General features: G+C 64.7%; 50 protein-coding genes and 1 riboswitch (2 of these 51 running past the window's edge). Of the genes, 17 read left to right on the top strand and 33 right to left on the bottom strand.

Annotation, left to right across the window (positions count from 1 at the left end; genetic code table 11):
- A protein-coding gene (gene thiE / locus SB749_RS00505; protein ID WP_410708494.1) for a thiamine phosphate synthase crosses the window boundary here: on the bottom strand, positions 1-269 show its 5' end (the start). 490 nt of this gene lie to the left of the window's left edge; 269 of the gene's 759 nt are visible here — the first part of the coding sequence; its start codon is at positions 267-269; the stop codon falls past the left edge of the window.
- Complete coding sequence (locus SB749_RS00510; RefSeq protein ID WP_410708495.1) at positions 266-1,195, bottom strand: hydroxyethylthiazole kinase; 930 nt, start codon at positions 1,193-1,195, stop codon at positions 266-268. Before SB749_RS00510 ends, thiE begins: the two co-directional genes overlap by 4 nt.
- Positions 1,183-1,316: riboswitch (TPP riboswitch) on the bottom strand. Its footprint overlaps the gene before it by 13 nt.
- Before the next feature lie 260 nt (positions 1,317-1,576).
- On the opposite strand from SB749_RS00510, the gene SB749_RS00515 reads away from it, so the two are divergent.
- Entirely contained in the window at positions 1,577-2,044 is a 468-nt protein-coding gene (locus SB749_RS00515; RefSeq protein WP_410708496.1) for a DUF3800 domain-containing protein, read from the top strand.
- Positions 2,028-2,459 carry a hypothetical protein gene (locus tag SB749_RS00520; RefSeq protein ID WP_410708497.1) on the top strand — a complete coding sequence of 144 codons (432 nt, stop codon included), beginning with the start codon at positions 2,028-2,030 and terminating at the stop codon, positions 2,457-2,459. Before SB749_RS00515 ends, SB749_RS00520 begins: the two co-directional genes overlap by 17 nt.
- Before the next feature lie 163 nt (positions 2,460-2,622).
- On the opposite strand, the gene SB749_RS00525 is transcribed toward SB749_RS00520, so the two are convergent.
- The 11 genes from SB749_RS00525 to SB749_RS00575 form a co-directional block, all read right to left on the bottom strand.
- Positions 2,623-3,834: a sugar ABC transporter permease gene (locus tag SB749_RS00525; RefSeq protein ID WP_410708498.1), complete on the bottom strand. Its 1,212-nt coding sequence runs from the start codon at positions 3,832-3,834 to the stop codon at positions 2,623-2,625.
- Positions 3,831-4,655: an ATP-binding cassette domain-containing protein gene (locus SB749_RS00530; RefSeq protein WP_410708499.1), complete on the bottom strand. Its 825-nt coding sequence runs from the start codon at positions 4,653-4,655 to the stop codon at positions 3,831-3,833. Before SB749_RS00530 ends, SB749_RS00525 begins: the two co-directional genes overlap by 4 nt.
- A 98-nt stretch (positions 4,656-4,753) precedes the next feature.
- Complete coding sequence (locus tag SB749_RS00535) at positions 4,754-5,848, bottom strand: substrate-binding domain-containing protein (protein ID WP_410708500.1); 1,095 nt, start codon at positions 5,846-5,848, stop codon at positions 4,754-4,756.
- Between the two features lie 92 nt (positions 5,849-5,940).
- A complete protein-coding gene (locus SB749_RS00540) occupies positions 5,941-7,059 on the bottom strand; it encodes a LacI family DNA-binding transcriptional regulator (protein WP_410708501.1) in 1,119 nt (372 codons plus the stop codon).
- A 125-nt stretch (positions 7,060-7,184) separates the two neighbouring features.
- A complete protein-coding gene (locus SB749_RS00545; protein ID WP_410708502.1) occupies positions 7,185-7,523 on the bottom strand; it encodes a TfoX/Sxy family protein in 339 nt (112 codons plus the stop codon).
- Positions 7,524-7,695: 172 nt separating this feature from the next.
- The gene (locus SB749_RS00550) at positions 7,696-10,323 is read right to left on the bottom strand and encodes a GNAT family N-acetyltransferase (protein WP_410708503.1); all 2,628 of its coding nucleotides are present in this window, start codon (positions 10,321-10,323) and stop codon (positions 7,696-7,698) included.
- Positions 10,320-11,717 carry a lysine N(6)-hydroxylase/L-ornithine N(5)-oxygenase family protein gene (locus SB749_RS00555; protein WP_410708504.1) on the bottom strand — a complete coding sequence of 466 codons (1,398 nt, stop codon included), beginning with the start codon at positions 11,715-11,717 and terminating at the stop codon, positions 10,320-10,322. The genes SB749_RS00550 and SB749_RS00555 overlap by 4 nt, the downstream gene beginning before the upstream one ends.
- Complete coding sequence (locus tag SB749_RS00560) at positions 11,714-13,204, bottom strand: pyridoxal phosphate-dependent decarboxylase family protein (protein WP_410709910.1); 1,491 nt, start codon at positions 13,202-13,204, stop codon at positions 11,714-11,716. The genes SB749_RS00555 and SB749_RS00560 overlap by 4 nt, the downstream gene beginning before the upstream one ends.
- Before the next feature lie 706 nt (positions 13,205-13,910).
- Positions 13,911-15,437, bottom strand: coding sequence for an IMP dehydrogenase (gene guaB / locus SB749_RS00565; RefSeq protein ID WP_410708506.1), 1,527 nt, complete (start codon positions 15,435-15,437; stop codon positions 13,911-13,913).
- 134 nt (positions 15,438-15,571) lie between these two features.
- Entirely contained in the window at positions 15,572-16,234 is a 663-nt protein-coding gene (locus tag SB749_RS00570; RefSeq protein ID WP_025776861.1) for a GntR family transcriptional regulator, read from the bottom strand.
- A 9-nt stretch (positions 16,235-16,243) separates the two neighbouring features.
- Positions 16,244-17,371: a pseudouridine synthase gene (locus SB749_RS00575; protein ID WP_410708507.1), complete on the bottom strand. Its 1,128-nt coding sequence runs from the start codon at positions 17,369-17,371 to the stop codon at positions 16,244-16,246.
- 205 nt (positions 17,372-17,576) lie between these two features.
- On the opposite strand from SB749_RS00575, the gene SB749_RS00580 reads away from it, so the two are divergent.
- Positions 17,577-18,029, top strand: coding sequence for a hypothetical protein (locus tag SB749_RS00580; protein ID WP_410708508.1), 453 nt, complete (start codon positions 17,577-17,579; stop codon positions 18,027-18,029).
- A 346-nt stretch (positions 18,030-18,375) separates the two neighbouring features.
- Here the strand turns inward: SB749_RS00580 and SB749_RS00585 are convergent, their stop codons facing one another.
- Positions 18,376-19,797: an FtsX-like permease family protein gene (locus SB749_RS00585; RefSeq protein WP_410708509.1), complete on the bottom strand. Its 1,422-nt coding sequence runs from the start codon at positions 19,795-19,797 to the stop codon at positions 18,376-18,378.
- Complete coding sequence (locus SB749_RS00590; RefSeq protein WP_410708510.1) at positions 19,794-20,570, bottom strand: ABC transporter ATP-binding protein; 777 nt, start codon at positions 20,568-20,570, stop codon at positions 19,794-19,796. Before SB749_RS00590 ends, SB749_RS00585 begins: the two co-directional genes overlap by 4 nt.
- 150 nt (positions 20,571-20,720) lie before the next feature.
- Here SB749_RS00590 and SB749_RS00595 point away from each other — a divergent pair, with 150 nt between their 5' ends.
- Complete coding sequence (locus SB749_RS00595) at positions 20,721-21,125, top strand: SRPBCC family protein (RefSeq protein WP_410708511.1); 405 nt, start codon at positions 20,721-20,723, stop codon at positions 21,123-21,125.
- Between the two features lie 378 nt (positions 21,126-21,503).
- Here the strand turns inward: SB749_RS00595 and groL are convergent, their stop codons facing one another.
- From groL to SB749_RS00645, 10 genes are all read right to left on the bottom strand, one after another.
- Positions 21,504-23,096, bottom strand: a complete 1,593-nt coding sequence (gene groL, locus SB749_RS00600) for a chaperonin GroEL (protein WP_410708512.1) — start codon at positions 23,094-23,096, stop codon at positions 21,504-21,506.
- Between the two features lie 36 nt (positions 23,097-23,132).
- Positions 23,133-23,426: a co-chaperone GroES gene (gene groES, locus SB749_RS00605; RefSeq protein WP_039209993.1), complete on the bottom strand. Its 294-nt coding sequence runs from the start codon at positions 23,424-23,426 to the stop codon at positions 23,133-23,135.
- 389 nt (positions 23,427-23,815) lie between these two features.
- Positions 23,816-25,045 carry a ubiquitin-like domain-containing protein gene (locus SB749_RS00610; protein ID WP_410708513.1) on the bottom strand — a complete coding sequence of 410 codons (1,230 nt, stop codon included), beginning with the start codon at positions 25,043-25,045 and terminating at the stop codon, positions 23,816-23,818.
- Positions 25,046-25,345: 300 nt separating this feature from the next.
- Complete coding sequence (locus SB749_RS00615; protein WP_410708514.1) at positions 25,346-26,317, bottom strand: TatD family hydrolase; 972 nt, start codon at positions 26,315-26,317, stop codon at positions 25,346-25,348.
- Complete coding sequence (gene metG / locus SB749_RS00620) at positions 26,317-28,032, bottom strand: methionine--tRNA ligase (protein ID WP_410708515.1); 1,716 nt, start codon at positions 28,030-28,032, stop codon at positions 26,317-26,319. Before metG ends, SB749_RS00615 begins: the two co-directional genes overlap by 1 nt.
- 483 nt (positions 28,033-28,515) lie before the next feature.
- Positions 28,516-29,598 (bottom strand): hypothetical protein, encoded by a 1,083-nt coding sequence (locus SB749_RS00625; protein ID WP_410708516.1) that lies wholly within the window; start codon positions 29,596-29,598, stop codon positions 28,516-28,518.
- A gap of 300 nt (positions 29,599-29,898) precedes the next feature.
- Positions 29,899-30,771, bottom strand: a complete 873-nt coding sequence (rsmI, locus tag SB749_RS00630; RefSeq protein ID WP_410709911.1) for a 16S rRNA (cytidine(1402)-2'-O)-methyltransferase — start codon at positions 30,769-30,771, stop codon at positions 29,899-29,901.
- 128 nt (positions 30,772-30,899) lie between these two features.
- Positions 30,900-31,331, bottom strand: coding sequence for a DUF4190 domain-containing protein (locus tag SB749_RS00635; protein ID WP_410708517.1), 432 nt, complete (start codon positions 31,329-31,331; stop codon positions 30,900-30,902).
- 142 nt (positions 31,332-31,473) lie between these two features.
- Entirely contained in the window at positions 31,474-31,929 is a 456-nt protein-coding gene (locus SB749_RS00640; protein ID WP_410708518.1) for a DUF4190 domain-containing protein, read from the bottom strand.
- A 322-nt stretch (positions 31,930-32,251) separates the two neighbouring features.
- A complete protein-coding gene (locus SB749_RS00645) occupies positions 32,252-32,971 on the bottom strand; it encodes a DUF4190 domain-containing protein (protein ID WP_410708519.1) in 720 nt (239 codons plus the stop codon).
- A 201-nt stretch (positions 32,972-33,172) separates the two neighbouring features.
- Between SB749_RS00645 and SB749_RS00650 the strand changes: the two genes are divergently transcribed.
- The 3 genes from SB749_RS00650 (at position 33,173) to SB749_RS00660 (ending at position 37,838) form a co-directional block, all read left to right on the top strand.
- Complete coding sequence (locus SB749_RS00650) at positions 33,173-35,092, top strand: dolichyl-phosphate-mannose--protein mannosyltransferase (protein WP_410708520.1); 1,920 nt, start codon at positions 33,173-33,175, stop codon at positions 35,090-35,092.
- A gap of 431 nt (positions 35,093-35,523) precedes the next feature.
- On the top strand, positions 35,524-36,954 hold the full coding sequence (locus SB749_RS00655) for a cytidylyltransferase domain-containing protein (RefSeq protein WP_410708521.1): 1,431 nt from the start codon (positions 35,524-35,526) through the stop codon (positions 36,952-36,954).
- Positions 36,951-37,838: an N-acetylneuraminate synthase family protein gene (locus SB749_RS00660; RefSeq protein WP_167198448.1), complete on the top strand. Its 888-nt coding sequence runs from the start codon at positions 36,951-36,953 to the stop codon at positions 37,836-37,838. Before SB749_RS00655 ends, SB749_RS00660 begins: the two co-directional genes overlap by 4 nt.
- A 151-nt stretch (positions 37,839-37,989) precedes the next feature.
- On the opposite strand, the gene SB749_RS00665 is transcribed toward SB749_RS00660, so the two are convergent.
- Positions 37,990-39,693, bottom strand: coding sequence for a polysaccharide pyruvyl transferase family protein (locus SB749_RS00665; protein WP_410708522.1), 1,704 nt, complete (start codon positions 39,691-39,693; stop codon positions 37,990-37,992).
- A 142-nt stretch (positions 39,694-39,835) separates the two neighbouring features.
- On the opposite strand from SB749_RS00665, the gene SB749_RS00670 reads away from it, so the two are divergent.
- From SB749_RS00670 to SB749_RS00685, 4 genes are read left to right on the top strand one after another with little or no spacing between them, the layout of a single operon-like run.
- A complete protein-coding gene (locus SB749_RS00670; protein ID WP_410708523.1) occupies positions 39,836-40,807 on the top strand; it encodes a glycosyltransferase family 2 protein in 972 nt (323 codons plus the stop codon).
- Positions 40,807-42,231, top strand: coding sequence for a polysialyltransferase family glycosyltransferase (locus SB749_RS00675; protein ID WP_410708524.1), 1,425 nt, complete (start codon positions 40,807-40,809; stop codon positions 42,229-42,231). The genes SB749_RS00670 and SB749_RS00675 overlap by 1 nt, the downstream gene beginning before the upstream one ends.
- Positions 42,224-43,339 (top strand): hypothetical protein, encoded by a 1,116-nt coding sequence (locus SB749_RS00680; RefSeq protein ID WP_410708525.1) that lies wholly within the window; start codon positions 42,224-42,226, stop codon positions 43,337-43,339. Before SB749_RS00675 ends, SB749_RS00680 begins: the two co-directional genes overlap by 8 nt.
- Positions 43,326-44,645: a DUF6716 putative glycosyltransferase gene (locus SB749_RS00685; RefSeq protein WP_410708526.1), complete on the top strand. Its 1,320-nt coding sequence runs from the start codon at positions 43,326-43,328 to the stop codon at positions 44,643-44,645. The genes SB749_RS00680 and SB749_RS00685 overlap by 14 nt, the downstream gene beginning before the upstream one ends.
- A 15-nt stretch (positions 44,646-44,660) precedes the next feature.
- On the opposite strand, the gene SB749_RS00690 is transcribed toward SB749_RS00685, so the two are convergent.
- Genes SB749_RS00690 through SB749_RS00700 form a run of 3 tightly spaced genes read right to left on the bottom strand, consistent with a single transcriptional unit; the run spans position 44,661 to position 47,779 of the window.
- On the bottom strand, positions 44,661-45,173 hold the full coding sequence (locus tag SB749_RS00690; RefSeq protein WP_410708527.1) for a GtrA family protein: 513 nt from the start codon (positions 45,171-45,173) through the stop codon (positions 44,661-44,663).
- Between the two features lie 21 nt (positions 45,174-45,194).
- Positions 45,195-46,712: a hypothetical protein gene (locus tag SB749_RS00695; RefSeq protein WP_410708528.1), complete on the bottom strand. Its 1,518-nt coding sequence runs from the start codon at positions 46,710-46,712 to the stop codon at positions 45,195-45,197.
- Complete coding sequence (locus tag SB749_RS00700) at positions 46,709-47,779, bottom strand: glycosyltransferase (RefSeq protein WP_410708529.1); 1,071 nt, start codon at positions 47,777-47,779, stop codon at positions 46,709-46,711. Before SB749_RS00700 ends, SB749_RS00695 begins: the two co-directional genes overlap by 4 nt.
- A 407-nt stretch (positions 47,780-48,186) precedes the next feature.
- Between SB749_RS00700 and SB749_RS00705 the strand changes: the two genes are divergently transcribed.
- From SB749_RS00705 to SB749_RS00715, 3 genes are all read left to right on the top strand, one after another.
- Complete coding sequence (locus SB749_RS00705) at positions 48,187-49,155, top strand: methionine ABC transporter ATP-binding protein (protein WP_410708530.1); 969 nt, start codon at positions 48,187-48,189, stop codon at positions 49,153-49,155.
- Positions 49,155-49,829, top strand: coding sequence for a methionine ABC transporter permease (locus tag SB749_RS00710; RefSeq protein WP_262778481.1), 675 nt, complete (start codon positions 49,155-49,157; stop codon positions 49,827-49,829). The genes SB749_RS00705 and SB749_RS00710 overlap by 1 nt, the downstream gene beginning before the upstream one ends.
- A 65-nt stretch (positions 49,830-49,894) precedes the next feature.
- Entirely contained in the window at positions 49,895-50,731 is an 837-nt protein-coding gene (locus SB749_RS00715; protein WP_410708531.1) for a MetQ/NlpA family ABC transporter substrate-binding protein, read from the top strand.
- Between the two features lie 104 nt (positions 50,732-50,835).
- Here the strand turns inward: SB749_RS00715 and SB749_RS00720 are convergent, their stop codons facing one another.
- A complete protein-coding gene (locus SB749_RS00720; RefSeq protein ID WP_370036514.1) occupies positions 50,836-51,735 on the bottom strand; it encodes a serine hydrolase in 900 nt (299 codons plus the stop codon).
- Positions 51,736-51,743: 8 nt separating this feature from the next.
- A complete protein-coding gene (locus SB749_RS00725) occupies positions 51,744-52,727 on the bottom strand; it encodes a LysR family transcriptional regulator (protein WP_410708533.1) in 984 nt (327 codons plus the stop codon).
- A gap of 175 nt (positions 52,728-52,902) precedes the next feature.
- Here SB749_RS00725 and bla point away from each other — a divergent pair, with 175 nt between their 5' ends.
- From bla to SB749_RS00740, 3 genes are all read left to right on the top strand, one after another.
- Entirely contained in the window at positions 52,903-53,835 is a 933-nt protein-coding gene (bla, locus tag SB749_RS00730; RefSeq protein WP_410708534.1) for a class A beta-lactamase, read from the top strand.
- 177 nt (positions 53,836-54,012) lie between these two features.
- On the top strand, positions 54,013-54,795 hold the full coding sequence (locus tag SB749_RS00735; protein WP_410708535.1) for an NAD(P)-binding domain-containing protein: 783 nt from the start codon (positions 54,013-54,015) through the stop codon (positions 54,793-54,795).
- 81 nt (positions 54,796-54,876) lie between these two features.
- Positions 54,877-55,344, top strand: a complete 468-nt coding sequence (locus SB749_RS00740) for an SRPBCC family protein (protein WP_410708536.1) — start codon at positions 54,877-54,879, stop codon at positions 55,342-55,344.
- A 124-nt stretch (positions 55,345-55,468) separates the two neighbouring features.
- Here the strand turns inward: SB749_RS00740 and SB749_RS00745 are convergent, their stop codons facing one another.
- On the bottom strand, positions 55,469-57,175 hold the full coding sequence (locus SB749_RS00745) for a formate--tetrahydrofolate ligase (protein WP_410708537.1): 1,707 nt from the start codon (positions 57,173-57,175) through the stop codon (positions 55,469-55,471).
- Positions 57,176-57,321: 146 nt separating this feature from the next.
- On the bottom strand, positions 57,322-57,478 hold the end of the coding sequence (locus SB749_RS00750) for a MerR family transcriptional regulator (RefSeq protein ID WP_410708538.1). It continues 206 nt past the right edge of the window; the window shows 157 of its 363 coding nt (coding positions 207-363); its start codon lies beyond the right edge, outside the window; it ends in the stop codon at positions 57,322-57,324.

The raw sequence follows: 57,478 nt of genomic DNA on the forward strand, positions 1-57,478 counted from the left end.
ACGGCGGAGATGACCTGGCGGGTGAGCGAGTAGAAGCCTGCATCGTCGATGTCCTTGTCGCGGACCTGGACGATGCCCACTCCCCCGGCGACGGCGGCCTGCACGGTCTCGGCGACGCTGCGGCCGGCGGCCTCGCATTGCGCGGAGTCGGTGACGAGGTAGAGGCGCGTGTCGATTCCGGCGAAGCGGTCGGTCGCGTCTGCTCGGTCGTTCACGGTCGCGCTGTCGTCGGCCGGGTTGTCAGCGATATGGGCGGAACCGGCGGTCATGCCTGGACGCCTTTGCTGGCGGTTTCATTCGCAGAAGTGAGCGTGTCGAGACTGATTCTCGCCTGTGCGAGTCGACTGCCGTCGACGGTGTGGAGCGCATCGAGGAAGTTCACCGAGTAGCTGCCCGGCCCCTTCGCACCGTCGGCGGCGAGTTCCCCGGCGACCGCGAAGTGGGCGTGGGCGGCGACGACAGCTTCGAATCTCGCCGAGGCGGCCCCACCGAGCGCGGACTGCTCAGCGGCGTTGACCGCTGAGACGTCGGCGTCGGGGTCGGCCAGTCCGGCGCGGGCGGCGGCCAAGTAGCCGACGGTGACGGCGCCGAGTGAGCAGCCGGTGCCGATGACCAGCGGCATGAACTCATGTCCGCCGGAGATGCGGGCGACGTGGTCGGTGCCGTCGATGTGGGCGACGACGGCATCGGTGGGTCCGGAGACGGCGACGATGGCACCGGTTTCCCGGGCCAGTTTCGCGGCGGCGGGAAGGACGGCGTCGACTTCGTCGGTGGAGTCGACTCCGCGTCCACCGAGTCCGACTGCGGCGAGTGCGGCGATCTCGGAGGCGTTGCCGCGGATGGCGGTCGGGTGATCGGCGGCGGCGCGGCGGATGCGGGAGGTGCGGAAGTCGACGGCACCGACGCTCACGGGGTCGAGGACCCAGGGTTTTCCGGCGGCGTTGGCGACGTCGATGGCGGCATCGGCGGCGAGCAGCTGGTGGTTCGAGGCGGTTCCGAAGTTGACGAGAATTCCGCTGGCGATTCCGGCGAACTGTCCGGCATCGGCCTCGTGGTCGAGCATTGCCGGGGAGGCGCCGATGGCCAGGAGCACGTTGGCGCTGAACTGCTGCACGACGGTGTTCGTGATGCACTGGATGAGTGGGTTGCTTGCGCGCAGTCGCGCATTCGCAGAACGCAGGTCGAAGTCAACCATGACGATCCCTTCGCTAGTATGGCCCAGATCAGGTTCGATGGGTGTTCTCTCAGCCTCGTTGTCCTCCGTGCGCAGCGTCTTGGTGCGAACGGATCCTCATGAGGCACCCCATGTCATTGGCTCCGACTGTATCAGCCCGCCCGGACACGGGCGACTTCCACAGTCACAAGGTCAAGTCGGGGAATGAGCGCCGCTCCCCGTTGTGCGCCATGCTGGCCGATAGGTCCCCGTACAAGACTGATTGCACGGACCTCCGTGCTGTGAGATTATCGAAGTGGTAGCAAGGAGTTCACCTCCTAGAGCGCCAAGTCGCAAGCCCACGTCTCAGACGTGGGTTTTTGCGTTGGGCCTCGTGTCAGAGCCGCTGGGTAGAGTTTGCCCATGCTGCTCGCCTATATCGATGAGATCGGTGAACCCGGCCCGTACGTCGCCAAAGACCACCCGAGATTTAACACCAATCCCGTCTTCGGCTATGCAGGCTTCGTCATTCCCGAAAGCTCGGCTCGGAGATTCGGTCAGATCTTTACAGCAGAGAAGCGACGTGTCTTTGCCAGCGAGCTTCGGGGCGTAGAGAACCCGGGCCGCTGGGAGCGAAAGGGCTCAGATATCTTCACCCCAGACGCTTGGCGAAGATACGGTGAGCAGATCCGTGTCTTTCGCGGACTGATCAACAGGCTCGCAGAACTGAGCGGACACGTCTTCTTCGATGCCGAACAGAAGGAGGTCGGCACCAGGAAGCAAGTGCGGCTCTCCGATGAGCAGCGCTATGCGAGAGTCGGTCAATCGTCTCTGTCGTCACGCGGACAATTGCGGCGAGAATCTACTGATGCTAATGGACCAGATCAATGAGAAGCAACGGGCTGCAAGAGTAGCGTCGATATACGCACACATATTCTCGCGTGCCCAAGAATTCAGGGAAATGAATGCTGCCATTGAGCCGCCCATGCACATCGACAGTGCTCTCAGCTCCAATATTCAGTTTGCCGATTGGATAGCAGCATCTGTCAGCCGAGCCATCGACTACCAACTCGAACGCGGATCAAGGTACGACTGGGTACCTCAGGCCCTCGGCAGCCACATGCACCATCGCATCACACACGAATCCAAGCTTCGTCTCTGGCAGAGTTCGCTGGGCGATCTGAACAACTTCGACGTATTCAAAGCCGAGAGGCCTTACCTGGACCGACTTCAAAATGGATCCATGAGCCCCGAAGATCTCGCAAAACTTGAGAGGATCAAGCACGCATCCATGAAGCGTCGCTGACGCTCCGCAGAACGAGCTACTGGAACCGCGACGTGTTCAAGTGCTCCACGTAAGCACTCGAGAAGCTCGCGAGCGGGCTGCTCAAATCCGAGATGGCCATCTGTACGGAGCCATTTCGGAGCTGAGCGACCCGCTCGGCGGAATTCCGAGGGCGGGCTTCCCGCTACCCGCGCCCGACGTACCTCTGACCGCGGCGGCTGAGCGCATCGACGACGACTGCGGTGAGCAGCACGAGTGCCGTGATGATCTGCTGTGCATCGGAGTTGAAGCCGATGAGGTAGAGACCGTTGTTGATCGCACCGACGACCAGAGCACCGAGCACGGCTGCCCAAGCAGTTCCGCGACCGCCGAACAGCGAGGTACCGCCGATGACGGCTGCAGCGATCGCATTGAGCAGGTCCTGCGTGCTCACCAGCGTCGATCCCGCATTCGTCGTCACACCGGTCTTGATGAAACCGAACAGTGCGGCCAGCACTCCGGCGGCCATGAACACGCTGATGCGCACCCAGGTCACGCGGATGCCAGCGCGCCGGGCGGCTTCGACCTTGCCGCCGACGGCGTAGATCGACCGGCCATAGCGGGTCTTGCGCAGCACGAGATCGATGATGATCGCGATGACGATCATGAGGAAGAACGGCATCGCCAGACCGAAGTCCTGATTGACGAGGATGAGGAACCCGAACACGATCGCGGCCAGCAGCACGATCCGCACGATCACAGAGGTCCAGCTCGGAGCGCTGAGACCCTCCCGGTGGCGGCGCAGCTTCGAATAGATGATGCCGCCGCCGAAGCCGATGATCGCGACGGCGCCGAAGATATAGGCCCAGATCGCCGGGAAGTAGAAGCTCGCGAAGTCGAAGGCGAAGGTGTCCGACATCGACAGGTTCTTCTGCGTGCCGAGAGTCGTGAGGGTCAGACCGGTGAACGCGAGCAGACCGGCCAAGGTGACGACGAACGCCGGGATGCCGACGACGGCGAAGAACCAACCTTGAATCGCGCCGACGACCAGGCCGAGCAGCAGCATGATGATCAGTGCCAGGGCCGGCGGCACACCTTGTCTCACCACCAGAACTCCGAGCAGCGAGGCGGCCAGACCTCCCAACTGCGCCAGAGACAGATCGATCTCGCCGAGGAGCAGGATGAGGTTGATGCCGAGAGCCAGGATCGCGAGGAACGCGACCTGAGTGGAGAGGTTGACGAGGTTGGCCGGAGAGATGAAGTTCGAGTCGGCCGACTGGAACACGATGACGATGACGATGAGAGCGAGGATGACCGGGAACGACCCCAGCTGCCCCTCTTTGACCCGGCGGACGAAGGTGCCGACCACACCTTCGGACGAGATCCGCTCATCGGTGATGAAGGAATTGCGGGTCATCGGCGCTCACCCCTCCGTGCGGCGCGTTTGGTCACGACGTTGTCGCTGGCTCCGGTGATCGCGGCGACCAGCACGTCGGTGCGCTCGTCACCAGGGAAGTCACCGGCATCCTTGCCCAGTCGCAGCACGTGCACTCGGTCGCACACCGCCTGCACATCGGCCATATTGTGGCTGACGAGCAGCACCCCGAGGTCGCGTTCCTTGAGCCGTTCGATGAGGTTGAGCACCTCGGCCGTCTGGGCGACGCCGAGCGCCGCCGTCGGTTCGTCGAGCATGACCAGGGATGGTTCGCCGAGGAGGGACCGGGCGATGGCGACCGTCTGACGTTGACCGCCGGACAGGGCTGCGATCGGTACGCGCACGCTCGGGATCTTTGCCGAGAGGCTGCGCAGCAGCTCCCAGGATTTGGCTTCCATCGTCACTTCGTCGAGGACGCCGCCGCGGGTCTTCTCATGTCCGAGGAAGAGGTTGGCCACCACGTCGAGGTTCTCGCACAGGGACAGATCCTGGAACACTGTGGCCACTCCGGCTTTCTGTGCATCCTTCGGCGAGGAGAATCTCTGCGCCGTCCCGTTCATGATGAGCTCGCCGTCATCGGCGGCGTGGACTCCGGCGATGACCTTGATCAGGGTCGACTTGCCGGCGCCGTTGTCGCCGACGAGGCCGACGACTTCGCCGCGGCCGACGCTGAGATGGATGTCGGTCAGGGCTTGGACTGCACCGAACCGTTTGTTGATTCCGCGCAGTTCGAGCACCGGCTCGCTGTCGCTGCCCGGCGTCCGCGTCGCTGCGGATGCCGGGTCGGGTGTCTCTGGTGTCATCTGTTCCTACTTGTCGCAGTCGTTGACCCCGGCAGCCGGCGACCGGTGGCGGTCGCCGGCTCGGGGTCGGTCACGTCAGATTGTGAACGCGCACGCGCTCACTTCACACCGGCATCGGCACAGAGCTTCTCCACCTTGCCGGTGCAGATGTCCTCGGCCTTGATCTGGTCACCGACGATGTCTTTGATGGTGTCGGTGGTGACGACCTTGGCTTCGACGAAGTCCGTGGGGGTGTCTTTGTAGGTCGTGCCCGCGTCGACGTCCTCGCCTGCGGCCAGGGCCACGGCGGCCTTGGCGGCGAATTCGGCCTGCGGCGGGATCGACTTGTAGATCGTGGCGTACTGGTCACCCTTGAGGATGTTCTGCAGCCCGTCGACCTCGGCGTCCTGACCGGTGACGACGGGTTCGACCTTGGCCTTCTTCGTCGCAGCGATGACACCGCCAGCGGTGCCGTCGTTGGCAGAGTAGATCGCGATCGGCTTCTCGCCCTTGCCCTGCAGCTGACCTTCGACCCACTGGCGGGCGTCGTCGGGATTCCAATCGAGGGTGTCATGGCCGGCGGCGATGTCGACGCCCGCGCCCTTGAGGGTCTCTTCGGCACCGGCCTTGAAGTCCGCGGCGTTCGGGTCCTTCGGGTCGCCGTTGACCATCCAGACCGGTCCGGACTTCGGGTCGACTCCGGCGTCCTTGAGTCCGTCGAGGACGGCCTGGCCCTGCAGGTTGCCGATCTTCTTGTTGTCGAACGAGGTGTAGTAGTCCGCACCTTCGAAGAAGCGGTCGTAGGCGATGACCGGGATCTTCTTCGCTTCGGCCTTCGACAGCGCGGAGGAGACCGCGGAAGCGTCGACGGGGTCGAGGACGATGGCGTCGACGCCCTCGGTCACGGCTGCCTCGACCTGTTGCTGCTGCTGAGTCGCGTCCTGATTGGCGTTGCGGTATTCGACCTTCGCGTCAGGGTTGGCTTCCTTGAGGTATTTCTCGAAGTTCGGCTTATCGAGCGACTCGTACCGGGTGGTCTTCGACTCGGGTAGCAGCAGCGCAATGGTGACGTCCCCGTCACTGCCGGATCCGCTGTCGGCCTCGTCGTTTCCCTGGCCCTTCTGATTACCGCAGCCACTGAGCGCAAGAGCACCGATAGCGACGGAGGCACCGAGCAGCGCCAGCTTCTTGTGGGACTTAAGGTTGTGCCTCATTGTGAACCTTTCAATCTTTCTGACAACGTTGTCAGGCTGTTGAATATGATTCGCTGAACGCCGCCTGCTGTCAACTGTTTCGGCAAAAGTTTTCAGCGGGTGTCGGGAGGCTCTTCGCCGCTGCCACGAGCGATGACGCACACTGCATTGTCGAAATCCGGCCCCTTGCCACCGTTATTGCTGTCCCTTGCAGTCACGTTCTCTCCAGGATGTGTCCCCTCGCCGAGGCGGCCCCCACCGTCCCCGGAAATGCTGGGTCGGTCCCCGGAGACGCTGGAATCCGCGCTGGCACGGAGTCGTCGGACCGCCTCGGCGGCGAGGGATTCGACGTTGCGATCGACGACGGTGACATCGAGGAGTTCAGCCGTGGGGAAATCGTCGATGCCGACCAGGGCCGGCCATTCGCCGAGGCGGCGGCAGGCGTCGATGGCACCTTGGGTCACTGTGGCCGACAGGGCGATGAGGGCTCCGGGCGCGCTGCGGGATCCGAGCCAGGCGGCGACGACGTTCTTCGCGCTGGCTTCGTCGTGAGCGTCTTCGCGCATATAGGCGCGCCAGCCGACGCCGCGGCGGCCGGCGATGGCGTCCTGGATTCCCTGCAGTCGGCGGGTGGTGATGAGGCTGGACGAATGATCGCCGATGACGCCGAGTGCCATGTGCCCGTGAGCGAGCAGCTGTTCGGCGGCGAGGCGTCCCGCCTCACGATCGTCACCTGCGACGATGCTGATTCCAGGGCCCTCGACAGCCGGGTCGAGGGAGACGATTCGGGTGCCCGGCGCCGAGGCGGCTCGCGCGTAGGTCTCGGCCGCCTCGGGGTGAGCGCGGATGACGATGATCCCGGTCAGGTCGTTGGCGAGGCATTCGTCGAGGAAGGCTTCCTCCCGGTCCGGGTCGTCTCCGACCACGGTCACCACTGGGCGCAGGTCGAGGGCGGCGAGCTCGGCTTCCACTGCGGCGAAAGCGCGGGCTTGGAAGGCATCCCCTGCGTCGGAGAGGACGACGCCGATGTAGGGTGAGCGGCCTCCGGCGCGCAAGCGTCGGGCCGTGGTGTTGAGGCGGAATCCGAGTTCTTCGGCGGCAGCTTCGACCTTCTCCGCCGTCGAGGCGGCAACGTGCTTTTCGCCGTTGAGGACGCGGGAGGCGGTTTTGATGCTCACGCCGGCACGCGCAGCGACCGTGGCCAGGGTCGGCCGATCGTTCTGCTTCGCCATGCGCACACCTTTGAGTCTGAGAACCGGTTCGTGACTCTGCGCATCGACGCGCGGTCAACCGTTGGAATGATACTAACCGCTCGCGCGGCGGACTCAGTCGCGCCTGTCTGTGTTCCGCAGTTGTATCAGCCTGTGATCGTGCGATTGAAGTCCAACGCAGTCTCAACCCAGAATGCCAACTGCTCGTCGTCACGGACGGCATCTGCGCTCACGTTGATCCACCCCGGTCCCATGTCTCGACCGGTTCCCATTTCGGCTTGGGCAGCTTCGGGTCGTTTGAGGAGCTCATCGTGACGGTCAGCGTCGACGTGCGCGAGCAGATCACCAGTCTTACCTGCGCTGACGATCATCTTCTCGTTGACCATGACCGCGCGGCCCCCGAACATCGAGACCTCTCGGACAGCGGTCTCTTCGGCAATGAGTGCACGGATTCGTTCGATGAGTGAAGTCTGCTCGGGAGTCATATCAGTGGTCTCCGGTCAGCTCTGCAGCAAAGGTCGGTTTCACTGTGAATGGTACTCGCCGAGGCGGGACCCCATTCCGGAGCCCCCCCCCCTCGGCGAGTGGCGCGGGCTGCTGCGTCGATTCACCGACAGCGCAGCGCAGTGGCGAGCGGTCGGCAGCCCGCCCTCTGGCTCAGCGAGCCACGGGATTGGGCATGGTGCCCGCGTAGAGCAGTGATTCGGCTTGGTTGCCGATGTCGACCATCTGCTTCGTGTTCTTCAGCTGCAGCCGGTTGAGGCACGAATGGGCGAAGTGTTCGGCACGCAGGTCCACGTCGCCGCTGACACCGTGCGCCGCATCCGGGTGTTCTGCTTCGTAGTCGTCGAGGGTCTCGGCGACGATCGCCCAGAACCTCTCGGCCGGCAGCAGTCCGTCGCCGTCGAGGATGCCGGACAGGTGCCGCAGGACCCCATCGAACATATCGGTGAACACCGACAGCGCCTTCTCCTCCCCCGGCACTACGGCGCGGATGCGTTCGACGTCGGCAGGCAGTTCGCGATGGCCGAGGACGGCGACCTCCTCACCGATGTCCTTCATGAATGCCCCTGTCACCACATGCTCGTCGAGGACGAGGATGAGGTTCTCCCCGTGCGGCATGAACACGAGATCGTGGGCGAGCAGCGCATGCACGAGTGGTTTCAGGTAGGCCCGCAGGTAGCTGCGCACCCATGCCCCGACGCTCAGCCCGGAAGCGCGAATCAGCTCGGCAGCCAAGGACACACCCTGGTGATCTCGATGCAGCAGCGCGGCCATCGTGATGAGCTTCTGACCTGGTTCGATCTGCTCGACAGGGTTCTCCCGCCACAGGGCGGCCAGCATCTTCCGGTGCGGGTTCGTCTCCTTCGTCCGATGGTAGACATCACCGGTGTATCCGAGCGCCGCGCGCTCCCGCAGAACGCGGAATCCGGCCGCAGCGAAGGTGTCATCGGAGGCGATGAGATTCGCAACCCAGTCATTGATGGCCGGAGTGTCACGCATGTACTTCGGCGATAGGCCGCGCAGGAATCCCATGTTCTGCACGGCGAGCGCGACCTTCACATACGGAGCTCCGGCCCGCGAATGATTGAAGAACGTGCGCAGGGACTGCTGCGCCTGGTGCTTATCGAGCCCAACACCTAACGGCAGAAGATCACCTCGGGCGATGTCCGCGGCGAAGGTGATCGCCAGACGGTGGTCGGCCTGCCAGGGATGAATCGGCATGAGGTGGAAGTGCGCAGGATCCTGTCCCGCCGCCCGGATCCGGGACCCGAAGAGATCCCGTTCGGCTTCGCTGAGAGCATCACCGAGGTGGTCCTCCTCATCGAGTCCGACTCCCAAGGACAGATGGCTGAGTTCGCGCCTCACTGCCACCCATTCGATGCGGTTCCGCTCACCGTTCTCCGGTGCCCACTTGCGGAAGTCGCTGAGGCCGAAGCCGATGCGACCGTTGTTCGCAAGGAATCCTGGGTGGCCCTCGGTCATGGCCGCCTCGGTGGTCTGGAAATCCGCATCGACGAGTGCACGTGCATTGGGTCTGCGCCCGGCCCGAGCGTCCTCGAGTTTGAACGCGGCCCCGGCCAGGGTCGAGGCGAGCTCCTCGAGGTAGGTGGAGATGAGGTCCTCGGGGATGAAGAGTTCGTCGTGGAGTTCGACGACGAGTTCCTGCGCGTCGAGCGGAACCTCGGTACCGTCGCGCCACCGGGTGATGCTCGCTTCGTCGATCACCCAGTGTTCGAGCGGCAGCACACGCGCGGTGAATGTGTACCGACTGGCGCCGGAGATGCTCACTTCCCAGGTCTGACCTTCGCCATTCGCCGAGGCGGCTCCCCCATTCACATCGGCACTGCCGTTCGCGGCGGCTCGCTCGCCTTCGCCCACGTTCACCGGTGCGATGAGTCGTTCGTGGGCGAATTCGGACAGGGCTTTGGCGACGAGGTGGCGCTGCACGACGGCGAAAGCATCCCCGTTGAGGTGGGCGTACGGTGCCGGTGGGGTTGCGGCCTTCCGCCCTGTATGCGATTCAGTGGACCGCTGGGCGCCGACCGGTTCCCCGCTCTCGCCGACGTGCGACGTCCGTGCAGCGGTGACGAACGGAGCCAGCGCGCTGGCCTCGAAATCCGCGCGGGCGCACACACTGACGAGCGCCAGTTTCTCGATCTCGCCCATCATGATGGTCGCCTCGGTGATGGGGGTGAAACCGGCCGCTCGGTTCTTCTCGATGATCGCGTCGTTCCTGGCATCGGGTTCGACGACGACGCGTTCAGCTCCGCGTCCTCCCTGGCCAACCGGCCTGAGGCAGAAGTCGATGACCTCCGCCATGATGCGGTCGGTGAGGCCGTGCACGGCCGGTCCTGCCGGCGGTGCGACGAGCAGATGCATCCCGATGTCCGCGGGCCCGGTCGCCACGACGTTCTGCGGGATGAGGCTGTCCGGAGTGTAGGTCTCGACGTAGAAGCAGTCGATGCCGTCGACGGAGCCGACCCAACCGGCGTCATCCGCTGAGTCGCGAATGCCATCCAAGTAGGTCCTGGCCTCGTTCTCGTCGAGGTCGGTCATCATCCAGTAGTGAGCGCGCGGGTGGGTCAGCCACTCGTGGATCCGGGCGGTGTCCCGGTCGACGTCGAGCGGACGGATGGTCACTGTCGCCGAGGCGGCCGTGAGCTTCACGTCCGAACTGCGGTCCGTGCGCGTACAGGTGGCGTTCGCATCAACCGCAGAATCGGTCGGGTCGGTTTCGTCAGCCTCGGTGGTGGTGAGGCTGGTGATGAGTTCGGTGGTCATGCGTGTGACATCTCCTTGGAGTCGTCGAGTGCGAAGGCGGCATCGGGAACGGCATCGGATTCGTCGGCCGGCACCCCGAAGGTCTGGAAGGCGATGGTCCGTTCGATCGGATAGGGTTCCCGGCCGGTCACTGCGGCCAGCACCACCGAGGCCCGCCACGGGCCGAAGCCGAGGTCAGGTGCGGTCACGCCGTGGGTGTGCTCTTCGCCGCCTACGACGTGGATGGTTCCTTCGTCGTTGATCGTGTAGTGGCGGCTGACGTCGAGGCGGCCCCGGGAGTCCAGTCGGATGTCGTCGCCGAGGGGGCTGAGGAAGTCGGGGACCTGCGATTTGTATCCGGTGGCGGCGACCACGGATCCCGACCGTCGGGTGAACGTCTTGTCCAGTGCCGTGTTGCGGAAGCCGAGCAGGTATTCGCCGCTGATCGGATCGATCTCGGCGGTTTCGAGTTCGGCTTCGGAGACGAGGTTCGTCAGCAGCTGCCGCCCGCCGCGGCTGAGTCGGTAGAGAGTGTCGTGGATGTCGTCGACGAGGTCGGCGGAGATGCCCTTGTACAGCGTGCGCTGTTCCCGGCCGACGCGTTCGCGCAGCTCATCGGGCAGAGCCCGGAAGTGGTCGGTGTACTCCGGGGAGGTCATCTCCAGGGTGAGCTTTGTGTATTCCATCGGGAAGAACCGCGGCGACCGGGTCACCCAGTCCAGGCGCACTCCGCGGTCTTCTGCGTCGTCGATGAGGTCACGGTAGATCTCGGCGGCGGACTGGCCGCTGCCGATGATCGTGATCGCTCCGGAGTCGAGCAGCGCTTCCCGGTTCTCGAGATAGTCGGCGGTGTGGATGAGCGGGCCGGCTGCTTCAGTACCGTCGCCTCCCCCGAGTCCCTGCAGCGCAGGTGGCAGCACCGGCTGCGTTCCCACCCCGAGGATGAGATGCCGAGCGCGGTAGGTCTCGGTCGTCAGGATCGAGCCGGAGTCATCGACCACCTCGGCGAGGGCGGTGTACACACCGTCGTCCCTGGTCACGGACACGACGCGACGGTTCCAACGCAGCGTATCCAGCTGGGCAGCGACCCACCGGCAGTACTCGTCGAACTCAGCACGCAGGGGGTAGAACGATTCGCGGATGTAGAACGGGTAGAGCCGCTTGCGCTCCTTGAGGAAGTTGAGGAATGAGTACGGCGAGGTGGGGTCGGCCATGGTGACGAGGTCGGCCAGGAACGGCACCTGGATGGTCGAGCCTTCGATCATCATGCCCGGGTGCCAGCGGAATTCGGGGCGCTGGTCGAGGAAGATAGCGTCGACGTCGTCGAGCGGTTCCGACAGTGCGGCCAGTCCGAGTCCGAAGGGTCCGATGCCGACGCCGAGGATGTCGTGAATGGGCGTGGAATCTGCGCTCATGCTGCGCCTCCTTCTGTCGCTGCGTCCTCGAGATCCCGGCCGGCGAGGATGCCGTGCCCGGTGGCACGGACGAGGTCGAGCACGGCGGTGACGTCGTCGATGCGGGTGTCGGGATTGAGCAGGGTGAGTTTGAGCCACGGCGTGCCGTCGATGACGGTGCGGGCGATGGCTGCGCGGCCGGAGCGGAAGAGGACTCGACGGATGAGCGGGACGAGTTCGTCGCAGGTGACCTGGTCCGCGGTCGCCGGGGTGAATCGGAAGAGCACCGTGGACAGGTCCGAGGCGCCGAGCACTTCGAAGTCCGCCTGGTCCTCGAGCAGCGCCCGGACGTCGGTCGCGAGGTCGCAGACGGCGTCGAGCATCGATCCGATCTCCCCTGCTCCGCGGGCGCGCAGCGTCGTCCAGAGCTTGAGCGCGTCGAAGCGGCGGGTGGTCTGCAGGGACTTGTCGACCTGGTTCGGTTCGGCGTCGGCTTCTTGCGCTTCGGCTTCGGGATTGAGGTAGTCGTGGTGGTGGATCGTCGGCGCGAACAGACTCGCGTCCCTGATGAGCAGGGCCGATGAGGACACGGGCTGGAAGAACGTCTTATGGAAGTCGATGGTCACCGAGGTGGCCCGGCAGATCCCGTCGAGCAGGTGAGCTCGTTGTGGGGCCCAGAGCAGTCCGCCGCCGTATGCGGCGTCGACGTGCAGCCACACGTTCGCTGATTCGCAGACCTCGGCGATGGTCTCGAGCGGGTCGATGACACCGAGGTCGGTGGTTCCGGCGGTGGCGACGACGGCCATGGGGATCTGGTCGTTCGCCTCGATCGCGAGCAGGTTGGCGTTGAGCGCTTCGGCATCCATGCGGCCGGACCGGTCGGTCGGGACGGTCACGACCGCCTCGGCGTCGAGACCGAGGAGGAACGCAGCGCGGGACACGGAGAAGTGGGCCTGGTCGGTGGCAAGGATCCGCAGCTGGGACAGCAGGTCGCGGCGCTTGGGCGCGCCCAGGTCAGGGCCGCCTCGGCGGGATTCGGCGTCATCGGCCTCACCATGTCCCGCAGCCTCGGCGAGGACGTTTTCGCGGGCGAGGAACAGCGCCTGGAGATTCGATTGGGTGCCTCCGGAGGTGAAGATTCCGTCGCCGCCGGCGAAGCCGAGGTGACCGCAGGTCCAGTCGATGAGGCGGCGTTCCATGAGGGTGGCGACCTCGGATTGGTCATAGGTGTCGACCGAAGTGTTGATGGCGGCGAGCATCGCCTCGGCGGCGACGGCGGGCACGGCGACCGGGCAGTTGAGGTGGGCGACGTAGCTGGGGTGGTGGAACCACACGGCATTGTCGGCGTAGAGAGCGTCGACCTCGCGCAGGGCTTCGGCGTTGCCGACGCCTGCGGTGTCGAGATCCACGGCGTCGACGGCGGCCTGGAGCCCGGAGCGTTCCTTCGCCGAGGCGGCGCGCTCAGTTGTGCGGAACCGAATGCCGAGGATGTCGACGACGTCGTGCATGAGCGATGTGTACTCGTCTGCGCTGTGGGCGCCGAGGAGGGCATCGGTGCGGGTCGGGTTCTGGACGTCGGCGAGGGTGGGGTTCGCGACTTCCGGCGCCGCGGTCGGTGCGTTGAGGTCGGAGTTCGTGTGGGGAATTTCGGGAGTCTGAAGGGGTGCTGAAGTGGGTGTCGCTTCGGTGTCATAGAGCAGAGAAGTCGTCACTGTGAGGTTTCCTCCTTCGATGATGCGCACCGCAAAGCGCGGCTCGCATTAGGGAAACCTACCCTAAGTTAATGCGTTTCCGAAGAGCCTCTGGCCGGATTCGATGACTACGGAAGTAGACCCCTCACCGGGGCCGATGCCGCCGCTTCCCAGCGCTCACAAGGCAAGGCGACCGTTCGCACTACGGGTGCATCGGCCGGAAAATGAGCGCGTGGCATTCGTCACATCGGGGTGTGTCATCCAGCATCGTGAGACATTCGGGGCGCCCGGGTGACCGCGGATTGTTGGGTCGATCCACGGTGGTTTCAGACCGCAGAACACCGTGGATCGAACCAACAATCAGCTCAGGCGCTGCAGAGCCACAGCTTCCCGTTGAACAGCCAGGAATTCTCCCCACGCCCTCAGCCGACCCCGCACTCAGAAAAGCCGCAGCTTCCGCGCAAATGCGGAAACTGCGGCTTCTCACTGACCAGAGGCACACCGTCAGAGGTGCCCGCCTACGTCACTTCACGACGTAGTTCGGGGCCTCGACGGTCATCTGGATGTCGTGCGGGTGGCTTTCCTTCAGCCCTGCCGTGGTCAGGCGGACGAACTTGCCCTTGGCCTTGAGCTCGCCGACAGTGCGTGCGCCGACGTAGAACATCGTCTGGCGCAGGCCTCCGGTGAGCTGGTGGGCGACCTGCTTGAGGTGACCGCGGTAGGCGACTCGGCCTTCGATGCCCTCGGGGATGAGGTCGGTGTCGGTGGCGATATCGGCTTGGAAGTAGCGGTCCTTCGAATACGACTTGCCCTTGCGGGGAGCCATCGCGCCCAGCGAACCCATGCCGCGGTAGGCCTTGTACTGCTTGCCGTTGACGAAGATGAGTTCGCCTGGCGACTCGTTGCATCCGGCCAGCAGGGAGCCGAGCATGACGGTGTCGGCACCGGCGACCAGAGCCTTGCCGATGTCACCGGAGTACTGGAGACCGCCATCGGCGATGACAGGAACTCCGGCAGCCTGAGCGGCCTGTGCAGCAAGGTGGACGGCGGTAACCTGCGGGACGCCGACACCGGCAACGACGCGGGTGGTGCAGATCGATCCGGGTCCCACGCCGACTTTGACGGCGTCGACTCCGGCCTCGACGAGCGCCTGCGCGCCTTCCTTCGTAGCGACGTTTCCGCCGATGATCTGCACGGCGGAGAACGCCGGGTCGGACTTGATCTTCTTGATCATGTCGGTGACTCCGCGAGCGTGGCCGTTCGCGGTGTCCACGACGAGGACGTCGGCGCCCGCCTCGGCGAGCATTCCGGCACGCTCGTAGGCGTCGCCGTAGAACCCGACGGCGGCACCGACGCGCAGGCGACCTTCGTCGTCCTTGGTGGCCAGCGGGTATTCCTCGGTCTTGACGAAGTCCTTGACGGTGATGAGGCCTTGGATGACGTTGTTGTCATCGACGAGAGGCAGCTTCTCGACCTTGTGCTCGGCGAGCAGCTCGAAGGCCTTCTCGGCGGCCACGCCGACGGGCGCGGTGACCAGCGGCATCTTCGTCATCGTCTCGGCGACGGTGCGTGTGGGGAATTCGCTGCGGGTGACGAAGCGCAGGTCGCGGTTGGTCACGATGCCGACGAGCACATTGTTCTCATCGACGACGGGCAGTCCGGAGATGCGGTACTTGCCGCAGATCTCGTCGAGCTCTTCCAGCGTCTTGTCCGGGGTGATCGTCAGCGGATCATTGATCATGCCCGATTCGGAGCGCTTGACGTAGTCGACCTGGTTCGCCTGATCCTCGGCGGAGAGGTTGCGGTGGATGATGCCCAGACCGCCGATGCGGGCCATGGCGATCGCCATCCGAGATTCGGTCACGGTGTCCATCGCCGCGGAGACGAGCGGGATGTTGAGCTCGATCTCCTTGGTCAGCCGGGAGGCGGTGGAGGCTTCGGAAGGGATGACATCGGTGTCGCCTGGCAGGAGGAGGACATCGTCATACGTGAGTCCCGTCAGCGAGAACGGATCGTTTGCGGCCTGTGATTCCTGCTCAGGGTTTCCCATGAAAACAGCCTTTCGACGCGAAGATACGGTGGCTCAATGCTATCGGAGCGAGAGAGTCGACCGCTATGGGTTCAAGCACCGGGCACTGTGAGACTGGCTACACAGGAAAAGCTGTCGGATTCGTGCGGGAAACCCTACCGCCCCTCCCCCACTGACCGTGCGAGGTCGAGGGTCGAGGCTTCGGAGTCGTCGAGGTGGATGCGCAGCAGTCCTTCGGCCCCCTGCCGATCCCCGGATTTCATCTTCTCGAGGATGTCCCGATGCGGATTCGCCCAGTGCGAGTGGTATTTACCGGGTTCGGGCGAGCGCGAGAACGTCGTCGACAGCCTGGCCATGAGGTTGAGGTAGAACTCGTCGAGCAGCGGTGAGCCCAGCAGCCCGACGATCGCACGGTGGAACGATGCCGAGTGCTCCTGAGCATCGGCCCAGGTTTCGTTCTTCGGCGCGGTTTCGGCCCGGACCACGGAAGCTTCGACGGCGGCCATCGCCTCGTCGGTGGCGTCCTGAGATTCCTGGACGGCGCGGATCTCGAAGACTCGGCGGGCGCGGTAGAGGTCCTTGAGTTCGTCGATGCCGAAGGTGGAGACGAAGAAGCCCCGGTTGGGCTCCTGAGTGAGCAGCCCGGCGTGGCGCAGCAGGCTCAGCGATTCGCGGGCGGTGTTGCGCGAAACGTTGAATTCCTTGGCCAAGGCACCATCGCGGACCGGGCTTCCTGCCGGGTATTCACCGTCGGTGATGCGGGTGCGGACAAGGGCGACGATGGCCTCTGATGTGCATCCGGGGGCGTGTGGACTCATAACACCAGGCTACCGGGTTTCGACTGGATCGGAGCTGACTGCGGCGGGATCGAGTTCGAGTGCGCTTTCGAATCGTCGGCTCAGCCCCGTCAGCGGGTCATCGAATTCGATCTTCGCGGCCAACAGCTGCAGCGGTGATGAGAAGTCGTAGGGGTCCGGGGCGAGGTCGACCGGATAGACCGGATCACCGAGGATGGGCAGCCCGAGCGCGTTCATGTGCACCCGCAGCTGGTGCGTCTTGCCCGTGACCGGGCTCAGCTCGTACTCGGCAACCCCTCGCCGAGGCGGCGCTTCGTCCTCGCACCTTGTTCGATCACGAGGATCGACGTCGGCATCCTCTCGCCGAGGCGGCGCTCCTCTCTCGCCTTCCCACCTGTCTCGCTGTTCGTGGTCGGATCCCTCACGCTGAGGCGGCCACGCGGCACCCGAGACACTGGTCCTGGTGGTGATGGTTCGAAGCAGTCGGATCCGACTGACCGCGTTCGGCTCCCCTGCGACTTCGTGCACCTGGCGTCCGCCGACGGGTTTGACCAGGCGCGATTCGCGGACGAGTGGGAATTCGAGCTCCGGCGGCGGGGCCGGCGCCAGGGCGCGGTAGGTTTTGCTGACTCGTCGGTCTTGGAACAGGCGCTGGTAACGGCCGCGTGTCTCGGGCCGTTTCGACAGGACCAGCAGTCCGGCGGTGATCCGGTCGAGGCGGTGGATGGCGACGAGGTCGGGCTGGCCGAGGTCGACGCGCAGACGCGTGACGACGCATTCGCGGACGAACCGTCCGTTCGGGGTGCTGGCGAGGAAATGAGGTTTGTCGACGACGAGGAGGTCATCGTCCTCGAAGACGATCCCGACCTCGAACGGGATTCGCTCTTCCGGCGGGACCGGTCGGTGGAAGAAGTAGAACCCACCGGGAATGACCGGGTCGTCCCAGGCCACCGGGAGCCCAGCCTCGTCGCGCATGTCCCCGTCTGTCATCAGCGCGCGTCGGGAGTCGGGGGACGCCTCGGGGAATTCGGATTCGAGCCAGGCCCCGATCGAGTCGGGAACGGGCAGGTGATTCTTCGCATGGGTGGCCTTGCCGCCGGGGGCGCGCAGCGCGGTCGCCGAGATTCCTTCTCGGGGCGGGAGCGGACTGCGGGGCATGGGGCCAAGTCTATGCGGCAGGCTCCCGCAGCCGTGCAGCCGATCCCGCAATTCCGGAGGCAGGATCCGGAATCGTCATCGCGGTCGCGAATGCAGTGGCACGGAACCGCACGAAGTCTGCCGCATACCGCAGATCGGCCGCGGTTTCCGCAAAACTCCGAGACACCTTCGAGCTCCCGACGACTGAGCACATATGGTGGGACACATGGACCGCATCGAACTCACGCAGGATGTCCTCTGCGAGAAGGTCGTCACTCCGATCGTTCTCGCGATGTTCGCCGATCACGAGTGGGACAGCATCGCGATGCTCCGCGATACCGAAGACGAGCGTCGGCTCTTCGCGCGGATCGTCGTCGCCGGGGAGGCCATTGAAGTCCTCCTCGACTACCCCGGCAACGATGAGAGCCTCTACGACATGCAGGAGCGCCTGGTCGCAGAGTTCCGGTCGTTCATCGAAACTTCTGAGTTCGGTGCGCGACGCGCCCCGGAATGGGAGACCGATCCATTCGCCCTCGAGCACAAACCTGCTGTCGTCTCTCGCACTCCGCGACCGGATTTCGACGGACCGCCGGACTGCGTTCAGCGTCGCCTGCGCAACCGCGGCCGGGTCATGCGCGTCGACCGCCGCCGGTGCGTCTCCGCTCACCGCCGCGGCTGAGTTCCGGTGCGTCCTCGCGTACCGGCGAGGCTTCCTGCGCCTCCGCGTACGCGCGGCTGAGGACACAGGTCTTCCGAGCCCTGCCGCACTCCCCCACATGCCCTAGCCAGACACATGCTGGCGTCCAAATTCGACGCACCCTGCGACCACCCCACTCAGCTGCACGCCAGAGGACGATCAGGTCACTGTTATCTCTGAAATGCTCACTTACTTCGCTGTGCATTCCAGAGAAACCTGTACCTAAAGTTGGAACGGACTCGCTGCGGCCCAGTTGGAGTCGAATAGCCCAGTTTCTAACGTGGGCTTCTCAACTCAAACTGGGCCGTCAGCATCACCGGCCCGCACTTCACACGGCTTCGAGCGCCTCGACGGGACTGATCGAGGTGGCCGCGCGGGCGGGTTCGCGGCTGGCGACGAACACGGCGATGAGGGTGCCGGCCACGACTGCGATGACGACCACCCAGGGCACACTCGGCGCGAAGAGGCCGAGCAGGGGCGAGAGCAGGGTCAGCGCGCCGACCCAGCCGAAGCCGATGCCCAGCGGAACAGCGACCGCGCAGGCGGTCAGGCTCAGCTGCAGGCCCTCGGCCGTGATCATCCGACGCACGCGCTTCGGGGTCTGGCCGAGCGCCATGAGCAGCCCGATCTCCTGAGTGCGCTGGCGCACGGAGAGCATGAGGGTGTTCGCGACGCCGATGACGGCAATGATCACGGAGAAGAGGATGAGGGCCAGCGCGAACAGCATCGACTTGTCGATGACGGTGGCCAGCGCGTCCTCGAGACCGCCCCACCCCTCTTCACCGAGGGAGCGCGCATACCGCAGCAGCTGATCGCGGAAGGTCGTCATGGCGGTGGCGAACATGACGATGAGCGTGATGCCGATGACGAGGCCGATGACCGTGCGCGCGTTCCGGGTGGGATGGCGGGCGATCGTCGAGGCGGCCAACCGGGACACAGCAGTGCGTCCGCACAGCCAGCCGATCGCCGCCTGCAGGGGCGGCAGGATCCACGGATGGCCGATGATGACGCCGAGGAAGGTCAGACTCGAGCCAAACGCAGTGAGCACCACGCTCATCAGGCTGATTCGATGGTCGGCGGCTCCGATCACGGAATTGACGAGGAACGTCAGGCCCATGGACAGCAGAATCAGCGAGGCCGTGAGTCCCCCGAGTGAGGCACGGACATCCTCGGGGCGGCTTTCGACCGCCTGCGAGGTCGCCTCGATCGGAGAGATCCCCGTGATGCGGCGCGCGCCCAAGTACGCCGACAGCCAGGTCACGATGATCGTGGCGAGCGCGGGAACGGCCATGGTCGGGGTGACGAGAGCGACCTCCTCGGTGATGGCGTTGCCGAGGAAATTCTGAGCCGCTCGCGCCAGCCCGGTCGACGCGGCGAAGGCGAGCACCGCGGCGGGGACGGAGATGATCAGGCCTTCCAACGAGGCGGCCCTGCGCAGCCGTTTCGACGACGCCCCGATGAGGCGCAGCAGAGCCAGCTGGCGGCTGCGACCGGCGATGATGATCGAGAACGTGTTCGCGATGACGATCGCGGAGACGAAGAGAGCGATGAGGAAGAAGGTGACACCGATCATCGACAGGAAGTTCTGCGCGGTCTCGGACTCGGCGATGATCTTCTCAGACGACAGCCACGCGGTCAGTATCGCGATGCCCTGCATGATCGCGGTGCCGAAGAGGGCGGCGATGAAGACGACGAGGACGCTGGGGAAGAACTGCCGCGGGTTGGTTCGGATTTCGCGCAGCGGGTTCATCGGCTCACTGCGGATTCGGCGCGTTCGTCGATGTCGAGCATGGTCGAGGCGATCGCTTCGGCGGTGATGGTGTCGTTCAGTTCCGTCACCGGGGTGCCGTCGGCGATGAAGATGACACGGTCGGCGTGGGCGGCGACGATCGGGTCGTGGGTGACGAGCACGATCGATTGGCCGAACTCACGGACGGCCTCGACCATGATCGCCATGACTTCCCGGCCGGACTTCGCGTCGAGGTTGCCGGTCGGCTCGTCGGCGAAGAGGATGTCGGGGCGTGTTGCGAGTGCCCGGGCGATGGCGGTGCGCTGCTGTTGACCGCCGGAGAGCTCGTTGGGTCGGTGTTTGAGGCGGTCTTCCAGTCCCAGGCGGTGGACGACCGTGGTGATCCAGGCGCGTTCGTCGGCATTGGGCCGGCGATCGTCGAGTTCGAAGGGCAGCCGGATGTTCTCCTTGACGTTAAGCGTGGGCACGAGATTGAACGCTTGGAAGACGAATCCGATCCGGCGGCGGCGCAGGGCGGTGAGGTCGTCGTCGCGCAGCTTCGTGATCTCCTGATCGCCGAGGTGGACCGTGCCCGAGGTGGGACGGTCGAGTCCGGCGAGGACGTGCATGAGTGTTGACTTTCCCGAGCCCGAGGGCCCCATCACCGCGGTCAGCTTGGCCGGTGCGATGTCGAGGCTGACCTCGCTGAGAGCCGTGACCGCGGCCCCTTTCGGATCGAAGACCTTCGAAACGTCGCGAAGTCGGGCGATGGGCATCGTTGGGCCGGTGGTCATAGATTCCTCATGCGTCGGTGCAAGCTGTCATTTCCAGACTAACGAGGATCGGCGCTCAGAAACATGAAAAGCGACTGGCCAGTAGGTGTGAGCCAGCTGTGTACGGCAGGTTTCCTGGCCGCTTGTGCCCTGCTGTGGTCCACTGGAGAGATGACGAATCCAGCGCTTCACCTCTCGACACCTATCAACTCCTCCCCCACCGAGGTGGCCGCCTTCGCTGGGGATCCCGCGAACCTTCCGGCCTGGGCAGCGGGACTGAGCAATGGTATCCGCGAGGAGGGCGGCCGCTGGATCACGGATTCCCCGATGGGTGAGGTCGAGGTCCGCTTCGGCCCGCACACGCAGCTGGGCATCCTCGATCACGACGTGATCTTCCCCGACGGAACGGTCGTTCACAATCCCCTGCGGGTGCTCGCCAACGGCACCGGCGCCAAGGTGGTCTTCACTCTGTCCGGTCTGCCGGATGTCGTTGACGCCGAGTTCGACCGCGACGCCGACATGGTCCGCGCGGACCTCGCCCGCCTGCGAGCGCACGTCGAAGCGAAGCGCGACTAAGCAGGCCCGAGCACACCGACGATTGAGTGCCCTACGTCCGGACGCGCTACGGCCGGGCGCTCCGCGCGGGCTCAAAGCCGGCAACTATGACACGGTCGCAGCCGAAGCAGATTCTTTGGGACACCCTGCTCCGAAATGCCTACGTTCTTCGGTGTGCATTCCAGAGAAGGGTGAGCCGAATGGAGCCTCGCCAGCAGCGACGACACGCCGGCGCGACGCTCTACCGCCCCGTCGCGACGCTGTGCCGCCTCGGCGCGACGCTGTGCCGCCCCGTCGCGACGCTGTGCCGCCTCGGTGACGGTGAATGCGACAGTGGCCCGGAACGTGATGTTCCGGGCCACTGTCGTGGTCAGAGGTGACTCAGTCCGAGCGGATGGCTCAGTCTTCGTCCTCCTCGTCCTTCTTCTCGACGACCAGGGTCTCAGTGGTGAGAACCAGGGCGGCGATCGAAGCGGCGTTGCGCAGCGCCGAACGGGTGACCTTGACGGGGTCGATGATTCCGGCACCGATGAGGTCGCCGTATTCGTCGATGGCGGCGTTGTAGCCCTGGCCGGACTCGAGGTCCTCGACCTTGGCGACGACGACGTAGCCGTCCTGGCCCGCGTTGGCGGCGATCCAGCGCAGCGGCTGGACGACTCCGCGCTTGACAATCTCGGCACCGGTGAGTGCGTCACCGGACAGTCCGAGGTCGTTGCCGTCGAGGACCTTCGCAGCGTGGATCAGAGCCGATCCACCGCCGGCGACGACACCCTCTTCGATGGCGGCTCGAGTAGCGGACACGGCGTCTTCGACGCGGTGCTTGCGCTCCTTGAGCTCCACCTCGGTGGCGGCGCCGACCTTGATGACGGCGACTCCGCCGGAGAGCTTGGCCAAGCGCTCCTGCAGCTTCTCGCGGTCCCAGTCGGAATCGGTGTTCTCGACCTCGGCGCGGATCTGAGCGACACGACCGGCAACAGCATCGTCGGCACCGGCACCATCGATGATGGTGGTGTTGTCCTTGGTGACGGTGATGGTGCGGGCGTTGCCGAGCTCTTCAAGGGTGACCTGGTCGAGCTTCATGCCCATGTCCGGGGTGACGACCTGGCCACCGGTGAGGACGGCGAGGTCCTCGAGGATGGCCTTGCGACGGTCACCGAAGCCGGGAGCCTTGACGGCGGCGACGTTGATGATTCCGCGCAGCTTATTGACGACCAGGGTCGACAGAGCTTCACCCTCGATGTCCTCGGCGATGATGAACAGCGGCTTGCCGGCCTGCTGCACCTTCTCGAGGACGGGCAGGAGCTCCTGGATGTTGGAGATCTTGCCCTGGTTGATGAGGATGAGAGCGTCGGAGAGCACAGCCTCCTGGCGATCCGCGTCGGTCACGAAGTGCGGCGACAGGAAGCCCTTGTCGAACTGCATTCCTTCGGTGATCTCGAGTTCGACGGACGCAGCCTGCGACTCGTCGATCGTGATGACGCCGTCCTTGCCGACCTTGTCGAAGGCATCGGCGATGAGCTTGCCGATCTCGGGCGACTGAGCCGACAGACCGGCGACGTGTGCGATCTCCGAGGAGTCGGCGACGTCGCGGGCGATCGTGCCCAGCTGCTGCGAGACGGCCTCGACGGCGGTCTCGATGCCGCGCTTGAGCTGTCCGGGTGCGGCACCTGCGGCAACGTTGCGCAGTCCTTCGTTGACGAAGGCCTGAGCGAGCACGGTCGCGGTGGTGGTTCCGTCACCGGCGATGTCGTTGGTCTTGGTGGCGACTTCCTTGGCCAGCTGTGCGCCGAGGTTCTCGTAAGGATCGTCGACCTCGACCTCACGGGCGATGGTCACACCATCGTTCGTGATTGTGGGAGCGCCCCACTTCTTGTCGAGCACGACGTTGCGGCCCTTGGGCCCCAGCGTCACCTTGACGGTGTCGGCCAGGGTGTTGACACCCTTTTCGAGTGCACGACGGGCTTCGTCGTTGAATTCCAATGATTTAGGCATTCGTCCTCCTGTCAGTGAAGTAGTTGTTCAGGGGATTCAGCCGATGACGGCGAGCACGTCGCGAGCCGAGAGCACGAGGAACTCTTCGCCTGCGTACTTGACTTCGGTGCCTCCGTACTTGGAGTAGATGACCTTGTCGCCGACGGCGACGTCGACCGGCACGCGGTTTCCGTTGTCAGCAACGCGGCCCGGGCCCACTGCGACAACTTCGCCTTCCTGAGGCTTTTCCTTGGCGGTTTCGGGAATGACCAGACCACTGGCGGTAGTCTGTTCTGCTTCGACCTGACGGATGACAATCCGATCTTCGAGTGGCTTGATGGAGACCGACATATCGGGCCCTCTCCCTTCGCTGGGTTCTATTTCATCGAGTCAGACGGCGGCTGCTGCCATGAACCTCTCGTCGTCGCGGGTGCCGAGCGATTCGACCGTCTCATGAAACTGGCACTCAATGAGTGCTAGTGCTAATTCGACTCTAGAACGCTCTTAGCACTCGGTCAACTTGAGTGCCAACAATTCGTCATGCTCTGGGCGAAAGTTCAGATTGGGCCTGGAAGTCGGAGCGGCGAGACACCAAAAAGCGTAGGCCCCGAGGATCTCTCCTCGGGGCCCACGCTCCTTGCTGACCGCCTCAGCTCAGTTGTCGATATCTGTTGTCAATGGCGGCCAGAGTTCATAGCCTTTGCAAGTGCCCAGTCGGCAGCTGCACACCTGATCTCAGATCAGGCGCAGGCCCACTGTCCCCAGCCGGCTGCAGCCTGGAGCTTCTTGGCCCGCTCGAACTGCTCACGCGGGCTGGCGTCGACCGGGTTGCCGCTGCCGCCCATCGACTGCCAGGTCTGGAGCTTGAACTGGAACAGGCCGAAGTGTGCGTTGTTCGACTTGTTCACCGCACGGGGGTTGAAGTTCGATTCGCACTTGGCGACCTGGTACCACTTGGATCCGGGTCCGCCGAGCATGGCCTTGATCTCCGCGGTGCTCATGTCGCCACCACCGGAGCCGGAGCCGCCGCCGGTGCTCGAATCTCCGCCAGAGTCGCCGGAGTCGCCCGAACCGGAATCGCCGGAGTCACCCGAGTCGGAACCGCCGGTGTCAGCCGGCTTTTCCTTCTTCTTGGTGCCCTGGATGACGACCTTGGTCTTGGGTTCGGAGAGGACCTTCTCGTCCTTCTTCTCCTTCTTGACCTCTTCGCCGTTGATCGTCTTGACCTTGTAGGTGACCTGCTTCTCGCCGTCCTTGCCTTCGGTCTCGACCTTGGTCTCACCCTCGTAGAGGGAATCGGACTTCTTGGTCTCGACCTTGGCCTTGATGGCCTGCTTGTCCTTGACGGTGTCGTTCTTCACGCGGTTGACGGTCAGCACCTGGCCGTCGGAGACCTCGGCGGACATCGGCACGGACAGGAAGTCGTCCTTGTCGAGCTTGACGCCCGTGTCCTTGAGGGCTTCCTTGGCGGTGCCCACAGCGGCCGAGACCTTGTGGTCCTTGCCGTCGGCGACGACGGTGAGGTCCTTCGACGTGGTCACCTCAATGTCATTGCCTTCGTCCTTCAGACGCTGGCTGGCCTTCGCGTTGAGATCGGCGCCCTTCGCGTCGACGCCGAGGTCGGCCAGAGCCTGACCCACGGTGTTCGCGTTGGTCCATTCGTTCGTTTCCTTGCCATCAACGGACAGCGCAACCTTCTTGGCCGTGTTGACGGTGATCGTCATGTCACGGTCGACCTTGGTGCCCACACCGGGCTTGACCTGGTCGCGCTTATCGACATCGATTTCGTGGCTGTCGAGGATGTCCCCGACCGTTCCACCGAAGGTTCGGATCTCTTCGGCCTGTCCGTTGACCTCCAAGGTCACGGGCTTGTTCATGGTCACAACTGCGCCCGTGCCACCGACGAGTCCAGTGATCACGACCGCCTGTGCAGCGATCTGAACCTTGCGGTTCTTCAGAAAATCAATCACAAAAATATCCCTGAGCAGAGTTTATCGACCTGTTCACTGTAACCGATTCGTTACACGGTTCGCAAAATATCACGGAAATGTAACGGTGTGAGTTTCCTGAGGGCGCGTCTGACCTGGAGTTCCCCGTGTTTCCGGGGCATTCCCGATCGTGATACGTCCCCGCCGAGGCGGCGCTGCGTCCCGTTACCTCGCTCACAGATCGTTGGGTTCAGTCGGCCCAGCGGACGCTGTGCGACAGCACCCGGCGACCGGCCGCCTCGTCGGGTGAAAGGGATCCTCAGCCCAGTTCCCCCGAGGTTGTCAGTCCCAGCTGCCGAGGGCTCGCTCCGCGTTGTTCCATACGGCCGCGCACAGATCCTCTTCGCTCATCCCACGCACCTCGGCGAGTTTCCGCGCAGTGATCGCCGTGAGGTAGGGACCTCCCGGCTTCCCGCGATGCGGGTGCGGGGTGAGGAAGGGTGCGTCGGTCTCCGTCAGCAGCAGCTCCAACGGAGCGGCCGCCGCTGCCCGCCGCAGCTCGTCGGCGTTCTTGAACGTGAGGTTGCCGGCGAAAGACATGTAGTAACCCTCGGCAGCACATTCACGGGCCATCGCCTCGTCGCCGGAGTAGCAGTGGAAGATCGTGACATCGGGGGCGCCTTCCTCCTTGAGAATGCGCAGCACATCGGCATGTGCCTCCCGATCGTGGATCTGCAGAGCGCGTCCGGTGCGCTTGGCGATCTCGATATGGGCACGGAAAGAACGCTGCTGTTCGGCGACTCCCTCTTCTGCCGTGCGGAAGTAATCGAGGCCGGTCTCCCCCACCACACGCATACGATCATGCGAGCTCACGAGCGATTCGATCTCGGTGAGAGCGTCGTCGAGCAGGCCGCGCTCGGCCAGCCGCGGGGCTTCGTTCGGGTGGAGGGCGGCTCCGCCGATCATCCACGTCCGACCCTCGGCAGGAGGAGCGGGCACGGTGCGGGGGTCGGCCGCCTCGGCGGGGGTGCCGGAATATTGGGAAGCCACGAGCGCGGTCGTCCACCGGGCTGCCGGAAGGTCGCAGCCGATCTGGACGATGCGACGAACTCCCGCCTCGGCGGCGGTGTCATGGAAGAAATCCAGCGACGGGAACTCTTCGTCCGCGTCCGGGGTCACCTCGGGTTCGGGTTCACCGGCACCCAGCGGCAGCCGCACACCTGTGCAGATGTCGAGGTGGGTGTGGGTGTCGACGATGGGGTGAGCGAGCGGTTCGGGCACCGGTGGATAGGTTCCGGCGGCGCGCGAGGCCATTATTCGGTCTCCTCCACGAACTTCGGGAACACGGGTTCGGGCTTCGGCAGGGGCGTGCCCGGCTCGAGCGGGAACCCGACGGCTGCGAACGACCGGGGATCCGCCTCAGCGGCGGCGATGCCATCGGCAGCGGCCTCGGCGACATTCGGCGCCAGGGCGGCCGACGCGTAGGCGGCTCCGGCGGCAACACCGATGGCCGCACTCGCCGATACGGCCCCCATCGCCTCGGCGCCGGACCCGGATTCGACGGCGGTCGGCAGGACCTTCGCGCCGGCCTCACCGACTCCGGCGGGCACACCGAGGAGGTCGAGGATCTTGCCCGCGGAATCGGGCATGACCGGCTGGATGAGGATGGAGATGATGCGCACGGCCTCGATCGTCACCCACAGCACGGTGGCCATGCGATCGGGATCGGTCTTCTTCAGCTTCCACGGCTCCTGCGCGGAGAAGTAGCGGTTGGCCTCGGACAGCACCTTCCAGCAGGCCTCGACATAGAGGTGGAGGGCCTGGGTGTCGACGTGGCGTCGGGCGGTGTCGGGCACGGCGCGGGCGAGCGCGAGGAGCTTCTCGTCCGCCTCGGTGAGTTCGCCTGGTTGCGGCACCTGGGCGTCGCAGTTCTTCTGGATCATCGACAGCGAGCGCTGGGCGAGGTTGCCGTACTCGTTGGCGAGGTCGGAGTTCTTCCGGGTGATGATCGAGTCCTTCGTGTACGAGCCGTCGTGGCCGTAGGAGAACTCGCGGAAGAGGAAGAAGCGCAGGGTGTCCAAGCCGAAGGCGTCGACGAGGTCGAGGGGATCGACGACATTGCCGACGGACTTCGACATCTTCTCACCGGAGTTGAAGAGGAAGCCGTGGGCGTGGACGCGCCCCGGCAGCTCGATGCCGGCGCTCATGAGGAACGCGGGCCAGTAGACCGAGTGGAAGCGGATGATGTCCTTGCCGATGATGTGGACGTCGGCGGGCCACCACTTGCTGAGGCGCTCCTGGTCATCGGGGTAGCCGGCGGCGGTGAGGTAGTTCGTCAGTGCGTCGATCCACACGTACATCACGTGCTTGTCGTTGCCCGGCACCGGCACACCCCAGTCGAAGGTGGTGCGGGAGATGGAGAGGTCCTTGAGCCCGGATGCGACGAACGAGGCGATCTCGTTGCGGCGGGAGTCGGGACCGATGAACTCGGGGTGGTTCTTGTACAGCTCGAGCAGCTTGTCCTGGTACTTCGAGAGGCGGAAGAAGTAGCTCTCCTCTTCCGTCCAGGTCACCTCAGTGCGGGTCTCCTTGGACAGGCGCACGCCGTCGACGACCTCGGTCTCGTCGTCGGTGTAGAACGCCTCGTCGCGCACGGAGTACCAGCCGGAGTAGGTGTCGAGGTAGATGTCGCCGGCCTCTTCGAGCTTGCGCCAGATGGCTTGCGAGGCGGCGTAGTGGTCTTCGTCGGTGGTGCGGATGAACCGGTCGAAGGTCGAGCCGAGAGCGAGCTGGGTGTCGCGGAAGTTCTTCGCGTTGTCGTCAGCGAGTTCTTTGGGGGTGATGCCGAGCTTGTTCGCCGCCTGCAGCATCTTCAGTCCGTGCTCGTCCGTGCCGGTGCAGAAGAAGACATCGTGATTGTCCAGTCGCTTGAACCGGGCGATCGTGTCGGCCGCAATGTACTCATAGGCATGCCCGATGTGAATGGCCCCGTTGGGGTAGGCAATCGCTGTCGTCAAGTAGTAACCCATAGGGAACTCAGTCTAAGGGACGCGGTGCGGCGGGCGCGCATGGGTCCGCTGGCGGTGAGCTGGTGGGCGTGGGTGGGCGCGGGCGGATGTCCGCGTGACGGTGTGGGGCGTGGGTGGGCGTGGGTGTGGGTGCGGGGACACAGCGCAGGCGGGTGACAGGTGCGTGGGGCGCAGTGTGTGGTGTGCTGGTCGGGTTGTGGTGTGTCGAGGGTACGGAGTGGATGCGCCATAGGGCGCGTGCGGGTTTTCCAGGCACAACCCGTATCCCGGACGGGCCTCCAGCAGCGGCCCTCCCCGTACCGGATTCGGCTCCGAAATGGCGACAGTGCCCCTCCGACCTCAGTTTCGGCATAGGTTTCTTCCAACGGCTCACTGAACAAACTGTGCATTAGAGAGACAGGCGAGCCATCCGCGGCTTGAGTCCGCCACGTTGGCCGGGCTGCGTCCGTTCCGATCACAGAACTCCGCGTCACATTCTCTGCACTACTTCAGCGTCGGTTTGCCCCGGTAGTCCAGGAGCTGCGGGGCCTGGGCGAACAGCTTCATCTCGAACCGCTTCAAGTTCATGACGTCGTTGATTTCCAGATGCACGATTCTGAAGCCCATGTTCAACAGCTCGTTCTGCAGGCGGCCTTCATGCTTGAGCCGCTCGCCACCGAAGTTGGCGTATTTCTGACCTCCGTCGAATGCGAGAACAGTGTTGGTGGGCCGGTGCAGGAAGTCGAGCCTGGTGAGAAGATCGCCGTCGCGTCCGACATTCCACTGTTGGGTGAAATCGTGGAGTCCCATCTGGTGGAGAGCGAACGATGTCCGGCTCTCTGCGTAGTTCTCCGACAGCGGACTGATGATCGCCAGGATTCGCAGAGCCCGCTCGCGTCCCTGACGTAGCCTCATCGCCGCGGGGACGAAGTCACGAGCCACGATCTCTCGGCCGATCGTGTGCATGCGCTGTGGATTGCGCATGCCGATCTGTGAATCGCCGGATTCCCGCTCCACCTGCGTGCGCAATCCGCCTTCCAACGCAGCCATGCCGCCTGCCGGTCCGCTCTCAGCTATCAGATCCAGCCCAGTCCGGACAGGCGTGAAGGATCTGACTCCGTGGACCCTGCACACGTCCTCCGGGCTGAAATGTCGTCTCCACCTGATGATCTCGGGACTGCGCGAAGCGGCGGACGGATGCGACACAACGATCCGCTCCAGCTCAGCTTTGTACAACGGCAGCTCGTGAAGAATCGCGGCCGACACTCCGCTGACGGCATCTGCTGCCCGGAAGTGGCGATAGTGCACGATCTTGAGACGTGCCACGTGTTCATCGAAACGATGGTCCGCTGCGCGACTGAACGGTGTCGTCGTGCGAAAGAAGTCGACCCAGTCGTCATCGCTGAGCAATTTCGTCACCGGCCGGTGCTTGTGCTCAGTGCAGGCACGAATGATCGAATAGGTTCCCCTTGACAGCTTCAGCAGACAGCAGTCCACAGCGCTGGAGATGGCTGCATGGCTCATCCCGACTGCACGGAGAGTTCTGTAATCGACGACGTTGTACTTATCCAGAAATGCAAGTGTCATCTGCCGATCGTGCAGCTGCACCGCGGTAGTGGCACAGGGTGAGATAGCTGCCTGTGGATTGATTCGCACCGTCCACAGGAAATAGCGTCGAAGTCATCGGCCCCACAATCCCGATACAGGCGAATACTTGCCCGCAATTGGTGATGACTACAGCGTCGAGCCGCACAGTATTTGCGCGGCTCGACGCTGTTTTCGGCACAGGGACTTCTGATTTGCGCAGGTTCCTCCAAGTGCAATTCAAAGCAGGGTGTACCGAACTGCTCAACAGGGTGGGGCGTGCGAGTGCATCCGCCCCGCACCTCAGTCGCGGTGGAGCCAGGCCTCGTAGACGTCGCGCTTGGACAAGCCGAACTTCTTCGCCACCTGTCCGGCCGCATCCTTGGCACGCACACCGGAGTCGACCAGTCCGCTGACCTCGCCGAGGTGGTCCTCAGGAGCCGTTTCGACTTCGGTGGCGCCGGCGAGCACAAGGGTCAGCTCCCCGCGCAGTCCTTCGGCGGCCTGACCGCGCAGTGAACCGACGGTTCCGCGCAGAGTCTCCTCGTAGGTCTTCGTCAGCTCACGGCTGATGGCCATGGGCCGGTCGACGCCGATGATCTCGGCGAAGTCGTCCATCGCATCGGCGATGCGGTGCGGACTTTCGAAGAAGACCATCGTCCGCTTCTCGGCCTTGAGGTCGGTCAGCAGAGTCTTGCGCTGCCCGGACTTGCGCGGCAGGAACCCTTCGAAGCTGAACCGGTCGCTCGGCAGTCCCGAGACCGCGAGAGCCATGAGCACCGCGGACGGCCCCGGCGTCGACGTGATCGGAAGTCCCGCCTCGGCGCAGGCCTTGACCACGCGGTAGCCGGGATCGGAGACGGCGGGCATTCCCGCGTCAGAGAGCAGGACAACGGTCTCACCGGCGGCGATGATGTCGACGAGCTCGGGAGCGCGGTGTCCCTCGTTGTGATCGAAGACGCTGATGACCCGTTTCGTATGCGTGAGGTCGAGCCGCTGCGCCAGTGATAGGAACCGACGCGTGTCCTCGGCGGCGATGACATCGGCCGTTTCGATGGCCTCCCGCATCCGCGGGCTCGCATCGCCGAGGTTGCCGATCGGAGTCCCGACCAGGATCAGTCGACCGCCGGTGAGGTCCGGACCGGAACTCAGCCCCGCGTCATCAGTCTGGTCGATGTCGTCAGACGGCGCCGCCTCGGTGGGGTTGTCGTCGGCTCGGTCATTGGCCGGCTCGGTGTGGCCCTCGTCTGAGGCTGGATCCTCGTCCGAGGTGAACTCAGAGTTCGGATTCGAGGAATCCTCGATCACGAAGCGCCTTCAGCCGCGAAGAGCACGGCGAACATCCCGACGTAGAGCAGGATCATGAAGACCCAGAAGAGAATCCAGAGGATGGTGCCGATGTAGCCGACCCAGAGGGCCGCGATCGCCATGCCGTCGCCGCGCTCTCCGCGTTCGCGGATCTGCTTGCGGGCGATGTGGCCCATGATGATGCCGGCGATGCCGCCGATGAAGACGGACGAGATGACGCCGAAGATCGAGGCGCACATACCGACGATGGCCAGCACGTTGGTCGGCGGAAGCTGCTGGTACACGTATCCGGGTCCGCCCGCGTACTGCGCATTGGCCGCGTAGGCGCTGTTCTGACTGTACGACTGGGCACCGTACGAGCCGCCCGCGTTCGACTGGGGCTGCTGGTAGTACATGTCCGGGTTGTTCCAGTTGTTCTGGCTGCTCATAGCGAAGTCTCCTTGTGGTTGCCTTCAACGGTACAGAGTCGTCAGTGGCGGCAAAAGGTGGGGCGGTTACAGGTCAATCACAGTTGAAGATGCGGGACCGTGGGGTGGGATGCCGGGTCTGCCTAGCTGCGGTGATGCGGCATCAGCTGACGGTGCCTCCTCCGGCGGTGATCGCCGCGCCGATCATGAGGGCGATGACGCCGAAGTAGATCAGCCAGAACGCGACCCAGAAGAGCACGCTCAGATAGCTCAACCACAGCCCGGCCACGGCCATTCCGTTGCCGCGCTCTCCGCGGGCCTTGATCTGCGAACGGGCGATGTGGCCGAAGATGATGCCGACGAAGCCGAGGAAGAAGAACGAGGAGATGAACGAAATGAGGCCGAGCACCAGCGCGACGATCGACGAGGAGTTCGTCGGCGCCACCTGCTGGTAGACGACGACCGGTGCCCGGTTCCCGTACGTCACGGGAGCCTGGACCAGCGCCGGAGAGTGGGCCGGGGTGTGAACCGGTGCGGGCGTGTGGACCGCGACGGGGGCGTGGACCGAAACGTTCGATCCGGTGTAGGTGTTCCCGAGGGGCAGTACGCGAGTGTTCATGTCCGTTCCGTTCCGCTGGCTGTCGTTGATCGTCAGGGCTGTTCCGGGCCGTCCTCGACGGTCGTCCCGATGTCTGAGATCAACGCTACCCACCTGCGGCGAGCGCGGCGGCCGAATCGTGTTACAGTCCTGCACCACGGGTTGCAGAATCCCCTCGCCGAGGCGGCCCGACCGTCCCGAATCCGCGTGACCTCAGAGTGCACGCAGCGCCACGGGCAGGCGAGTCCTGGGTAGTGCCGAGCGGCCCGGCCGCCCCGTTCCCGCGTGACCTCGGTCGTCCGCCGAGGTCACACGGGACGGCGCCGAGTTCACCAGGGGCAACTCAGTAGCTGCTCATCATGCCCAAGAAGCCGATGCCGAGGATGCCGATCATGACGATCGCCATGATGAGTCCCAGGGCGATGGTCACGTAGCCGATGATCAGACCGGCGATCGCCTGTCCGCGGCCTTCCTCGCCGGTGCGCTTGATCTGGCCGAGGCCGATGTGGCCGAAGATGACGGCGAGCACCGGTGCGATCCACAGGAACATCGCGATGATGCTGAAGATGATGCCGATGACCGGAATCATCGAGAGCAGACCGCAGACGAACCCGCCGCCGATTCCGGCGATGCCCATCCACATCGACCATACGGCCATCTTGTTGGGTGCGGGCCGGACGAAGACCGGCTGCGCGCCATAGGTCATCGGCTGGCTGTACGCGCCTGGCTGGCCGTAGGCATCGTAGGCGTTCGGCTGGCTGTACGCGCCGGGCTGGCTGTCGGCATCTGACTGTCCGTACCCGTTGTGCTGGCCGTACCCGTTCTGCTGTCCGTAGGGGCCGGACTGTCCATAGGAGTTCTGCTGCCCATACGGCTGTCCCTGCGCGTACTGTCCTGCACCGGATCCGTACTGACCTGCGCCCGAACCATACTGGCCAGCACCCGATCCGTACTGACCGGACTGTCCCTGACCGGACTGCGGCTGGGATCCGTAGTTGTTGTTGAACTGCTGCGAGCCGACCTGGGGAGGATCGCTCGGGCGGTAGTTGGGGTTGTTCGACACGTTGTGCACCATTCGCTCTGACTCCGGCTGTCTCCCACTACTCTAGTGATGCGCGGTGGCGAATGCCCAAGAATCTCGCCCAAGGTGCCGAACCTCATGCCGCAGCGCCCCTCCCGACCTACGCCTTATCCTTCCACGCCTTGCCCTTCCCTGCGGGTCGCATGAGAGCCCCGCCCGCCGAGATCTCTAAACTGGACTCCGATGACACACACCGCAGACTCCCCGGCCCCCACCAGGCGCATCGCCCGCGAGCGCCTGGCGAGGAAACGCGAAAAGGTGCGTGCCGGCGCCGCTGCGATGCGCCGCGAAACCTTCCACGCCGGCATGTGGGCCACCCGCGCACCGCTGTGGATGTGGCCGGCCCTGCTCGTCATCACCGGAATCGGTGCGGCCCTGCGACTCTTCCGCCTCGACTTCCCGCACCGCCTGATCTTCGACGAGACCTACTACGTCAAGGACGGCTACTCGGTCTTCAACTTCGGCTATGAACGCTCCTGGCCCGAGAACGCCGACGACTCCTTCAACGCCGGTGACCCCAGCGTCATCGAACCCACCCCCGAATACGTCGTCCACCCGCCCCTGGGCAAATGGCTCATCGGGTGGGGCATCGACCTCTTCGGCGCCGACGATTCGTTCGGCTGGCGCTTCACCGTGGCGATCATCGGCACGCTGACGATCTTCCTCCTCGGCGTCATCGCCTGGAAGCTCTTCCGTTCGGCGTTCTTCGCCTGCGTCGCCGCCGGCCTCCTCGCCATCGACGGCGAGCACTTCGTCCACTCCCGCACGAGCCTGCTCGACATCGTGCTCATGGCCTTCGTCCTCCTCGCCTTCTTCTTCATCCTCCTCGACCGCGAGCAGTTGACGAAGCGCCTGGCCGCCTGGACCCAGCGCACCGCGGAGATCGACAGCTTCGCACCGTCCCACACCCAGAAGAATCCAGATCCCCTCGCCGAGGCGGCCACCACGTCCACGGATTCCACCGGGTCCGCGGCTGCCGCACCTGTGCCCATCCTCACCGACAAGGAGCGACGGCAGCGACGGAAACGGCGGGATGCTCTCAACTTCGGGCCCCGCCTCGGCGCGCGTCCCTGGATCTTCGCTGCGGGGATCAGCCTCGGCCTGGCTACGGGAGTGAAGTGGTCGGGTCTGTATGCGCTGGCGGCGTTCGGGATTCTACTCGTTCTGTGGGATGTGCATTCGCGGTATCGGGCCGGGGTCGTGCATCCGTGGCTGGGCATGCTCATCCGCGACAGCATTCCCTCGTTCTTCAAGCTCGTGCCGATCGCGCTCGTGACCTATGTGGCGTGTTGGACCGGGTGGATCCGGTCGGATGATGCGTGGGACCGGCAGTGGGCTGCGGAGAATTTCGGCTGGTGGCGTGCGCTGCCGGAGTGGTTGGACTGGCTGCCGTCGCTGGCGCACTATCACTACACGGCGTACTCGTTCCATGTCGGGCTGGACTCGGAGCATCCGTACATGTCGAACCCGTGGGGTTGGATCGTGCAGTGGCGGCCGACGTCGTTCTACTACGAGTCCTATGACCGGGGCGATATGGGGTGCACGGTCGCGAAGTGCTCCTCGGCGATCACCTCGGTGGGCAACCCTGTGATCTGGGGCTTGGCCGCCTTGGCAGTGCTCGTCTGCCTCATCGTGTGGATCATCCGCCGGGACGTCCGCCCCGCCGTCATCCTCGCCGGCCTGGCGGCGACCTGGCTGCCGTGGTTCGCCTACCAGGAGCGAACGATCTTCACCTTCTACACCATCGTCATGGTGCCCTTCGTCGTGCTGGCCGTGACGTATTGCCTGACCCTCGTCTGGGGTCGGGTGCCTGTTGGTGGGCGGTCCGTCGTAGGCCGCACAGGTGCGGCCAAGCATCGGGTCGATCAGCCGGCGTACGATTGCGCGACGTCCGCACCGGCGGCCGACCGCGCGTCGCCAGGGCCCACGACGAAGCAGCGATTCGCTCGGATCTCGGCGGCACTGTTCGCCAGGCGGCTGAGCGTCGGCCTCATCCTCGTCGCAGCGATTCTCGCCTTCGCCTATTTCTGGCCGGTCTACACCGGCGAGGTCATCCCGTTCTCGGCCTGGAACAACCGCATGTGGAACATCACCTGGCGCTGAGTCGCTGGCGTCGGCGCGCACCTGCGCCCCGCACGGGCACAGCCACACCACGCCGCTGACAGCTGCGCGCCGAGCGTCAGCGGCTTTTGTCCCGAGCGTCAGCGGCTTTTGTCCCGAGCGTCATCGACTTTTGTTCCACTCGTCATCGCATTCTGATCAGATACTCGTGTTCGAACCGGATTATCTGTCCAAAAGTCGGTGAGACGTTTTCGCGCACCTGCACAGAAGTCGATGAGGCTCCCACCGGTTCTGCCCGCTCAGCACCCACTGCCCGAGGCCCACCTGCGCATCGGTCACGGGTTCGCCATCGAAGGGTCGCCTCGGCGACATGGCGTGTTCACCTTGAGGTAACACCCCGTCGTTAGCGTCGAATCATTGTGAATGACCAGTCGACGACCTACGAGCCCGACGCAACCGAGTTTCAGTCAGAAATGAAGCCGGATGCGCGCACCACCGTGGCCGCAAATCAGGCGGCAGAAAGCACCACCGCACCAACCAGCACCACCTCCCCCACTCCTCACCGCACCGTCGCGATCATCCCCGCGCGCGGAGGGTCCAAGGGCATCCCGCTGAAGAACCTGCAGAAGGTTGCGGGAATCTCGCTGCTGGCCCGCGCCATCAACGCCGCCCAGGCCAGCCCCAGCATCGACCGTGTCATCGTCTCGACCGACCACGACGGAATCGCAGCCGAAGCCCTGCGCGCCGGCGCCGAGGTGGCCCACCGACCCGCCGAGATCGCCGGCGACACCGCCACCAGCGAATCCGCGCTCATCCACACGCTGTCGACCCTCGACGAGGACTTCGACATCACCGTGTTCATGCAGTGCACCTCCCCCTTCATCGACTCCGCCTCGATCGAGAACGCGGTGCGCACGGTCCGTGACGACGACGCCGATGTCGTCTTCTCCGCCGTCGAAGACCATTCCTTCCTGTGGCGCCTCGATGACGACACCCAGGCCGTGGCCGTCGGGCACGAAGCCAGCTTCCGGCCGCGCCGCCAGGACCGCGCCAAGCACTTCAATGAAACCGGCGCGTTCTACGTCATGCGCACCTCCGGTCTCATCGAGCACGAGCACCGCTTCTTCGGCCGTATCGGCATCGAGGAGGTCCCGCCCGAGCACGCCCGCGAGATCGACGACATGTCTGACCTCACCCTCGTCCGCGCCATCGCCTCGACGCAGGAGACCGCGCAGGTCATCGACGTCGACGCCCTCGTCACCGATTTCGACGGCGTCCACACCGACGACGGCGCCTACGTCGACGAGGACGGAAACGAACAGGTGCGCGTCCACCGCGGCGACGGCATGGGCATCTCCCGACTCGTGAAGTCCGGAGTGCCCGTGATGATCCTGTCGAAGGAACGCAACCCCGTCGTCACCCGCCGCGCGGAGAAGCTGCGCGTCGACGTCGCCCAGGGCATCGACAACAAGGCCTGCATCCTCGACGCGTGGATCACCGCCAACGACCTCGACCCGGCCCGAGTCGCCTACGTCGGCAATGACATCAACGATCTCGAGGCCTTCGACGTCGTCGGCTGGCCCATCGCCGTCGCCGACGCCCACCCGCGCGTCCTCGCCGCCGCCCGCGTCATCCTCGACCGGCCCGGCGGACGGGGTGCGGTGCGTGAGGTCTGCGACCTCATTCCCATCCCCGCCGAGGCGGCCGAACCCGTTCCGAATCCGACCCTGACCTCACTGCGGTCGCCCACCGGACACCCATCGACCTTGGCCGGCCACCAGTCGGCGGCCATGTCCGGCCACGCGTCCGCCTTCCCCGACCAGCAACCGTCCGTCCCGCGGCACCAGCCGCAGTTCACCAACCGCGCGGAGATTTCGCGTGCCAACCGAAAGCAGGTTTCATGACTGATCAACTCGCCCCCGTGGCCATCGGAGAGCACCTCGTCGGCCCGAACCAGCCCGTGTACATGATCGGTGAGATCGGCATCAACCACAACGGCGACGTCGACATCGCCAAGCAGCTCATGGATGTCGCCGTCACCGCCGGTGCGCAGGCAGTGAAGTTCCAGAAGCGCAACCCCGAGGTGGCCGTCCCCGAACACCAGAAGTCGAAGATGCGCTCGACCCCGTGGGGCGAGATGACCTACATCGACTACAAGCACCGCGTCGAGTTCGGCATCGACGAATACACTGAGATCGACCGCTACGCCAAGGAAGTCGGACTCCAGTGGTTCGCGTCCCCATGGGACACCGACTCCGTCGACTTCCTCGAGAACGAATTCGATGCACTGACCTACAAGGTGGCCTCGGCCTCGCTGACGGACTTCGAACTGCTGCGCGCGATCGCCGCCACCGGCAAGCCGGTTCTGTGCTCCTCGGGCATGTCCGATTGGGAGACCCTGGATCGTGCCGTCGAGGTCTTCGACCGCGACAAGCTCGTGCTCATGCACGCCACCTCGACCTACCCGCTTCCGCCCGAAGAGGTCAACCTCAAGGCCATCCCGGCCATGCGCGAACGCTACGGAGTTCCCGTCGGATACTCCGGCCACGAACTCGGCCTCGAGATCTCGTTCGCTGCAGCCGCACTGGGTGCTGTGACCATCGAACGCCACATCACCCTCGATTCCTCCATGTGGGGATCCGACCAGTCAGCCTCGATGGAACCGCGCGAATTCGCCTCCCTCGTCAAGGGCGTCCGCGTCCTTGAAACCGCTTTCGGCGACGGCCAGAAGCGCGTCATGCCGGGCGAGGAATCGAAGATCGACTCCCTGCGCAAGGTCACTGCCTGAACCGCAGCCGACACCCGGTCCGGACCCGGACCTGAGCGTTGATTCGGCGCCATCACCTCACCGAGGTGGTGGCGCCGTTTCGCTGTTCCCACACCGAGGCGGCACCACCGACGCCCGCCCCTCGCTGAGGCGGTCGGACCGACCGTACCCGTCAGTCGCGACGTTTGAGCCGGCGGATCCTCCACCAGATTCCGTGCCGAACCTTGTCGGCGAGCACGCGTGCTTCTTCACCCGCAGTGCGGTTGTCCACGGCTTCGAGCGCTAGAGCGTTTCGTGCCGCTTCATCGGACAGTTGGGCAATCCGTCTGTCCTGCTCTGTTGTTTCGCCGCGCAGCCGGTCGGCCTCGGCCAGTGCGTCATCACGTTCGGTTTCGAGGGCATGCTGCTTCGCCTCCGCTCGTACCTCGGCCTCGCTCATCGCTTGTGTGTGGTCGCGGCGGACCTGGGCAAGGTCCCGACCGGACCGAACCAGCGCGCGGGTCTGCTGGGCCGCGACCTCGTCGGATTCGGCGATGGCCGCGATATGGAATTCTTCGGCACGGATGTCCTCTGCAGTGCGCAGGCGCGAAGCCGAAATGACGTCCACAGAACTGGCCGCCGCCGAACTGACCGGTACCGACTCGACAGACCCCGCCCCAGCACGCGGCCGCGCCGAATCGCTGATACCCGTCCGAGTGCGCGACCGCGCTGAGTCTCTGATGCCGGCGAGGTTCTCCGCAGTGATGTCGGCGAATCGTGCACGGGTCTCGGCCAGGTCGACCTGCAGGTCAGCACCGCGCGAATACGCATCTTCGAGTGCCGCGACCATCCTGTCCGCCAGGGCGTCGGCCGCTTGGCTGCGGTCCCCGTCGGACTCCACAACGTCGGCGTCCACACTCATGCCTTCCGCACCGACGGGGACCACGAACTCCGGATGCCCGATGTCGGCGGCGAAATAGCCGAGCTTCGCATGCAGATCCACGGAGATCGGAATCGACCCGACCCCGAACGGAATCATCTGCGCATGCCCGCGCCCGCCGAGCACATACGGCACGGACGAGAAGAACTCGACACCGGAGAAGAACCCGACGTCATGACCGTACAGTCGCACCTCTTCGACTCCGGCCACCTCGGCGACAAGGCGAAGGGAGACCTCCGCATCGTCCGGGTGGAACGGAGTGCTCAGCACCCTCCACCCCTTGCCCACGAGGGTCCGAGCGACACGCACGGTCGCCTCGTGGATGGTGTCGGCATCGAATCCCGCGGCGATCTGCCGGGGGTGGACGAGCATTTGGATGGCCACGGTCTTCTGCTTCGGGTCCGGTTTCCGGTCGGCCAGCGGTTCGTACAGGTGATCGAGGATCGTCGTCGGGCAAGGCTGGTAGGCGATGCGATCCGGTTGGCCCAGAAGCGCGCCGATCGTCGTCATGCTCCCGGTGTTTCGCAGCCCGAAGAACGCCGACTGATCGAGCACCTGCCCCACATGGGAGCGCATGAGGTCATCGAACTCGGGTTGTCCGGGGAACCTGTTGTCCCCGAGCGCGTAGACGATGAGGGGAACCTCGAGGGCGGCGAGCGCCTCGGGCGAAATCTTCCACTGCCACCCGGACAGGCGGTTCGGGTTCGTGTCCTGGAGGAACAGCCCTCCCCCGCCGATCACGACGGCATCGGCGGTGGCGTTGATCCGGGCCACAGCCGCCTCGTCGACCTCACGCCGCAGCGCCGCCGCCGAGGTGAACGTGAAGTTCGGCTCCCCACTGACCGTGTCCGTACCGCCCAGGACCCGGAAGGCGTCCCTGACGACCGGGAACAGTGCCTTGTCGCCGAAGTTGCCCCAGGTCGGGATGTCGAAATGGAAGAGTCGCAGGCTTCTCATCGGCCAAGACTAGAGGCGTCGGACGAACCCCAGATGAACGTCAGCGAACATTTCCGGACACCTGCGCGCAACTTTCTGTTCTCCTCTCACCCCTACGATCGATCGGACGCGCACAGCAACCGAGAAACCGCGGAAGGACCACATGCCCCAACCAATCGTCAGCGTCGTCATCGCGGCGAAGAACGCCGAGGAGACGATCGGCGGAAGCCTCAAGGGTCTGGTCAACCAGAACTTCGCCGCCAACGAACTCGAGGTCATCGTCGTCAACGACGGTTCGACCGATGACACGGCCGGGGTGATCGCCGACTATTCCGATCGGCTCAATCTCATCGAGATCCACAACGCCGAATCACGTGGGGTCTCCACCGCCCGCAATGCAGCCCTCGAGGCCTCGACCGGTGCGAACATCACCTACCTCGATGCCGACGACTGGTACGCCCCGGGCCACCTGCGCTCACTCACCGACGCCATCACCGGACTCGGCGTCGACTTCGTGAAGACGAACTATCTCATCGTCAACGGCTTCAATCGGAAGCTGCGCCGCGCACCATGCGCGAAACACAACACGGCGCTCAACCCACGGGACCAAATCCTGCCCCACGACGCCTCGACGATGGTCGACTTCCCGGAATGCTGGACGGGCATCTACTCCCGGTCCATGGCCGATCGCGGACTGCTCGAATTCAACCCTCTGCTGCGCACCTGCGAGGACCGCCCCTGGACGTGGCGCCACCATCTCGAGGCCGATTCCTTCGCCGTGGTCGACACGGCGGGTCTGTGCTACCGGAAGGGCAGCACCACCTCGTTGACGGCGATCTTCGACGAACGCCAACTCGACTTCATCCCCGCCTTCCGGTCGGTCTTCGCGATGCTCGAGGCGAACCCGGAGTTCCGCCGCTTCGAACAGAAGGCCGTGCGCAGCTTCCTCTCCATCCTCTACTTCCAGATCTTCAACCGGGGGTCGTCGATGTCGCGGACAGTGCGCGAACAGCTCAACCTCGGCGCGGTCAACACCTTGAAGAACATCGACAACGACGTCATCGACCTCGCGCTGACGAACTACGGCGAACGCCGACTGCCCGTGATCGAACCGATCGTCAGGAGGGCCCGCTGATGACGCAGATCATCGAGATCTCCACCCAGTACCAGCTCGCGAACATCTCCGCTCTCATCCGCGCGGGCCGCCTCGGCGAGCCGAATGAGCGGCGGATCCTCGTCGTGGCGAACAATTCCTTCGCCCCCGAACTCACCCCGGCCGCCGATGCCATGCCCGGGTCGACCGGGCTGCTGGCCGACTTCGATGCGATTGTCGATTGGAACGCCACGATCTGGCCCAACCATCCGAAGGCCTTCGGCATCTCCGGTGAGCGCGCCCCGATCATGGAACGCGCCCTGCGCCGGGAGTGGGACCTCGCCGATCACGAGGAGCTCGAGCTCATCGTCGAGTCCCTGCCCAGTCATCCCGCCGGAGCGCTCACGCAGATCTTCGCCACGGCTGATATCAGCGTCCATTCCGATGGGCTGATGAGCTACGGGCCGATCCGCAATCCGCTCACACTGCCGCAGTGGCAGCGGCTGAAGGCGATCTACTATACGGATCTGCTGCCCGGCATCACCCCACGTCAGCTGGCCGAACATAATCCGGAACGGGTGGTGCTGCCGACCGCGGATCTGGCCGGAGTCATCGACGACATGACCGCCGAGGTGTCCGATGAGCTGGCCAGCGCTCATCTCGATGCCCCGATCGAGGGCAGTGCGCTCGTGCTGGGTCAGTACCTCGCGCAGCTCGACCTCATCACGGCTGAGGAAGAGCTCGATCTGCACTTCCAGATGCTCGATGAGGTCAATGCGGCAGGTCTGACCACGGTGATCTTCAAACCCCATCCCACCTCGGCGCGGACGACGATCGGTCCGCTGCGCAAGCGCAGCGAAGAACTCGGCCTCGACTTCGTCCTCGCCGACGTTCCCCTACTGGCCGAGATCGTCGTCTCCGCCACCCGACCCGAGCTCGTCGTCTCCTGCTTCTCGACCGGACTGGCGACCGCAAAAGGACTCTACGGCTGCGAGACCGCGGCCGTCGGCACCACCGAGCTGCTGGCCGCGCTCGCGCCGTACCAGAACAGCAACCGCATCCCGCTGACCATCATCGATGCCCTCCACTCGGGCCGGTATGCCCTGCCGGGCGACCTCGCCGAGGCGGGGACGTCGTCCCGTGCGACTGCCGGGTCGGGGACGGCGCGGGACCTCAATCCGCTCATCGACGCGGTCACGTACTGCATGCAGTCGGACTCCGCGTCGTATCTGCGGCAGAACGCGATCGATTTCCTTTCAGGTGCGGTCGGCGGTCCCGATATGAAGTACTTCAAGCGCAAGCGGCTGACCAAGCTCGATCTGCCGGGACAGCAGGAGATCCCCCTGCACAGGAAGACCCTCAGCGTCGCCAAGCAGCGGCTGGTCTCGAAGGCGAAGCGCACCCAACATGTGCTCAAGGACTACGGCATCACCGTCGATCCATCGAAGCTGAGAAAGAATGGCTGAATTGCTGATGGCTGAGAAGACCAAGGCGAACCCGAAGAAGGCCAAGAAGTCGGGTGACAAAGCCGTCACGAACGAGGCGGCCAAGGGCGGTGGCGCAAAGAACGGATCGGGGAAGAAGAGCACACGAATGGCCTCGGTGGCCTTCGTCGAATCCCCGCTGCAGTTCCTCTCTGCGCTCGAATCCCATGAGCCGACGGAGGATCTGCTCATTCGGGCTCGGGCGAGCGCGAAGGGCATGACGTCCTTCCTCGACGCCTTCGACCCGGCCTGGCTGCCGAAGAACGTCCGTCTCGAACGGGACGGGGCCAAACCGGGGCTTCTGCGCAAGAACACCTTCGATCGGATCTACCTCGGCGATGCCTGTTCGGGTGAGGTCCACAAGGCATTGGCCCTGGCGTATCTCGAGCGACGCATGCCCAAGGTCGTCATCCTCGACGACGGCCTGGCCACGTACTCGGCGATCGAGATCCTCACCGCCAAGCGCGGCCCGCTCGTCCGCCCCCGACAGAAGCTCAAGGCTTCGCGCACGGTCATGGCCGCGCACGTCGCCGACCGGCTGCGCCACCTCGCCACCGTGGGCAAGCTGCGCTGGCACACGGCGCTGCCGGTGGCGAAACCGCTGCGCAAGGCGTTCCTCAAGTCCGGCGGCGAGATCACCCGCCACCGGTTCGAACACCTCCAGTCCCTGCCCACCGGCGGCAGCCATCCCCGGGACAATCCGGTCATCGGTTCGTCTCTGGCCGCAGACGGGCTCATCGACGCCTTCGCCTACCGGGCGTGGGTCGATGACATCATCGACACTCACGGATCGATCACCTATTACCCGCATCGGCGTGAGACCGAGGAGTTCCTCGCCGATCTCTCCCAGGACGAGCGCGTCAGGATCAAACATCTCGGCCTGCCGATCGAGCTGCGCCTGATCAACCTGCCGCCAGACTCGACGATCCGCAGCCTGCCGTCGACGGCAGCGGTGTCACTGGCCGTGCTCAATCCGGATGTGACCATCGACGTCACCGAGATCCCCGCGAAGTGGTGGACCGGTGCCTCACCCGATAGTCTGCGAAAGTCCCTCAACGCCCAGTCGGTCAAGGCAGATGACGATTCCTGAACCAGGCGAGCCCCACTACAGCGGGCCGATCATGCCGCCGTCGCTCTCCGACGCCCCACTGCAGCGATCGGCCGGGCTCGAGCCCATCCGCATCCTCTCGGTCTCCGACAGCGAGTCGTACCTCAAGTGGGCGACGCAGCTGCTGAGCAGTCTGCCGGATGTCGAGGGGCGAGTGTTCCTCATCGACAATCCGATCCTGCCGACCGACGAACAGATCGCCAGTGCTGTCGCCGGCACCGATTGGGAGCACCGTGAGGTCCCCGTCATCTCCCGCGCCGACCTCGCGCAGGTCATCGCCGATCACTCCCCCGATATCGTCCTCGGCGCCGCCACCGGCCCGATCGTCGCCCAGGTATTCCTCACCGCGCACACCCGCACCGACCGGCCGGCGTTGGTCTCGGGATTGCCCGGAATGGGTCTGCCGGCCAGCGGCAAGGGGATGAACTATCGCAGGCTGATGGATGCGTTCATCGCCCATTCCTCCGCCGAGGTGGCCGCTTACACCCAGGCGAGCGCACGATCGCAGGTGCCCTGCGAGGTCCTGTTGGCGCGCCTGCCGATGCTGCGTTCGGAGGGCCTCCCGCAGCTGAAGAACTCCAGCCCCGAGGCGACACCACCACCACCGGATTCCGTCACCGAGGCGACACCTGACACCCTCGTCTTCGCCCCGCAGGCGAAGGTTCCGGCCGAGCGTGCCGACCGTGAGGCGATCATCGCGGCCCTGGCCGAATTCGCCGACAGACACCCGGATTCGACGGCGGTCATCAAGATGCGGTCGCGTCCCGGTGAGTTCGAGACCCATCACGAACAGCATTCCTACTTCGAGATCCTGGACGACTTCCGCACCCGCCGAGTGCCCGGAGCGGACCGCATCGAGCTCGGGTATGGTCCCCTCAGCGACTTCCTCACCGACGGCTCGACCCTGGTCACTGTGTCCTCGACTGCGGCGCTCGAGTCCATCGATCGCGGCATTCCGACCCTGCTCATCTCGGACTTCGGCTTCAAAGCCGAGCTGCTCAATGAGGTCTTCGAAGGCTCGGGCGCCACCGGCACATTGGCCGATGTGGCTGCCGGGTCAATCGGGTTCCCTGACCCGGAATGGCTGGCAGAGAACTACTTCCACGCGCAAGATGGACAGCTGCGCCGAGACCTCGGGCTGTTGGCCACCCGCGCACAGGCCGGTCAGCTGCCGAACCGTCGTTCCGCTCTGTTCAAGCAGAAGCGGACGCTGCTCCGCGCCGAACTGCGCACCGTCACACCGGCACCCGTCGTCAGCGCCTATCGCAAACTGCGCGGCACCGCCTGACGATCGCCGCAGCTCTCAGCTCCGGTCGTCGGGGACTCGGCTCGACTCCTCCATGGGCACGACCACCTCGGTGTCGGGGGCCTGGTCCTTGAACACCCAGGTGCGGTAGGCGTAGAAGCGGAAGATCATTGCCAGTCCGATGCCGATGACATTCGTCGAGATGTTGTAGGTGAGCTGGTCGCGCATATCGAGCAGGTACCAGGTCACGCCGAGGGGAATGACGGTGATGATCATGCCGGCAAGGTTGACCGCGATGAACAGGACGATGCCGCGCATGTTCGAGTTCGTGGTCCGGTCGCCGTAGGTCCAGAGCTTGTTGCCCATCCACACGACGATCATCGACAGAATCGTCGAGATGATCTTCGACTTGATCGGGCTGCCCTCGAGGAGGGCGGGGATCGGACCGAACCCGTAGGCCAGAAGGTTCGACAGGCCGACGTCGACGATATAGCCGAGCCCGCCGACGGTGAGGAACTTGAAGGCTTCCACCGCCAGGCGCCGGAGACGGTCCGAGAATGACTCTTTCATAACTGGCACCAGTCTATGGCCCTAGGATTCGGACTTGCTGGATGCCGCGCTCGGTCGGCGCTGCCACATGGCGATCGCGAGCACGACAGCCATGGTCAGTCCCAACGCCGGCCAGAACGTGTACCGGAAATGGTTGGCCGGCACGATCGGGAAGTACCCGAATACGTAGCACAGCGCCGAGGCGGCCAGAGTCGTGATCTCGGGCCAGAAGGATCGTCTGTTGACCGTTTCCCCTCGCCCCCGTCGGTGCGCCCGATAGCCGAGGCCGAGCATCACCACGGCCACCAGCGTCCAGAACCAGGGGGCGAACAGCATCGGGAACGTGCCGAGAGCGAAGTCTTCGACATAGGGACGGACGATGTAGTCGGCCTTGGGATCGCCCTGCTCGATGCCGGCACTTGATGCTTCGCCATGCCATTCGGCCGGCCAGTACTCGACTCCGGAGGTGAAGAAATAGTAGGAGAACACGGCGGCCCGGTACTCGGCGTAGCGCAGCGGGTGAGTGATGACATGGTCGAGCCACAGCTGCTTGAGCGCGTCCTGGTGAGCGATCGGCGAGAAGTTCTCTCCGCTCTCGCCTTTGCCAAAGCAGTTCCAGTACGAGTCCCAGATCTCGCCCTTCTCCAAGCACTTCTCTCGGGCCGAGCTGATGTGGTCGGTGAGTTCCTTCGGAGCCCCGGACTTCTTGAGTTCGGCGTCGGGGACGGAGAACATCACGTCGTCGAGGAAGATCTGTGAGATCTGGCCGGTCTTCGTCACTCCCATCTGCGCATCGATAACCGCGTCCGTGACTTTGACGCCGCCGCCGATGAGCACCAGCACAATCAGCGACGAAGCCGCCGTCAGCAGAAGCGGGCGTCCGTTTTTTGCGGAAGTTGCTGTCGGCCCTGAAGTCTCGGATGACTCGGAGACCGTTGTGGCTGAGTCTCCCGAACGTCCTCGACGGTTCCGCCACAGCTGCATCAGGCACCATCCGCCGTACACGGCAATCGGCACGACCGCGAACACCGCGTTCTTCCGCACCCCCACCGCGTAGACGAGGAGGACCAGCGCCGGCAGCCACAGCAGCCACGTCTTCGGGACGAAGCGGGTGATCATGATGAGGACGACGGCGAGCAGGATGGCCACGGCCATCTGCGTGTCCTTCCACAGCGTCGTCATCTGGGACACGACCCAAGGCGTGATCATGATGGTCGGTCCCAGAAGCGACACCCACCTCGGTGCTCCGGATCGGTGGACGAGCACGCCGATCCCCCACGCGGCCGCGGCGAGCAGGCCGACCTGCAGCAGGAGCAGGCTGCCCGGGTCTCCGGTGATGTCGATGAGGATTCGCCACACCGCGCTCATCACCGGCGGATGCCAATCGGAGTACGGGATCTTCTCGGTGGCCTGCAGGTACTGGTTGGCGATATCGACGTTGACCCGACCGGGCCAGAACAGGCGCAGGAAGAGCGCCGACCAGATCGCGACGAGTACTCCGAGCAGCAGATCCCATGCCAGAGGGGACGTCAGCCACCTGCGAATAGCAGAACGACTCATGAAGCGAAGCGTGCCCGCACCTGCCGGTTCGGCTTCATCCGTGCTGCGTCGGCAAAGATCTCTGCCTCCGGAGCCGAGAACTCTCCGTCCGTGGGACCGGTCTGTCGCGGAGCCTGACGCTGAGTGACGGGTCGTCCGGTCACGGCGGGCAGGCTGAGGTAGACCAGGCGGGAGGTCTCGCGCCGGGCACGGCGCAGTCCGTCCAAGGTCAGTCCGACGCTGCCGAGGAGGAACGCCAGTCCCATGAGCGCGGCGGCGAGAATCGCAGTCGGGAACCGGGGTACGAGACCGGTCTGCCAGAACTCCCACACCACGGGAATGCCGAAGACCAGCGACAGGATAGCGAGCACCGTGGTGAGCGTGCCGTAGAACAGGCGGGGTCGTTCGTGGCGGACGAGCGCGGAGATGAGCCCGAGGATGCGGAACCCGTCCTTGAAGGTCGAGAGCTTCGACTCGCTGCCGTCGGGTCGGTCACGGAAGTCCACGGCCACCTCGGTGGTGGGAAGGCGCAGCGACATCGTGTGCACGGTCAGCTCGGTCTCGATCTCGAACCGGCGGCTGATCGCGGGGAATGACTTCACGAAACGACGGGAGAAGACGCGGTAGCCCGAGAGCATGTCGGACACCTGCGAACCGAAGAGCCACCCGGTCAGCCGGTTGAACATCTTGTTCCCGGCTTCGTGACCGGGACGGTAGGACGTGGTCTCCTGATTGTCCTGGCGCACGCCGAGCACGTGGTCGTAAGGGCCGGAGATCAGGGTGTCGATCATCTCGGGCAGGTGGGCCGCCTCGTAGGTGTCGTCGCCGTCGATCATCACGTAGATGTCGGCGTCGATGTCGGCGAAGGCGCGGCGGACGACGTTGCCCTTGCCGGGGACGTTCTCCTTGCGCACGATGGCACCGGCTTCAGCGGCGCGCTGCGAGGTGCGATCGCTCGAGCAGTTGTCGTAGACGTAGACCGTGATGCCCGGGACTGCGGCCTTCAGGTCGCCGACGACCTTGGCGACGGTGATCTCCTCGTTGTGGCAGGGAACGATCGCCGCGATCCTGCTCGATTCTTCGTACATTCACCGGTCCCGTCGTGGAGCTCGTCCGCCTGCCGGGGATACCGGGCAAGCGAACCTGTCGATCATCCACAGGTACGCCGCGGACATGGACATCGGGTTACGTCGGAGGAAAATGCTGCTGGATTCTGCCCCGACTTCGACCGCCGTTCACCGTCTCGTCATCTCTGCCGCCGAGGCGGTCAGATTCAGTCGGCACCGAAGCAAGCAACCACGCCCTCCCCGCCCCCAGTGAGTTCTTCGTCACGATCGACTGCCTATGCGTCCTTTTATGACATCCCGTGCCGACGCCGAGCCGGTTCCTTGTCATCCTGAATCGTCGGCCCTACTGGACCGTAGACCGGCCCATCCCCAAATCTCTGCCGTCCACCACCGTGCGCGGCATTCGTCAACCACACGAGGAGGCGCCTGTGATCGAACTGCGCGCACTGCGGAAGGTGTTCGGAGAGACCGTCGCCCTGGAGGAGATCGACCTCTCGGTCCCCGCCGGAGAGATCCACGGCATCGTCGGCCGCTCCGGCGCCGGCAAATCCACGCTCATCCGCTGCCTGACCGGACTCGAGTCCCCCACGTCCGGGACGGTATCGATCGACGGCGTCGACCTCACGAACCAGTCCGGTGCCGGACTGCGCGAGGCCCGTCGCAGCATCGGCATGGTCTTCCAGCACGTCAACCTCCTCGACTCGAGCACCGCGCTGAAGAACGTCGCACACCCGCTCAAGATCGCCGGAGTGCCGAAGGCCGAACGCCTGGCCAAGGCCCGTGAACTCCTCGAATTCGTCGGCCTCGGCGACCGTGTCGACAACTATCCGTCTCAGCTCTCGGGAGGACAGAAGCAGCGCGTCGGCATCGCCCGAGCACTCGCCGCCGAGCCGAAGGTGCTGCTGTGCGATGAGCCCACCTCGGCGCTGGATTCGGCGACGACGGATCAGATCCTCGGCCTCATCCGCTCGCTGCGCGACCGTCTGGGCATCACCGTCCTCATCATCACCCACGAGATGTCAGTCATCCGCGAGATCTGCGACTCCGTGACGCTGCTCGCCGACGGCCGCGTGGCCAAGACCGGGAAACTCGCCGAGGTCATCGCCGAGCCCGGTTCGGTTCTGGCCAAGGATCTCGTCCCCCTGCCTCCGGTCAGCATCGATGACGGGGCCAGCCGCCTCGTCGAAGTGTCCCTGGCCGGCACCGATCTGCCCACCGTGCTCACCGCCGCACGGAATGCCGGAGCGAGCGCCGAGGCGATCCTCGCCGGTGCCGTGGAGACGATCGAAGGCCGCCAGGTCGGTCGGCTGCGCTTCTCCGTCGACTCGGCCGAACAGGCGAAAGAGCTGATCAGCGCTCTGAAAGCCGATGGAATCTATGCGGAGGAGGCTGCCTGATGAACGATCCCACATGGTTCGACAACCCGGCGATCACCGATCAGATGTGGCCGGCCGCCATCGAGACTCTGCTCATGACGGCGTGGTCGACCGGACTCGCTGTGCTCTTCGGACTGCCCTTGGGCATCTGGCTGTTCACCGCCTCGAAGGGCGGGCTGAACTCGAACCCGGTCGTCTACCGAGTGCTGTCCTTCATCGTCGACATCACTCGCTCGATCCCCTTCATCATCCTCATCATCGCCCTCATCCCCTTCGCCAGATTCGTCGTCGGCTCGGCGCTGGGCTGGCAGGCGACCGTGGTGTCGCTGACGATCGGCGCGATCCCCTTCTACGCCCGTCTGGTCGAGAACTCGCTGCGCGAGGTCTCCGAAGGCAAGATCGAAGCCGCACTGATGATGGGCGCCTCGAACGGCCAGGTCATCCGTCAGGTCTACGTCCCCGAAGCACTGCCCGGTCTCATCGGAGCCGCCACGGTCACCTCGGTGACATTGGTGTCCTACACCGCGATGGCCGGTGCCGTGGGCGGCGGCGGCCTGGGCGCGCTGGCGATCTCCTACGGCTATCAGCGCTACCAGGCGGACACGATGATCGCCTGCATCATCGTCCTCGTCCTCATCGTCACGATCATCCAGTTCATCGGCGATCGGCTGGCCCGCGCGGTCGACCACCGGTGAGCCGCCTCGGCGACTCCCACCTCAACTGCACTCTTCACCACACAACACACATCTCAAGGAGAACCATGAAGACCAAGCTCATTGCGATCGCGACCAGCGCGACTCTGCTGCTCTCGGGCTGCGGACTCGTCGGCGGCGGCACCGATTCCGTCGGTGAGAAGGACGGCGACATCACGAAGCTCACCGTGGGTGCGACCCCGGTGCCGCAGGGCGACATCCTGCGCTACGTGGATGAGAACCTCGCCGAGGATGCCGGCCTCGACATCGAGGTCACCGAGTACACGGACTACACCCTGCCGAACAAGGCGCTCAACGACGGCGACATCGACGCGAACTACTTCCAGCACAAGCCGTACCTCGATTCCGAGGTCGAGGGCCAGGGTTACGAGATCACCGGGTTCAAGCCCATCAACCTCGAGCCCTTCGCGCTGTTCTCGAAGAGCTTCAAGGACGTCAAGGACATCCCGAAGAACGCGAAGATCGGCATCAACAACGATCCGTCGAACCAGGGTCGCGCGCTGAAGATGCTCGAAGACGCGAAGCTCATCACCCTCAAGGACGGCGTGGACGCGGTCGACGCGAAGCTCTCCGACGTCGAGGACAACCCGAAGAACGTGAAGTTCGTCGAGGCCGACGCCGCGCAGCTGGCACGCACCCTCGAAGACGTCGATGCTTCGGTCATCAACGGCAACAATGCCCTGGAGGCCGGACTGAGCCCGGCCAAGGACGGCATCCTGCTGGAGAAGGCCGAGGACAACCCCTACGGCAACTTCCTCGCAGTGCGCACGCAGAACAAGGACGACGAGAACATCAAGAAGCTCGACGAGCTGCTCCACTCCCCCGAGGTGAAGAAGTTCATCGAGAAGAAGTGGGCCGACGGCTCCGTCCTCCCCTCCTTCTGACCTCAATTGCTACCTGACGGCGGCTCAGCAACCTCGCGCGAGGTTGCTGAGCCGCCGTCAGGTAGTTCTGGGCGGGAAAGAGTGTCTGCGGACCGACGTTCCCCTCACCTCAGCAGATCGTGGAGGGCACGGGCAGCGGCACCGAGAGCCGCCTCGGCGGCTGGCTGCACGGCAGCAGGATTGCTCGATTCGCTGAGCACGACAACCGCGATCGACTGACCGTCTGCGTGGTCGACGACGCCGATCTCGTGTCTGAGGTGGAGCAGTGTGCCAGTCTTCGACGACCACTGAGCCGAATCAGACATCAGGTCAGGGGCGATGCGGTGACGCACGACGTTTCCGGACATGAGTTCCCGCAGCCGTGCGGCGACGCCGGGATCAACACGTTCGGGCCGCCACAACTCAGCAAGTAGGTCCATCAGGCTGCGGGCGGTGCCGGAGTTGGCCCGGGAGACATCAAGCTGCCAGATCCGATGCCCGTCTCCGTGGGGAGGCCGCGTCTGTGCGAGATCGTACGCGAGATGTGCTTCAGACCGGTCGAGGCTCTCCAACGGGGTCGACTCCAATGCGTCGAGCCGGTGTCGGACATCCATGCCACGCAGCCCCATATCCTCGAGATCTCTCTGGACATCGCGCGCAGGAACGATGTCGAGCAGAGCGTCGGCGGCAGTATTGTCACTGAAGCATACGGCTAGAGTGAGCAGATCCTCGACTGCGATCCGTGCCGGATGCCGAAATCGTGCCGCGCCCGTCGGGCTCGCAGTGTCGGTCGCAGCAGGTTCGACCCGAATCTGTTCGTCGGCAGCGAGCTCACCCGCCTTAATTCGGTTGAGCACCGCCAGGGCGATGGGCACCTTGACCAATGAGGCCAACGGCACCGCCCCTTCGGGCGACAGTACGACTTCTGCGTGCGAGTCGAGATCGCGTGCGATGATCCGGGCGCGCAAGCCCGCGCTCTCAAGCTCCGCACCGACCGCTTCGACGACCTTCTTCCGCTCGCTCAATCCATTCCTCACGTCGATCGTCCGATTCCCGATCCCCTCGCCGAGGCGGCTCTATTCGTCGTCGTGTGTGTCCTCACAGCCGCCGAGCCTGGCTGTCTCAAGCCTGCGAGGCTCGAACCGCCGAGGCAATCTGCGAATTCCTCGGCGAAGTCGGCAAACAGTGCGATGTCTTCGTCCGAGCCGGCCGTCAATGTATAGCCCCGAGAGATGACCGGATCGATGAGCGGCACCCAGGGAAGGTCCAGGTCCGCGGCTTCCGCTTCGCTGCAGAGCAGCAGATCACCGTCGCTGAGGACTCCCGCGACCGCGTCAGGGCCTGAGGTGTCCACGATGACCTGGTACGGGAGCAGACCTGCGGTCTCGGCGGACCGACGGATCCGGTCGCGGATGTGCGGGACGTTGTCCTCGCTCGACACTCGCAAACATCGACCTGCGAGTTCGAGGGGATAACCGGGAACCCGCGCACGGGATCTCCGCAAGTCAGCGATCCGCACCGGAGCCCTAAGCTGGGAGCGATGAGCACATCCCAATGGGACGGCCCATGTGCCTTCGTCTACAGGAACGGTCTGCAGGGACGCGCGCACTCGTCTCCCAGCGAGTTCGTCGACTCGTCGGCCCGGCGCTCCCGGGTGGAAGTCGACCCGCAGCCCCCGGTCCTTCATCGAAGCCGCCAAAACCGCAAGGTTTCGTGTGGAGCAGTTCATCGGAACTGCGAGAGAGACCGGCCGCAGTTTCGCTCGGTCAGCTCCGAGCAGCATCTCGTCGGCCAGCTCGACGAGACGCGAAGCCGGGACGAGCATGTCGCGGCCGAACGGCGTAAGACTCACTCCTCGCCCGGTCCGCTCGAGAAGCCGTGCACCGAGCTGCTTCTCGAGCCCGGCGATGCGCCGGCTGGCCACGGGCTGCGGGATCCCAGCGGCCGCAGCGCCGAGTGTCATGCTGCCGAGTTCGCTGACAGCGGTGAATGTTCGACAGGCGTCTACCAGGTCCATCACCTCATGGTATGCGCGATCGGCATGAGAGCGGACGTTTCAGTCTTCGACTGTATGGCGGATGCGGACAAGACTGTTTCAACAGCAAGCATCACAAGCAAGTCGAACGGGAGATGGTGCTTGCCCGAAGATCTACTTCAGATGGCCTCCCGCAGGGAGAGAACGGAACGATTCGATGACCACACAAACTCTGCAGCTTCTCGCTTTGTCAACATTGACCGCTGTGACACTAGCCGCCTGTGCTCCGAGTGAAACTCAGTCGTCTGACCGATCCAGCAATCAGGCCGAAACCTCAACCAGCTCAAAAGACGTCACCGACAACCAACAGGTCAAAGACCAGCTCAAACGCCTCGAAGACCGCTACGACGCGAGAGTCGGAGTCAGCGCGCTCGATACCGAGTCCGGCGAATCAGTTGACCACCGTGCAGACGAGCGCTTCGGCTTCGCTTCCTCGCTCAAGGTCTTCGCCGTCGCCGAACTCCTCGATCGCACGACGCCGAAAGAGCTTGAGAAGAACGTGCCCTGGACTCAGGCCGATGTCGATGAGGCCGGATGGACACCGGTGACGGAGAAGCACGTCGACGACGGGCTGCCACTGGAAGATGTGGCCGAGAGCGCGCTGAGGGTCAGCGACAACCTGGCGATGAACATTGTGCTTGATGAGCTTGGCGGACCAGAGGCTCTCGACGACGCCATGGAGAAGGACGGTGACTCGACGACCGAGGTCACCGACGAAGAGCCGGAGCTCAACGACGTCGAAGAGGGCAGCAGGGACAACACCACCACCCCGGCCGCATTCACCGCCAGCCTGCAGGGCCTTCTCGATGCGAAGCGACTCTCGGACGATGATCGCAGGGTGCTTCTCGACTGGATGTCGGCAAATGAGACGGGCGATCCCCTCATCCGCGCCGGCGCTCCCGAAGGCTGGGTGGTCAGAGACAAATCGGGACACTCGGACGCCATTCAGAACGACATCGCAGTGGTGACACCTCCTGATCGCGAACCCATCGTCATCTCCGTGATGACAGAAACCGACGACCCCGAATCTGAGGACGGACCGGCCCTGGTCGCCGCCGTCGCCGAGGCGGTCCTCGCCGAATTCGAGTGAATCCGCCCCGCTCGAATTACTATCCGACGGCGGCTCAGATACCTCGCGCGAGGTATCTGAGCCGCCGTCGGGTTGTTTGGACGCACGGCAGCTCACCTCCCTTTCGAGGTCCCCGCACCCGGACCATTGAGTCAATGACACAATGCGAACAGGGACACGCCACTCAAGGAGGAGCACATGACACGCATCGGATTCATCGGAGTCGGAGAGATCGCCTCGGCGATGGTCGAAGGCCTTGCAGACAGCGAGGCGAAAGCCGACCTCCAGATCTTCCTCTCCCCACGCAATGCCGACCGTGCAGCGAAACTCAGTGAGTCCATCGAGTCTGCCACGGTCTGTCGGAGCAATCAGGACGTCGTCGACCGCAGCGACCTCATCGTCCTCGCGGTCCTGCCGCAGCAGACCGACGCAGTCCTGGACGAGCTCGACATCCCGGCAGAGAAGACCCTGGTCAGCGCCGTTGCCGGCGCCTCAACGATCACGCTCAAGGCCAACCTTCCGCATTCCCCGACGATCGTGCGCGTCATCCCTCTGCCCGCCGTCCGCGAGCGCAAGGGAGTCACCGCTGTGTACCCGGCCAACGACGCGGTCGAAGAGCTGCTGAACCACCTCGGCGGATCGGTGACCGCGGCCGATGAGACGATGTTCTCCACGCTCTCGGCCGTGACCGCGACGATGTCGGCGCACTTCGCGTTCCTCCAGACGATCACGGCATGGCTCGTCAACCGCGGCTGGGACCAGGCGGATGCCGATCACTTCATCCGCGGTCAGTTCGTCGGTCTCGGTACCACTCTCGCCCAGACCACCGACCCCATCGACGACCTGGTCGCAGCTCACGAAACCCCGGGCGGCCTCAACGAAATGCTCAATAACGAGTGGATGGACAAGGCCAACCGCAAGTCCCTGGCATCCGCTCTCGACGCCGTTTTCGATCGCGTCACAGGAAGCGCCGGCGACTGACTGCGGACCGGTCGAAGTACTTGCGCGACCAACGATTGAGAGATCGCCCGCGCGCGTCCGGAGGTCGCTAGGATGACCGGCATGACTGAGTCTCTCACCTTCGCAGATTCCATCCACATCAGCGCCGACCCCATGACGGTCTACTGGACTGTTGCGGACGTGACTCGGACTGGAGAGTGGTCGCCGATCTGCCGAGAGTGCTGGTGGGACGAAGGCGATGGTCCACGAGTAGGAGCTTGGTTCACCGGGCGCAACGTCACCCCTGACCGTGAGTGGCAGACTCGCAGTCGTGTAGTCGTCGCCGACGAAGGGCGGGCTTTCGGATGGAACGTGGGACCCGGCCGAGTCAACTGGACCTACAGTATGCGGGATGCGGATGGAGGCACACTGCTCACCGAATTATGGGAGTTCCTGTCGGAGGGGCAGGAGTTCTTCGCAGAGAAGTACGGTGCACGGGCATCCGAGGAGATCGCCGCACGGACAGCATCTGCGCAGACCGGCATTCCCGAGACCCTCGCTGCGATCAAGCAGGTCGTCGAAGCACGCTAGGGCAGAGGCAGACGGAGCAACCACAGAACTGGCTGCCCGCCCCGATTGACCCCTATTGCTACCCGGCGGCGGCTGAGCAACCTGGCGCGAGGTTGCTGAGCCGCCGTCGGGTAGTAATTAGCTCTTAGAAGAGGCCGGTGATGTTGCCGTCCTCGGTGACGTCGATCTTCAGCGCTGAGGGTTCGCGCGGCAGGCCCGGCATCGTCATGATGTCGCCGGCGATGACGACGATGAACCCGGCTCCGGCCGACAGCCGCACATCCTTGATCTCGATGACGTGGTCGGTCGGCGCCCCGCGCAGGCTCGCGTCCGTCGACAGCGAGTACTGGGTCTTCGCGATGCACACGGGCGCATCGGCGTAGCCTTCATCGGTGAACTGACGCAGCTTCCGGTTCACCTTGGCCGGCAAGTCGACATCTTTGGCCTGGTAGATCCGCTGCGCGATCGTGCGGATCTTGTCCTCCAGCGGCCGCTCCAACTCGTACGAATACCTCGCCGAGGCGGCCGGATCCTGCGGTGCCCCGCTCGCAGCCTCGACGACCGCCTCCGCCAGAGCCAAAGCGCCCTTGCCGCCGTCGGCCCAGTGCGTGGACTCCACGGCCGCAACTCCAAGACCATCCAAATGCTTGATCGCCGCAGCCATCTCTTCGTCGGTGTCCGTGGGGAATCGGTTGAAGCACACGACCGGGGTCAGTCCGTAGATCTCGCGCAGGTTCCGACAGTGCAGCTCGAGATTGCTCATCCCCTCCAAAACTGCCGCCACATCGGGAGAGTTGACGTCGGCCACGTCGACTCCCCCGTGGTACTTCAGGGCCCGCAGGGTCGCGACGATGACCACGGCTGAGGGCCAGATCCCGGCGGTGCGGCACTTGATGTCGAGGAACTTCTCGGCTCCGAGGTCGGCACCGAAACCGGCCTCCGTGACCACCCAGTCCCCCAGCGCCAGCCCGGCCTTGGTAGCCAAGAGACTGTTGCAGCCGTGGGCGATGTTCGCGAACGGTCCGCCGTGAATGAACGCCGGCGAATGTTCCAAGGACTGCACGAGGTTCGGCGCCAGAGCGTTGCGCAGCAGCGCGGTCATGGCGCCCGCTGCCCCGATGTCCGCAACTGTGATCGGCTCCCGCCCCCGACTGTGGGCGAGCACGATCCGTCCCAGCCGTTCCTTGAGATCAGCCAACGAGGTGGCCAGGCAGAACACCGCCATGACCTCGCTGGCGACGACGATGTCGAAGGCGTCCTCGCGGGGCACTCCCCCGTTGAGTCCGCCGAGTCCGACGACAACTCCCCGCAGTGCTCGATCGTTGAGGTCGACGACGCGGCGGAGATGGATGCGCCGCGGGTCGACGTCGAGGTCGTTGCCGAAGTGGATGTGGTTATCGAGCATGGTCGCGGCGAGGTTGTTCGCCGCCGCGATGGCCGCGAAGTCGCCGGTGAAGTGGAGGTTGATATCTTCCATCGGCACGACCTGTGCGTATCCGCCGCCGGCCGCCCCGCCCTTCATTCCGAAGACCGGGCCCATGCTCGGCTCCCGCAGCGCGAGCACGGCCTTGCCGACCTCGGGTTTCGACCGTGCGAGTTCGTTGAGTCCGTCGGCCAGGCCGATGCTCGTGGTGGTCTTTCCCTCCCCTGCCGGGGTCGGGCTCATGGCGGTGACGAGGATGAGCCTGCCGTCTGTGGCGTTCTCGGCCGCCCGATCGAGGATGTCGATGGGCACCTTCGCCTTCGTCCATCCGTGGGGAATGATGTCCTTCGCGTCGAGACCCAGCCCAGCGGCGATGTCGACGATGGGATCGAGCTCGGCGCTGAGCGCAATATCCATATCTGTGGTCATAAGGCCATCATGCCCGTTCTGCGAGATTTTGTGACCATCACCGACCCGAGAATTCGCGCAATGCGCACTGAGTTCCGCCCATCGCAACATTCCATCGCCGAGGCGGCGCCACCCCATCACTACGCGCAGTCCCAGCTCGGCCCACCTCACCCCGCATATTCCGAGCACTCCGGACACCGGGTCATGAGGTCGTGCCGGCAGCTGCGGACGTGGAGGAGGAACTTCTCCGCTGAGTCGAGCGAGGTTCGCTGCGCTCGAATCGCCGACAGCCGATCAGCGATCACCTCCGCACGCCCTGCCTCA

Origin of the sequence: Brevibacterium sp. SIMBA_078 (assembly GCF_046534565.1) — a bacterium.
Taxonomy (GTDB): Bacteria; Actinomycetota; Actinomycetes; order Actinomycetales; family Brevibacteriaceae; genus Brevibacterium.

Bases quoted from the DNA above. Each gene is read 5' to 3' on its own strand.
- SB749_RS00525 (WP_410708498.1), bottom strand. From the start codon at position 3,834: ATGACCCGCAATTCCTTCATCACCGATGAGCGGATCTCGTCCGAAGGT.
- SB749_RS00690 (WP_410708527.1), bottom strand. From the start codon at position 45,173: ATGAAAGAGTCATTCTCGGACCGTCTCCGGCGCCTGGCGGTGGAAGCC.
- groL (WP_410708512.1), bottom strand. From the start codon at position 23,096: ATGCCTAAATCATTGGAATTCAACGACGAAGCCCGTCGTGCACTCGAA.
- SB749_RS00535 (WP_410708500.1), bottom strand. From the start codon at position 5,848: ATGAGGCACAACCTTAAGTCCCACAAGAAGCTGGCGCTGCTCGGTGCC.
- SB749_RS00665 (WP_410708522.1), bottom strand. From the start codon at position 39,693: ATGAGAAGCCTGCGACTCTTCCATTTCGACATCCCGACCTGGGGCAAC.
- SB749_RS00700 (WP_410708529.1), bottom strand. From the start codon at position 47,779: ATGTACGAAGAATCGAGCAGGATCGCGGCGATCGTTCCCTGCCACAAC.
- SB749_RS00675 (WP_410708524.1), top strand. From the start codon at position 40,807: ATGACGCAGATCATCGAGATCTCCACCCAGTACCAGCTCGCGAACATC.
- SB749_RS00725 (WP_410708533.1), bottom strand. From the start codon at position 52,727: ATGGACCTGGTAGACGCCTGTCGAACATTCACCGCTGTCAGCGAACTC.
- SB749_RS00680 (WP_410708525.1), top strand. From the start codon at position 42,224: ATGGCTGAATTGCTGATGGCTGAGAAGACCAAGGCGAACCCGAAGAAG.
- SB749_RS00540 (WP_410708501.1), bottom strand. From the start codon at position 7,059: ATGGCGAAGCAGAACGATCGGCCGACCCTGGCCACGGTCGCTGCGCGT.
- SB749_RS00615 (WP_410708514.1), bottom strand. From the start codon at position 26,317: ATGGCCTCGCGCGCCGCCGGAACCTATCCACCGGTGCCCGAACCGCTC.
- SB749_RS00715 (WP_410708531.1), top strand. From the start codon at position 49,895: ATGAAGACCAAGCTCATTGCGATCGCGACCAGCGCGACTCTGCTGCTC.
- metG (WP_410708515.1), bottom strand. From the start codon at position 28,032: ATGGGTTACTACTTGACGACAGCGATTGCCTACCCCAACGGGGCCATT.
- SB749_RS00515 (WP_410708496.1), top strand. From the start codon at position 1,577: ATGCTGCTCGCCTATATCGATGAGATCGGTGAACCCGGCCCGTACGTC.
- SB749_RS00550 (WP_410708503.1), bottom strand. From the start codon at position 10,323: ATGACCACCGAACTCATCACCAGCCTCACCACCACCGAGGCTGACGAA.
- SB749_RS00650 (WP_410708520.1), top strand. From the start codon at position 33,173: ATGACACACACCGCAGACTCCCCGGCCCCCACCAGGCGCATCGCCCGC.
- SB749_RS00580 (WP_410708508.1), top strand. From the start codon at position 17,577: ATGGACCGCATCGAACTCACGCAGGATGTCCTCTGCGAGAAGGTCGTC.
- SB749_RS00670 (WP_410708523.1), top strand. From the start codon at position 39,836: ATGCCCCAACCAATCGTCAGCGTCGTCATCGCGGCGAAGAACGCCGAG.
- SB749_RS00740 (WP_410708536.1), top strand. From the start codon at position 54,877: ATGACTGAGTCTCTCACCTTCGCAGATTCCATCCACATCAGCGCCGAC.
- SB749_RS00590 (WP_410708510.1), bottom strand. From the start codon at position 20,570: ATGACCACCGGCCCAACGATGCCCATCGCCCGACTTCGCGACGTTTCG.
- SB749_RS00695 (WP_410708528.1), bottom strand. From the start codon at position 46,712: ATGAGTCGTTCTGCTATTCGCAGGTGGCTGACGTCCCCTCTGGCATGG.
- SB749_RS00560 (WP_410709910.1), bottom strand. From the start codon at position 13,204: ATGCACGACGTCGTCGACATCCTCGGCATTCGGTTCCGCACAACTGAG.
- SB749_RS00710 (WP_262778481.1), top strand. From the start codon at position 49,155: ATGAACGATCCCACATGGTTCGACAACCCGGCGATCACCGATCAGATG.
- guaB (WP_410708506.1), bottom strand. From the start codon at position 15,437: ATGGGAAACCCTGAGCAGGAATCACAGGCCGCAAACGATCCGTTCTCG.
- SB749_RS00575 (WP_410708507.1), bottom strand. From the start codon at position 17,371: ATGCCCCGCAGTCCGCTCCCGCCCCGAGAAGGAATCTCGGCGACCGCG.
- SB749_RS00745 (WP_410708537.1), bottom strand. From the start codon at position 57,175: ATGACCACAGATATGGATATTGCGCTCAGCGCCGAGCTCGATCCCATC.
- SB749_RS00510 (WP_410708495.1), bottom strand. From the start codon at position 1,195: ATGGTTGACTTCGACCTGCGTTCTGCGAATGCGCGACTGCGCGCAAGC.
- SB749_RS00660 (WP_167198448.1), top strand. From the start codon at position 36,951: ATGACTGATCAACTCGCCCCCGTGGCCATCGGAGAGCACCTCGTCGGC.
- SB749_RS00530 (WP_410708499.1), bottom strand. From the start codon at position 4,655: ATGACACCAGAGACACCCGACCCGGCATCCGCAGCGACGCGGACGCCG.
- SB749_RS00545 (WP_410708502.1), bottom strand. From the start codon at position 7,523: ATGACTCCCGAGCAGACTTCACTCATCGAACGAATCCGTGCACTCATT.
- SB749_RS00570 (WP_025776861.1), bottom strand. From the start codon at position 16,234: ATGAGTCCACACGCCCCCGGATGCACATCAGAGGCCATCGTCGCCCTT.
- SB749_RS00640 (WP_410708518.1), bottom strand. From the start codon at position 31,929: ATGAACACTCGCGTACTGCCCCTCGGGAACACCTACACCGGATCGAAC.
- SB749_RS00520 (WP_410708497.1), top strand. From the start codon at position 2,028: ATGGACCAGATCAATGAGAAGCAACGGGCTGCAAGAGTAGCGTCGATA.
- SB749_RS00585 (WP_410708509.1), bottom strand. From the start codon at position 19,797: ATGAACCCGCTGCGCGAAATCCGAACCAACCCGCGGCAGTTCTTCCCC.
- SB749_RS00595 (WP_410708511.1), top strand. From the start codon at position 20,721: ATGACGAATCCAGCGCTTCACCTCTCGACACCTATCAACTCCTCCCCC.
- SB749_RS00555 (WP_410708504.1), bottom strand. From the start codon at position 11,717: ATGAGCGCAGATTCCACGCCCATTCACGACATCCTCGGCGTCGGCATC.
- groES (WP_039209993.1), bottom strand. From the start codon at position 23,426: ATGTCGGTCTCCATCAAGCCACTCGAAGATCGGATTGTCATCCGTCAG.
- bla (WP_410708534.1), top strand. From the start codon at position 52,903: ATGACCACACAAACTCTGCAGCTTCTCGCTTTGTCAACATTGACCGCT.
- SB749_RS00685 (WP_410708526.1), top strand. From the start codon at position 43,326: ATGACGATTCCTGAACCAGGCGAGCCCCACTACAGCGGGCCGATCATG.
- SB749_RS00735 (WP_410708535.1), top strand. From the start codon at position 54,013: ATGACACGCATCGGATTCATCGGAGTCGGAGAGATCGCCTCGGCGATG.
- SB749_RS00635 (WP_410708517.1), bottom strand. From the start codon at position 31,331: ATGAGCAGCCAGAACAACTGGAACAACCCGGACATGTACTACCAGCAG.
- SB749_RS00625 (WP_410708516.1), bottom strand. From the start codon at position 29,598: ATGACACTTGCATTTCTGGATAAGTACAACGTCGTCGATTACAGAACT.
- SB749_RS00655 (WP_410708521.1), top strand. From the start codon at position 35,524: ATGAAGCCGGATGCGCGCACCACCGTGGCCGCAAATCAGGCGGCAGAA.